This is a genomic window from Paenibacillus sp. B46(2026), assembly GCF_056786355.1.
In genome coordinates, this window is sequence record NZ_CM165907.1 from 3,748,648 (window position 1) to 3,806,318 (window position 57,671).

At 44.1% G+C, this 57,671-nt stretch carries 50 protein-coding genes (2 of these 50 only partly in view); 14 read left to right on the top strand and 36 right to left on the bottom strand.

The genetic code is table 11. The features are described from left to right. A protein-coding gene (locus AC1S8V_RS16675; RefSeq protein WP_482069974.1) for a cupredoxin domain-containing protein crosses the window boundary here: on the top strand, window positions 1-223 show its 3' end. It extends 641 nt beyond the left edge of the window; 223 of the gene's 864 nt are visible here — the last part of the coding sequence; its start codon lies off the left edge, out of view; it ends in the stop codon at window positions 221-223. 631 nt (window positions 224-854) lie between these two features. On the opposite strand, the gene AC1S8V_RS16680 is transcribed toward AC1S8V_RS16675, so the two are convergent. Further along, window positions 855-3,131 (bottom strand): AAA family ATPase, encoded by a 2,277-nt coding sequence (locus AC1S8V_RS16680; RefSeq protein WP_482069975.1) that lies wholly within the window; start codon window positions 3,129-3,131, stop codon window positions 855-857. Window positions 3,132-3,251: 120 nt separating this feature from the next. Further along, window positions 3,252-3,611 carry a helix-turn-helix domain-containing protein gene (locus AC1S8V_RS16685; protein ID WP_175395201.1) on the bottom strand — a complete coding sequence of 120 codons (360 nt, stop codon included), beginning with the start codon at window positions 3,609-3,611 and terminating at the stop codon, window positions 3,252-3,254. A gap of 143 nt (window positions 3,612-3,754) precedes the next feature. Here AC1S8V_RS16685 and AC1S8V_RS16690 point away from each other — a divergent pair, with 143 nt between their 5' ends. After that, on the top strand, window positions 3,755-4,759 hold the full coding sequence (locus AC1S8V_RS16690; RefSeq protein WP_482069976.1) for a DGQHR domain-containing protein: 1,005 nt from the start codon (window positions 3,755-3,757) through the stop codon (window positions 4,757-4,759). A 47-nt stretch (window positions 4,760-4,806) separates the two neighbouring features. On the opposite strand, the gene AC1S8V_RS16695 is transcribed toward AC1S8V_RS16690, so the two are convergent. The 10 genes from AC1S8V_RS16695 to AC1S8V_RS16740 all read right to left on the bottom strand — a co-directional run bounded on the left by AC1S8V_RS16695 (window position 4,807) and on the right by AC1S8V_RS16740 (window position 16,682). Then, complete coding sequence (locus AC1S8V_RS16695; protein WP_482069977.1) at window positions 4,807-6,279, bottom strand: hypothetical protein; 1,473 nt, start codon at window positions 6,277-6,279, stop codon at window positions 4,807-4,809. Continuing rightward, complete coding sequence (locus AC1S8V_RS16700; protein ID WP_482069978.1) at window positions 6,279-7,307, bottom strand: ATP-binding protein; 1,029 nt, start codon at window positions 7,305-7,307, stop codon at window positions 6,279-6,281. Before AC1S8V_RS16700 ends, AC1S8V_RS16695 begins: the two co-directional genes overlap by 1 nt. Next, on the bottom strand, window positions 7,267-9,261 hold the full coding sequence (locus AC1S8V_RS16705; RefSeq protein ID WP_482069979.1) for a hypothetical protein: 1,995 nt from the start codon (window positions 9,259-9,261) through the stop codon (window positions 7,267-7,269). Before AC1S8V_RS16705 ends, AC1S8V_RS16700 begins: the two co-directional genes overlap by 41 nt. Continuing rightward, complete coding sequence (locus tag AC1S8V_RS16710; protein WP_482069980.1) at window positions 9,254-9,907, bottom strand: PDDEXK family nuclease; 654 nt, start codon at window positions 9,905-9,907, stop codon at window positions 9,254-9,256. Before AC1S8V_RS16710 ends, AC1S8V_RS16705 begins: the two co-directional genes overlap by 8 nt. A 242-nt stretch (window positions 9,908-10,149) precedes the next feature. Then, window positions 10,150-10,548, bottom strand: coding sequence for an RDD family protein (locus AC1S8V_RS16715; protein WP_482069981.1), 399 nt, complete (start codon window positions 10,546-10,548; stop codon window positions 10,150-10,152). A gap of 307 nt (window positions 10,549-10,855) precedes the next feature. Next, complete coding sequence (locus AC1S8V_RS16720) at window positions 10,856-11,293, bottom strand: hypothetical protein (RefSeq protein ID WP_482069982.1); 438 nt, start codon at window positions 11,291-11,293, stop codon at window positions 10,856-10,858. Window positions 11,294-11,456: 163 nt separating this feature from the next. Then, window positions 11,457-12,419: an ABC transporter substrate-binding protein gene (locus tag AC1S8V_RS16725; RefSeq protein WP_482069983.1), complete on the bottom strand. Its 963-nt coding sequence runs from the start codon at window positions 12,417-12,419 to the stop codon at window positions 11,457-11,459. 91 nt (window positions 12,420-12,510) lie between these two features. Beyond that, a complete protein-coding gene (locus AC1S8V_RS16730; protein WP_482069984.1) occupies window positions 12,511-14,259 on the bottom strand; it encodes an ABC transporter ATP-binding protein in 1,749 nt (582 codons plus the stop codon). Next, on the bottom strand, window positions 14,256-16,055 hold the full coding sequence (locus AC1S8V_RS16735) for an ABC transporter ATP-binding protein (protein ID WP_482069985.1): 1,800 nt from the start codon (window positions 16,053-16,055) through the stop codon (window positions 14,256-14,258). The genes AC1S8V_RS16730 and AC1S8V_RS16735 overlap by 4 nt, the downstream gene beginning before the upstream one ends. Before the next feature lie 390 nt (window positions 16,056-16,445). Further along, a complete protein-coding gene (locus AC1S8V_RS16740) occupies window positions 16,446-16,682 on the bottom strand; it encodes a hypothetical protein (RefSeq protein ID WP_482069986.1) in 237 nt (78 codons plus the stop codon). Between the two features lie 99 nt (window positions 16,683-16,781). On the opposite strand from AC1S8V_RS16740, the gene AC1S8V_RS16745 reads away from it, so the two are divergent. From AC1S8V_RS16745 to AC1S8V_RS16755, 3 genes are all read left to right on the top strand, one after another. Next, entirely contained in the window at window positions 16,782-16,934 is a 153-nt protein-coding gene (locus AC1S8V_RS16745) for a DUF961 family protein (protein WP_482074508.1), read from the top strand. 63 nt (window positions 16,935-16,997) lie between these two features. After that, a complete protein-coding gene (locus tag AC1S8V_RS16750) occupies window positions 16,998-17,555 on the top strand; it encodes a helix-turn-helix domain-containing protein (RefSeq protein WP_482069987.1) in 558 nt (185 codons plus the stop codon). Between the two features lie 119 nt (window positions 17,556-17,674). Then, entirely contained in the window at window positions 17,675-18,148 is a 474-nt protein-coding gene (locus AC1S8V_RS16755; RefSeq protein ID WP_482069988.1) for a YbaK/EbsC family protein, read from the top strand. Between the two features lie 312 nt (window positions 18,149-18,460). Here the strand turns inward: AC1S8V_RS16755 and AC1S8V_RS16760 are convergent, their stop codons facing one another. Both AC1S8V_RS16760 and AC1S8V_RS16765 read right to left on the bottom strand, forming a co-directional pair. Further along, window positions 18,461-20,968, bottom strand: coding sequence for a WG repeat-containing protein (locus AC1S8V_RS16760; protein ID WP_482069989.1), 2,508 nt, complete (start codon window positions 20,966-20,968; stop codon window positions 18,461-18,463). A gap of 137 nt (window positions 20,969-21,105) precedes the next feature. Continuing rightward, window positions 21,106-21,267, bottom strand: a complete 162-nt coding sequence (locus tag AC1S8V_RS16765; RefSeq protein WP_482069990.1) for a hypothetical protein — start codon at window positions 21,265-21,267, stop codon at window positions 21,106-21,108. Window positions 21,268-21,724: 457 nt separating this feature from the next. Between AC1S8V_RS16765 and AC1S8V_RS16770 the strand changes: the two genes are divergently transcribed. Further along, window positions 21,725-22,069 (top strand): four-helix bundle copper-binding protein, encoded by a 345-nt coding sequence (locus tag AC1S8V_RS16770; RefSeq protein WP_482069991.1) that lies wholly within the window; start codon window positions 21,725-21,727, stop codon window positions 22,067-22,069. 91 nt (window positions 22,070-22,160) lie between these two features. On the opposite strand, the gene AC1S8V_RS16775 is transcribed toward AC1S8V_RS16770, so the two are convergent. The 8 genes from AC1S8V_RS16775 to AC1S8V_RS16810 all read right to left on the bottom strand — a co-directional run bounded on the left by AC1S8V_RS16775 (window position 22,161) and on the right by AC1S8V_RS16810 (window position 35,804). Beyond that, window positions 22,161-22,439, bottom strand: coding sequence for a hypothetical protein (locus tag AC1S8V_RS16775; RefSeq protein WP_482069992.1), 279 nt, complete (start codon window positions 22,437-22,439; stop codon window positions 22,161-22,163). Then, complete coding sequence (locus AC1S8V_RS16780) at window positions 22,426-24,258, bottom strand: hypothetical protein (protein WP_482069993.1); 1,833 nt, start codon at window positions 24,256-24,258, stop codon at window positions 22,426-22,428. Before AC1S8V_RS16780 ends, AC1S8V_RS16775 begins: the two co-directional genes overlap by 14 nt. Window positions 24,259-24,262: 4 nt before the next feature. Further along, a complete protein-coding gene (locus AC1S8V_RS16785) occupies window positions 24,263-27,820 on the bottom strand; it encodes a DUF4132 domain-containing protein (RefSeq protein ID WP_482069994.1) in 3,558 nt (1,185 codons plus the stop codon). A gap of 411 nt (window positions 27,821-28,231) precedes the next feature. After that, a complete protein-coding gene (locus AC1S8V_RS16790; RefSeq protein ID WP_482069891.1) occupies window positions 28,232-29,530 on the bottom strand; it encodes an IS110 family RNA-guided transposase in 1,299 nt (432 codons plus the stop codon). 122 nt (window positions 29,531-29,652) lie between these two features. Beyond that, window positions 29,653-30,876 carry a VWA domain-containing protein gene (locus AC1S8V_RS16795; protein ID WP_482069995.1) on the bottom strand — a complete coding sequence of 408 codons (1,224 nt, stop codon included), beginning with the start codon at window positions 30,874-30,876 and terminating at the stop codon, window positions 29,653-29,655. After that, a complete protein-coding gene (locus AC1S8V_RS16800) occupies window positions 30,861-33,320 on the bottom strand; it encodes a DUF5682 family protein (RefSeq protein WP_482069996.1) in 2,460 nt (819 codons plus the stop codon). The genes AC1S8V_RS16795 and AC1S8V_RS16800 overlap by 16 nt, the downstream gene beginning before the upstream one ends. Then, complete coding sequence (locus AC1S8V_RS16805) at window positions 33,308-34,408, bottom strand: ATP-binding protein (RefSeq protein ID WP_482069997.1); 1,101 nt, start codon at window positions 34,406-34,408, stop codon at window positions 33,308-33,310. The genes AC1S8V_RS16800 and AC1S8V_RS16805 overlap by 13 nt, the downstream gene beginning before the upstream one ends. 418 nt (window positions 34,409-34,826) lie before the next feature. Further along, window positions 34,827-35,804 carry an aldo/keto reductase gene (locus tag AC1S8V_RS16810; protein ID WP_482069998.1) on the bottom strand — a complete coding sequence of 326 codons (978 nt, stop codon included), beginning with the start codon at window positions 35,802-35,804 and terminating at the stop codon, window positions 34,827-34,829. 189 nt (window positions 35,805-35,993) lie between these two features. On the opposite strand from AC1S8V_RS16810, the gene AC1S8V_RS16815 reads away from it, so the two are divergent. Both AC1S8V_RS16815 and AC1S8V_RS16820 read left to right on the top strand, forming a co-directional pair. Continuing rightward, window positions 35,994-37,193, top strand: coding sequence for a cytochrome P450 family protein (locus AC1S8V_RS16815; protein WP_482069999.1), 1,200 nt, complete (start codon window positions 35,994-35,996; stop codon window positions 37,191-37,193). Between the two features lie 36 nt (window positions 37,194-37,229). After that, window positions 37,230-37,571 (top strand): ribosomal protein L7/L12, encoded by a 342-nt coding sequence (locus tag AC1S8V_RS16820; RefSeq protein ID WP_482070000.1) that lies wholly within the window; start codon window positions 37,230-37,232, stop codon window positions 37,569-37,571. A gap of 90 nt (window positions 37,572-37,661) precedes the next feature. On the opposite strand, the gene AC1S8V_RS16825 is transcribed toward AC1S8V_RS16820, so the two are convergent. The 9 genes from AC1S8V_RS16825 to AC1S8V_RS16865 all read right to left on the bottom strand — a co-directional run bounded on the left by AC1S8V_RS16825 (window position 37,662) and on the right by AC1S8V_RS16865 (window position 48,444). Then, a complete protein-coding gene (locus AC1S8V_RS16825; protein WP_482070001.1) occupies window positions 37,662-38,417 on the bottom strand; it encodes an SDR family NAD(P)-dependent oxidoreductase in 756 nt (251 codons plus the stop codon). Between the two features lie 297 nt (window positions 38,418-38,714). Continuing rightward, a complete protein-coding gene (gene poxB, locus AC1S8V_RS16830; RefSeq protein WP_482070002.1) occupies window positions 38,715-40,442 on the bottom strand; it encodes a ubiquinone-dependent pyruvate dehydrogenase in 1,728 nt (575 codons plus the stop codon). 257 nt (window positions 40,443-40,699) lie between these two features. Beyond that, window positions 40,700-41,461, bottom strand: coding sequence for an SDR family NAD(P)-dependent oxidoreductase (locus tag AC1S8V_RS16835; RefSeq protein ID WP_482070003.1), 762 nt, complete (start codon window positions 41,459-41,461; stop codon window positions 40,700-40,702). 148 nt (window positions 41,462-41,609) lie between these two features. After that, window positions 41,610-41,918, bottom strand: coding sequence for a Dabb family protein (locus tag AC1S8V_RS16840; RefSeq protein ID WP_482070004.1), 309 nt, complete (start codon window positions 41,916-41,918; stop codon window positions 41,610-41,612). Window positions 41,919-42,134: 216 nt separating this feature from the next. Next, on the bottom strand, window positions 42,135-42,386 hold the full coding sequence (locus tag AC1S8V_RS16845; protein WP_062834756.1) for a type B 50S ribosomal protein L31: 252 nt from the start codon (window positions 42,384-42,386) through the stop codon (window positions 42,135-42,137). A gap of 144 nt (window positions 42,387-42,530) precedes the next feature. Beyond that, entirely contained in the window at window positions 42,531-42,779 is a 249-nt protein-coding gene (locus AC1S8V_RS16850; RefSeq protein WP_145324079.1) for an HPr family phosphocarrier protein, read from the bottom strand. A gap of 184 nt (window positions 42,780-42,963) precedes the next feature. After that, the gene (locus AC1S8V_RS16855) at window positions 42,964-44,037 is read right to left on the bottom strand and encodes an NAD(P)-dependent alcohol dehydrogenase (protein WP_482070005.1); all 1,074 of its coding nucleotides are present in this window, start codon (window positions 44,035-44,037) and stop codon (window positions 42,964-42,966) included. Between the two features lie 76 nt (window positions 44,038-44,113). Continuing rightward, the gene (locus AC1S8V_RS16860; RefSeq protein WP_482070006.1) at window positions 44,114-46,255 is read right to left on the bottom strand and encodes an alpha-glucuronidase family glycosyl hydrolase; all 2,142 of its coding nucleotides are present in this window, start codon (window positions 46,253-46,255) and stop codon (window positions 44,114-44,116) included. Continuing rightward, a complete protein-coding gene (locus AC1S8V_RS16865; RefSeq protein WP_482070007.1) occupies window positions 46,252-48,444 on the bottom strand; it encodes a glycoside hydrolase family 52 protein in 2,193 nt (730 codons plus the stop codon). The genes AC1S8V_RS16860 and AC1S8V_RS16865 overlap by 4 nt, the downstream gene beginning before the upstream one ends. A gap of 218 nt (window positions 48,445-48,662) precedes the next feature. Here AC1S8V_RS16865 and AC1S8V_RS16870 point away from each other — a divergent pair, with 218 nt between their 5' ends. After that, entirely contained in the window at window positions 48,663-49,574 is a 912-nt protein-coding gene (locus AC1S8V_RS16870; RefSeq protein ID WP_482070008.1) for a helix-turn-helix domain-containing protein, read from the top strand. A gap of 50 nt (window positions 49,575-49,624) precedes the next feature. Here the strand turns inward: AC1S8V_RS16870 and AC1S8V_RS16875 are convergent, their stop codons facing one another. After that, on the bottom strand, window positions 49,625-51,028 hold the full coding sequence (locus tag AC1S8V_RS16875; protein ID WP_482070009.1) for an aldehyde dehydrogenase: 1,404 nt from the start codon (window positions 51,026-51,028) through the stop codon (window positions 49,625-49,627). A 91-nt stretch (window positions 51,029-51,119) separates the two neighbouring features. Beyond that, the gene (locus tag AC1S8V_RS16880; protein ID WP_458127267.1) at window positions 51,120-51,422 is read right to left on the bottom strand and encodes an ArsR/SmtB family transcription factor; all 303 of its coding nucleotides are present in this window, start codon (window positions 51,420-51,422) and stop codon (window positions 51,120-51,122) included. A gap of 268 nt (window positions 51,423-51,690) precedes the next feature. Between AC1S8V_RS16880 and AC1S8V_RS16885 the strand changes: the two genes are divergently transcribed. The 5 genes from AC1S8V_RS16885 (at window position 51,691) to AC1S8V_RS16905 (ending at window position 55,628) form a co-directional block, all read left to right on the top strand. After that, the gene (locus tag AC1S8V_RS16885) at window positions 51,691-52,356 is read left to right on the top strand and encodes a GntR family transcriptional regulator (RefSeq protein WP_482074509.1); all 666 of its coding nucleotides are present in this window, start codon (window positions 51,691-51,693) and stop codon (window positions 52,354-52,356) included. 40 nt (window positions 52,357-52,396) lie between these two features. Continuing rightward, complete coding sequence (gene uxuA, locus AC1S8V_RS16890) at window positions 52,397-53,464, top strand: mannonate dehydratase (protein WP_482070010.1); 1,068 nt, start codon at window positions 52,397-52,399, stop codon at window positions 53,462-53,464. Further along, a complete protein-coding gene (locus AC1S8V_RS16895; RefSeq protein ID WP_482070011.1) occupies window positions 53,461-54,324 on the top strand; it encodes an SDR family oxidoreductase in 864 nt (287 codons plus the stop codon). The genes uxuA and AC1S8V_RS16895 overlap by 4 nt, the downstream gene beginning before the upstream one ends. Window positions 54,325-54,500: 176 nt before the next feature. Beyond that, window positions 54,501-55,229: a DUF421 domain-containing protein gene (locus AC1S8V_RS16900; protein WP_482070012.1), complete on the top strand. Its 729-nt coding sequence runs from the start codon at window positions 54,501-54,503 to the stop codon at window positions 55,227-55,229. A gap of 27 nt (window positions 55,230-55,256) precedes the next feature. Continuing rightward, window positions 55,257-55,628 carry a DUF4363 family protein gene (locus AC1S8V_RS16905; protein WP_482070013.1) on the top strand — a complete coding sequence of 124 codons (372 nt, stop codon included), beginning with the start codon at window positions 55,257-55,259 and terminating at the stop codon, window positions 55,626-55,628. A 55-nt stretch (window positions 55,629-55,683) separates the two neighbouring features. Here AC1S8V_RS16905 and AC1S8V_RS16910 read toward each other — a convergent pair whose 3' ends face one another. The 3 genes from AC1S8V_RS16910 to AC1S8V_RS16920 form a co-directional block, all read right to left on the bottom strand. Further along, entirely contained in the window at window positions 55,684-56,376 is a 693-nt protein-coding gene (locus AC1S8V_RS16910) for a M50 family metallopeptidase (RefSeq protein WP_482070014.1), read from the bottom strand. Between the two features lie 225 nt (window positions 56,377-56,601). Then, window positions 56,602-57,084 carry a hypothetical protein gene (locus AC1S8V_RS16915; protein ID WP_482070015.1) on the bottom strand — a complete coding sequence of 161 codons (483 nt, stop codon included), beginning with the start codon at window positions 57,082-57,084 and terminating at the stop codon, window positions 56,602-56,604. Window positions 57,085-57,246: 162 nt separating this feature from the next. Next, window positions 57,247-57,671: the 3' end of a metal ABC transporter substrate-binding protein gene (locus AC1S8V_RS16920; RefSeq protein ID WP_482070016.1), read on the bottom strand. 697 nt of this gene lie beyond the right edge of the window; the window shows 425 of its 1,122 coding nt (coding positions 698-1,122); its start codon lies beyond the right edge, outside the window; its stop codon occupies window positions 57,247-57,249.

Consider the following 57,671-nt stretch of genomic DNA (forward strand, 5'->3'; position numbering starts at 1 on the left):
CAGTCAAGAAAATATAAAGATAAAAGCAGGTGTTCCAACAAAAATAAATTTCATAAAACACTCAGGTTATACTTGTATAAGGAGCATTGAATCTACCGATTTAGGATTAGATGTGTATCTCGAAAAGGGAGATAACTTCGTGACTTTAAATGATTTGATGCCTGGAACGTACCAATTCAATTGTGGCATGTACATGTATTATGGAACGATCACCGTTACGTAATATCTTCAGCTTATTTCTGGTTTCATCATGAAATGAAATACCTTCAAAAAAAACTCTCCCAAAAGAGAGTTTTTTTCATCCAAACCCATACAATGTGATGTTTTCAATGTCATATTAACAACTTCTTTCCAAGAAAGTACACTGAGCATATGCTATGTGCTAGGAACAAATTGCACCTCTTTTTTGGTGAAATTATACCCTTGTTCAATTTGAATTATCCTGCCCGTTAGCTTAATGATTTAACGGGTGGAAACAGATCAGTTATAAACCTAATCAGCAATCGGATCATGAACTTTTACCGATTACATAAAAACGCCGCTAAAATAGCGACCTTGAATGGAACAATAATTCCTGAGACAGCAAACGAACCGCCTCTTTCTTCGATTCTTCGCTATATCGATTAAAGGTTTGGACTTTCTTCACTGGAGTTTGAGCTCATTGTAACATGTCCTCTTTTTTCACTGTCTACTAACAGGGGATAATACCATTATGAAGGCATTTTTTATTCACTAATTAAGTTCACGCTTTTACTTATAATGTGAGTTAAGGACAATTAGCTACCTAATAGCAATACCCATACGGATTAACCACTATATGCGTTTTTTTCGTTGATAAATACGGAAAGCATTTCTTACTCGGAAATTACACTTGCAACTTCCTGTACTCCAGATAAGATCTCCTGCATACTTTGTTTGGAATCCTCGATTTCGTCTTCAGGAGAGACTGGTTCAACATTTTCCTTCATCATCATGGAATAATGAGCAGAATGACCATTCTTTATGAAAATCTCTTTAAACACAACAAGGTATTTTTGAATTAAATCTGTATTATTTTCTACATACAAATCTTCGCTAATGAAATGAGAACCATCGTTAACCCAAGATATTAGGGATCGGCAGATCATTCTTTCCTCGTGATCAAACTTATCTTCAAGTACATCAAGACTGATACCACCGTAAAATTTAAAATAGTTTTCGAGTATTCTCCTCATACTATTTTGGATAGAGACAAAACTGATATTATCTGAATATTTAAGTTCTTTCCATAGGAGTTCATAAGAAGTACTTATAGGGTTTTCCTCAAAATATTTTACTGATGAAATATTGTTATCTTTCCTTATTATCCAATAAGTCCCTTCTCCAAACCTTTTGGAGCCTTTGTTAAAAGTTATTTCTTTATGAAAGTATATATTATGAGTTAATATAAATAATTGTTTAATATCTGACTTACCCATATTAACCTCAAACATGATTTCACGCACTAAACTGCTCACCATAAAGAGAACACTACTATCTAAGCTAGATATTGGGTCATCTATTACAACAACTTTATTTGTAGTGATTTTACTGATGTCGTTACTACCTTTTAATAATTGATAAAAATAGAGAAAAGTAATAAATGTTTTCTCTCCTTCACTTAGTGTATCTTTTACATCTTCACCATTCTCACGGATGATTTTATAATTTCCTTCCTCGGTAGCTGCTGCTAACTTAAAGTTTTTAAAGCCAAAAGAATTTAAGTATTTATTTATTTCATTTACCGAGTGTTCGACGCTTGTTATCTGTTGTTGATTTATAGCCAGTTCTTTTTCATGAGAGATTTTATACTCGATTTTTTTTGATATGGAATTTTCAATGCCTCTGATCATCTTATCTTTATCTGCTATAATATTATCAAAAATTTTTAAGCCTTCGCTTATTTGATCTGCTATGTATAACCAGATTTCCGCTGATAATTTTTCTCGCTCAAGCTTTATATTCTCCATACGTTTGTTATGGTGTTCGATTTTTATTACTGATTCTGTTATTGAAATATTTAGTAATTGAACTAATTCTGAAATTTTAACCAATTCGATGCTTCTGCTTGGCTCTTTGATTTTCTGTTTTAAAAGTAATTTATTTTCTTCATGTTTTGATTCAATTAAACGTAATGTTGAATTTATTTCCTCAAGATCTACAAAAGTATTAGTGGAGTGAACATTACAAAACGATTTGATTTTAGAGATAATTTCTTCTGTGTGCAACAAATAATTTTCAGATGAATTTCCGAGTTTTTCAATATTTTGTTCATATGTATCATCGAAATATAAATTTATTTGTTCTGTAAAGTAATCTGGAAGTAATTGCTGACAAAATGGACAAATCCCATCTGTATCATGGATTTTTAGTATTCCTTGTTTAACCCAATCGCTTATTCCTAATTTTGTTATAAGCCTTGCGATGTCTACATCTTCTTTTCCAATAATTTTATTTTTAAAAATTGGATCGCTTTCAAGAGTATTATCATAATTGATTAGTGTAGGCATTGCTACTAGCTCGACCTTTCCATTATATAAACCTTCCTTAAGAATCTTAATTTCCTCCAAAGTTCTTATGCTGGTTGTGGAAGTTATTAGTTTTGATTCCTCTATACATTTTTGCATGAATTTCTCTTTAGAATTTCTATACCCCTCAATTAACTCTTTAAAATCCGGATCAATGCTTTTCTTTAGCCTCCAGCACTTTTCCTTAAACTCATCGACAATAACCGATCTGTCGTGACTTTTTTCTCGTAGTAGTATTCTTTTCTTTCTGATCTCTTCATCATGCTTAATAATATTTTCCTTTAACTCGTCAATCTTTGTTTGTAAATCTACAGATTCCTTGCCAAGTGTGAAAATACCCTTAATGGAATTACTTAAGAAGTTCTCATTTACGAAATTACGATTATAAACGCATGTGGTCATTGGGTTGCCTTTCCACTCCATAGAACAACTTGGGAAATTTACGGGATTTCGAATAAACTCTGATAATGTTGTCTTGCCAGATCCATTATTTCCAAAGATGAAGTTGACATTTTTAAGATTTTCTAGTTTAACACCAAAATTATTATAAGATGCGATTTCTTTTAATCTAATCTTCTCTATCATTTGATTATTTACACCTCTTGGATAATAATTTTTTAGAAATATAGGAAATAGAAAACAAGTTTTCCCTTTAGAACTAAATATTAATTAAACTGCTTTAATGAACATAACTAAAGAACAGATTTAACTAGAAATTTTCAATTTATCAATTGTTTTAAGAAGATCATAAATAAAGTTCTCAACTATTCTAATTTCTTCAATATTTCTTTGTGAAAGAACCTCGTTAATCCTGTCTAAGATTTCAAACATCTCTTTGTTTGGTAGTTCATTTTCAAAATGACGGAATAATTCTGCTGGTGTAACATCTAAAGCTTCAATTAGTTTCTGCAGGGTCTCCAAAGAAATGTTTCTCTCCCCTTTTTCAATCCCACCAATATAAGGCTGTGGGAGATCTACTTGTTCACCTAAGTTCGCTTGGGTCAATCCTTTTGATTTCCTTAACGATTTTATTCGCTCACCTACGAAAGCACTGATTTTTATCATAAGTACAATCACCTCTCTTTTAAGAGTAGGTGTACTTATGTATGAAATAAATATACTCAAACTATATATTACCATTAGTAATTATATATTTTAAGATATATATTTTAATTAGATACAATAAAATTCCTATAGGAGTGTACTTCATGAGACAATTACCTCATCAAATAGTTATAGAAAATGTAGTTCAAACTAAAATGAGGGGAAAAATCGCTTATCAAAGCGCGTTTCCATCCTCAATTGCTGTGGATTTAACCTATGTTAAACCATATAACGACCCATCTGGAAAAGGATATCAACGGCCAGTTGATCAAAAACGTGTTGATGAATTTGCGTTATACCTTTCCAAAGGGGATAATGCATTATTCACACCAATTCTATTGAATGCATCCGGTATGTGGGAATTCACAGCGTATGATTCTAGTAGACCAATGTTTGGAAGATTATTCTGCAAGAGTAAAGCATCTTTAATGGATGGACAGCACCGGCTAGGTGGTATAAAACGTTATACGAAGGAAACACAATCAGAAATAAATGTTCCCTTCATGGTGTTTCATTATTTAGATGACGATGAAGAAATTCAATTCTTTGATATAATTAATACAAAAGCCAAAGGGCTAGGTACTTCTCTAAGTAAGTTTTTGAAAAGAGAAAACGACGAGCTAAGCTGGATGTCTACTGAGCTGTTGATATTAAACGATAGTCCTTTCTATCATATTGGTAGTATCACAGGTAAACGTAGTAAAGGAAGACATATTACTCTTCAGAATCTTTATCGTATGTTAAAGTATTTTTTCAAAGACACTGGAGTTACTAACTTATCAAAACACGAAAAGGTAGATATTGTTCTTGTATTCTTTAATATAATGCGTCAAGAATATCCTCATGAATGGTTAAACTATAAAGAATACAAACTTACTCATATCGTATGTTTGGATGCATTAGCAATGGCAGCATCCAAAATGCTATTCCACTGTAAGAAAGAAAACTCAACACAAATAGACCATCAAGAATTTATTAAGTCAGTGAAACGCTTAAAAAAGATTGATTGGTCTATATATGGTCCTTTTAAATATTTAAAAGGTATTTCAAGTTCTAAGACTTTAGCTATAGAATTATTCGATATTATGAATTTAGAAAAAGAGAATTAAAAGGTCTGGGTATAGGTTATGAAACAGTTTCCTATACCTTTATGAACTCACTTGTTCTTTGAAAATGGGCACGCAAGCTCATCATATTTTCTTTTATCGTCCCACCAATGAAATTCAAGTTCTTCATTACTCTCATTTGAGAAAACAGCAATAAATAGAGGATACTTATCTTTAAATTGAGGAACTGCTGGCATAATCCCTTCTGAAATGAATTCTTTAGAATGTTGAAGCCAGTTATCAAACCACTTTAGCAAAAATTGAACCAAGATTCGATTTAACAACCATTTCGTGGCCGCTCGACTACTCAAGGTAATATCATCTATCTGGTTATTCCATTGATCATATAGGTCATAAAGAAAGTAAGCACTTGAGGGATACTCAAAGATAGGTTTATTAAGACGTTTAGGACGCCCCATATTATCGACTAATGAGAAATGATCGAAATTTTGAATGGTTCTACGCCAAGCTATATATGCATAAGCATAACTACAAATTGGTCCACGCCCTTGGAAATTTTTCATTTCATACAAACAAGATTTATGTTCAATTAAGATTGTTTGCCTTATGTGCTTGGAGACACCGGCTATAATCTGTTTATAATTTTGATAATATTCTTTTTGCAATTTATCAAATCTAGCCTTTTTGATATAAAAATCGTTAAGATTTGGAAAATCACCTTTTTTTGAATATTTCAAAGCAATCTCTCTTTCTTCAAAACTTCTTAATTTTTTTATATTTTTACTACTCTCAACAAAGTTATATCCCGGGATATTAATCTCTTTTTTTGCAGCAGTTAAAAACTGAATTAATGCATTCGGGTGTTTCTCTAAATCGATATGAGGAATAAAGTACATTTTTTTTAGCCTCGACTTCTGAGAACTTGTTAATGTTAGCCATTGATGAAGCTCAGATGGAAGTGTATTGTAATGTTCTTGGGGTAGATTCCATGTATCATAAAAAAGTTGATTTTGGTTTATTTGACAATATTCATATCCACAAATACATATAAATGGAGAATCAAACATTTTATTGGATAATGAGTAGTCATATTCAGAGCCGCACTCTGGACAACATTGTATGAGTTTTTTATTGTGGAACGGACAATGATGCAATAGTTTAAACTGATGAAATATTGAGTGATAACCTTGCTCTAAACATTGCACACAAAAGTACAATTTTTCTCTTAGATAAACACTTTCCCATGGACTAACTATACCTAATAAATGGTCTTGAGGTAGAACCCTTATTAATTCATCTAAAGCTTTACGATTTCTTTGAACAAGGTCAGTACCAAATACGTCTTTAATTAACCGTTCATTTAAAGAGAACATTTTAACTAAATCATAATGACTAGGTCTAATAACACGAAGATTTTTCACCTCATCTATTCCAAACTTCCTAATAATATCTAAATCCAGAACTTCATTAGCGCTTTTAAATTTTTCAAATATACTCCAAGGCGATTCATAGGGCTTTATCCAATTTGTCCTCCATGTATAAACATCTTTAGACGGACTCATCAATCTGGACCTCTATAGATTTCTGCTTCTATATAGCCTGAGCTTTTGATTGCTCTTTTCCATAGGGCTTGATTCAGATCCTCTACATCAGTTCCATCACACCCATATTTTTTTAAAGCATATTCTATTGTTCTAGTTACATACTGCATCGGAATTTCGAATGACTTGCTGATCCCAGCTTCTTGTCTCAATGAAACAAAAACATCAAAAAGTTGTTTTGCATAATTACTCAGCCTGAATCCTTCTTTCTCAAAACTTTCAGGAAAATAATATCTCGTGAACGACCACGCAGAATCGTATGGGTAAAAGGCCCCCTCATCGTAACAAAGCAAGCACTCATTCAAATCATCCTCTGATCTAATTCCATGAAATTTATATGGTTCTACCATAAATCTTCCAATAATTTGATACTTTTCTTCTTCGAAAAAGACAGATCTTTGATTAAGCAGCTCGTTCTGACCGACCAAAAATACGGTTAGATTTATCCCATAACGATCTAATTCATTAGAAATATCCATTAACCAGCCATATTGAATTTCATGAAGCCTTTGTGCATCATCTAAAAAAAATACAGTTCGATTTTGTCCAGCAGCATCCGCTTGTTCAATAAGAAATTTCAATAACCTCTCCCGCTTAACAACAGCATTCCTTGAAGAGTAAAACCCATGTCTTATATCCTTTAATATTTCCGTAAAAAAAACATCTTCATTTGGTTTTGTATGCTCCCGACATAACAAATTGTACATTGGCAATTTTTCAAAATCCATAGGTAATGCTTTCATTAGATAAGCAATGGCACGGGTTTTTCCTAAGCGTGGTCTACCATGGACAACAGTTCCGGGTAATCGGTCTTCAATACTTTCCTTCACCCTTGCATAAAGATTGTTAATTTCATTGGTAGGGATATCGTATTTACCAGTTTCAACAGGATGAGCCCCTTTGGGCAGTAGTGGGCGTTTTAAACTTAAAGGAGAATTTTGTTCTTTTTCAGTAGATAATAGCTCTTCTAAATTTCCTTGAATCTCCATGTATATCCTCCCCTGTCGGTTTTACTATTTTTTTAGGATTCGTGGAAATTGTAGTATTAGAATTAACTTCAGTTTGACAAACCTCACCTGGCAAACTTGGCAGATCTATATGATCATCTTGCTCAAGTAAGACATCTTTATTTCTTTCTTGATTTCTGGACAGTTCGTATGCTTTTCCAGCCTTTCTACTGCTTGTTTTTGCTCCTTCTCCTAGAAATTTTTGATAAACTTCTATTGGGTTTTCTGAAGAAGAATAACGTATTAGTTTTTTTCGCTTAAGCCTAAATATCTCTCTACGAACCTGTAAGGTATGCGGTGTAATACCCCACTTTCCTGCTGCTTTTAGTTTTCCTAATTCGGAACCATCAGGTAGAAATGCTCTTATTACACGTAGGTCATCCACATTAACAAAAATATCGACTTTTTTCCCAATTAAACCAGGCGAACGAGAAAGCAATGAGCTTGTGTACCTAACATTTTCATATTGAATATATGGACGTCGACCATGCTTAACATCACCTTTGATTTCACGTGTTGTTTGTAAAGATAAAAAAGCTACTTCGTTCCTCTGCTCCTCTGGTAGTTGGTTTACAGAATAATTTTGAAGCCGACTTTTCATTGTTTCAAGTGGCGTCATAAAGTTCACTCCTTCATGCTCCGTACCGTTGTAGTCTGCAACCATAACATCAACCAATTCCTCAACATGCTGTACAGTTATACGATGCTTCTTAGCTAATTTAGAAGGATTCGCCCTTCTCGGATCCTTTGGACTGCTACCTGTTGTACTAGGTAATCTGTGAAATCCATTTTCTTCAAAAATACCGAACCATCTTTCGATATGAGCTCTTTTAATAGGAAAACCAACTTTCCCAGGATTCACTCTACACTTTACAACTTGTTTTAATCTGTCTTTGACTATAGTGGCCAAGTTAGCCTTTGCCTGATCATAAAGAATTTCATCCCATATTGCCCACTGAGTTTCTTCAATGATCTTAGAGGGATAGCCTCCATCAGTGGGATATTGCAATCCTGGGATTGTCAAAGTTCTAGGTACCCAAGGTACAACACTATTACGAATACAATGTAAAACATCGGTTGAAGAATATTCACGGTTAAAACTCAAATAGTGTCCCAAAATGGTCCGAGTACCTACATCAAAGATAACAAGTAACCAAATTCTATCTATAACGGTATAAATATCATCACCTTCAGGAGTCTTTAGAACTAAAACAGCATGTAGATCAATTTTATGGCCATCAAACTGTACTTGCTCATAGGGTCTTATGATCTGTCTGTACACTTCATCAGAACCAGTGCTCTTGATTAACTTGGATATATCCTGACCGTATCGACCTGAGGCTTTGTTGATATCGTGGTCTTCTAAAGTTTTAAGATAAGAGTATAGACTTCGCCTCGCCACTTCCTTTGTATTAAACGGATAATCATTGGGTGCTTTCAAACCAACTTTCCGACATTCCTTTACCATGGCTCTGTGAATGTCTTTACCTCTTGTAACAGGATCTGAGACAGAGCGTGATTTTTTTCTGTAATACAACCGATGAATTTCATCACGGATATTAGGATATGTTTCAAGTAAGAGTTCAAAAGATCCGTTCATACCAGATGATTCAAATTCAGCATTTGGAAGATTTTCACGCTTATAAACGGTTACTCTTTTGTTAGGTATCAGGGCCCTGTATCCCCATGGAACCTTTTGAGCATCGAGTGCAAGACATCTTTTAACCAATCGGGCCACTTCGTTACGATGCAGTCCTGTCTTATCTTCTATTTCAAAATGAGAATGATCAGCAAAATACATTTCTACGGCTTTCTTTCTCTTCTCATAAACAATTTGATTCTGTTTGGATAATTTATCAATGTTAACTGTAGACCACTGTGATAAGTCGATAGCATGACCTAATTCAGTGTTCTCTATTAATTTTCTTTTACTCATCGATCCACACCTCCAATTTTGGACCTATTGGAGCTCTATCTAAACTACTTTTAATAAATCCTTTATAAATCATCCAGCAAACGCCCTCAGTTACTCGTGAAAAAGGAACCTTACTATCTAAACTAGCTTTTAATTCCTGTATAGTTATTTTTTTAAGACTAAGTAATTGAGAGATTAGATGTATGTCTGTATCAATTGGATGCTGCCTATTAGACACCATTGAGATAAGAAGTTTCTTGTTGGAGAGAAGAAGAGGGTTAGAGCGAATTTCTTGATCATTTACAACACAATGTTTAATATTTTTTTCTTTACACCATTGTTCTTCTATTAACAACTGTTTTTTAAATTTTTCATTTTTTGACGTCTCTACTTTTGAAAATCTAACTTTGATGATTGCTTCGGTGTTATCTTGATATTTCACCCAATGACTAGGTACGGAGGTGATAATTTTACTTGTGAAGGAGGATTCAATTAAAATTGGTCTTTCACAATACGACAGAATTCTAGGATCTGTTTCAATAAAGAGCCAGTAATCGTATTCTAGATCACCCAGGAGGGTGACATCTCGCTTAAGTTTAGGACTGTAGCCTTCCCAGTAGCCGACTCCTGTTTTTTCTGATTTAGTTAATGGGATTGGACTATACATAAATCACCCCTTGAAATTAATTCCATTATTCATTGAAAATAGATTAACCTATTGCTGGAAGTTATGCAAGAAGTTTATGTTCATTTTTAAGCTATGCACTAATCTTAACTTCATTTATTTTGTGAAGTAAAGATTAGTGCATAAGAAAAAAAGCCTTGAGTATCAAGACTTTTAATGCAAGCATTTTAAGTTCACCGTACATCTGTGCAGCCTTTTTAAACTTCTACCAAACTTAATCTCGACTAATCCCAGACTACTTCTGTTCCTGCAATAAAGTCGTGTATTGCACGTCGATCCTCACGCATACCGACCATAAAAGCACTCACAATAATTCCGATACCCAAAGTTATTACATACACAAGTCCAGCCACAACAACTCGCATTAGCATCGTACCAATTTTTGGCGGTTCGTGTGTATCGTATTTACGGATTCGAATTCCACATATACGTTTTCCGATGGTTCGACCATACCAGTAAACTGGTAATAAAATTGAGTATAACGCACTAAGTAGTTTGGCAATCGGCTCATCCGCATCAAAGTTGCCCGTAAGCACACCTGCAATAATTACTAACGGAATTGAAATAATAAGACTATCCAACACACTTGCTCCTAATCTAATCCAAAAACCTGCTTTATACAAAATGCTTTCCTCCAAACTACAATTTTAAACTAAACAGCTAAATTACTTCATGAACTCCCTTCATAAAATATCTAACTTTATGTACACAACTCAGATAGTATAACAGAAAATTTTACCTATTTACGATATAACTCCTATTTCTTTTCATTTGCACCCTTTGTGAATATTATAACAAACTTTCGAATTATCTTAACCGTTGTTCATGTCACATACATACTCTTACATAATCCTTTTTGATTAATGTGGCTTTTGCCTCAAACATCAACACAATAATAGTTATGTAAACAAGAAAGCTACTCAACTTTTGTTAAGTAACCTTCTGTTCATTCTGCATCTGCCCTCTTCGCCAAACCTTATTATCCACGATAGCATAGACTATACCGGCGATGGCAAAGATCCATATCGATGACATTCGGTTCAGATGGTATCCATTCACGAAATATGGATTGTACATGAGATCAAAAACCCACAACCCGCCCCATCCAAAACCACCCATATATATGATAGTTCTCACTGTAAGAAAACATACATATTTCCGCAGCAGCCATGAGATCGGGCTAAAAATAACAACATAAAAAGCGAGTAAATAGTGACCGAATCCCAGGATGAGCGACAAAATATATATCAGGCCCCCTGCATTACGTAAACCGTAATACTCTGTCGATGTAATATGGTATCCTTCAATCCTTTCAAGAACGAGGAATGCCGTTAAGCTTATCCCGATAAATATAAGTCCTAATACCATGTACCGTTGAACCGCGTTCACCAACATCAGATCACCCCAATGTCTAAACGCAGCCAGAAGCACTTAAGTTACATGATTTCGAACAAATTACACAATTCACATAGGCCGCCAATAGGGTCGGTTAAACTTAATCCATAGTACCGTATATGCTCTAATCCAACGACTACTTTTGCCCTTCCAAAATCATCGTACCCAAGCGGTCCATAAGCTCCATTCTCCCGATGGCTGTGTAGGAATAATTGTAGTTATCCACATTGGAAATTTTATAGATCTTGCCGTTCTTTACGGCGTTCATGTTATTCCACACCTTGCTGTCTACCATCTTGTTCTCACTATTCTCCATCAACAGCAAACGATCCGGATTAACGGTAACTAAAGCCTCCAGGGCGATCTCTTTGCCTCCCCAGCCCTCTGGATCAGGGATACCTTCTGTGCGCTTCAGGCCCCATTCACTGTATAACATCTCGGCTGCACCTTTATTCGAATAGATGACCAGATTGTTTGGATAGGTTTCGATCACGGCAAATGATTCACCGTTTACAGCCGTCGCCAGTTTTTGTTTCCACTCTGCAGATTTTGCATCATATTTGGCCAAATAGTCATCTTTCTTGCTTTCTTCTTCAAACGTATCTGCCAGGAATGTCAGTCTCTCTCTCCAATCATAGTAGGAGTACGGCAATGCAATCGTAGGCGCAATTTTGGATAAGGTTTCATACTGATCCGTGTTAAAATCCTTACCCAGAATAATCAGGTCCGGATTAGCACCCGCTATAGCTTCAATGCTGAACGGGAAACCATACCACCCCAGATTAACCGTATCTGCACTCAGCTGATCCTTAATGGTTGGCGTGAGTTCCTCCGGGTTGCCATAGTCAGCGCTCATCGTCGCTACAGGCGTTTTGCCAAGGATCAATAGCTCTTCTGTCGAGCCGGATAGATCGACAATGCGCTCCGGACTCAGGGGAATTGTAATCTCTTCTCCATTTGGGTTGGTAATCACTTTGGTCGTTGCTTTTACCGTTCCCTCGGAGGGGCTGTTCACTTCGCTGGTCGTCTGGGTTGTTCCACAGGCCGCCAAGGTGAGCATACAGCATAGTGCAATCCATACAGGAATTCGTTTAAACATCGTTGTCATTCTCCTTTTATGTCAGTTCATTAGCCACATTAGGCTCATTTACTTCAGTTACTTCAGTTCTTTATCTATCTCATCGGCCACATTATCCGTTCACTTTCACCTGCCAGCCTTCCGCATCCTGTTGTAATTGCCACAGACGAGCATAGATGCCTGAGTAATTTAGCAATTGCGCATGAGTTCCCTGCTCTACAAGCTGACCTTGGTCCAATACAAGGATCTGATCGGCATTTTGAATGGTCTTTAATCGGTGTGCAATCAAAATAACCGTCTTGTCCGCGACCAACTCATTAATCGCTTGCTGCACTGCGGCTTCGTTCTCCGGATCAAGTGAAGCCGTGGCTTCGTCGAGCAATACGATCGATGCATTTTTCAACAAGGCACGTGCAATGGAAATACGCTGTTTCTCCCCACCAGATAACGTCGATCCACCCTCGCCAACAAGCGTATCGTATCCCTGAGGCAGACTGGAGATAAACTCATGACAACACGCTCTGCGTGCTGCCTCTTCAATCTCGAATTGCGTAGCGTCTTTCTTCCCTACACGAATGTTGTTGCCGATCGTATCCTGGAACAGATACACGTCCTGGAAGACCACGGAGATATCCTGCAACAGCTTCTCGGGGTCCATCTGATCAACGGGTCTGTCACCAATGCGAATGGTTCCTTGCTGAACATCCCAGAAGCGAGCAATGAGACGTGTGACTGTACTTTTACCACTACCAGATGGGCCAACCAGGGCAGTAATGGTATGCGGCTCAATCGTAAACGACAAGTCTTTCAACACCGGTTGCTGATCATCATATCCAAAGGTTACCTGGTCAAATGAAATCTCCTGATTGGGCCGCACATCTCCCTTTCCTGCCATCGGGGCCTCCTGCTGCACATCCATAATGCGTCTTGCACTATACGCGGAGTACCGCATCTCCCCATAACTCATCAGTACAACCGTCAACGGTTCAAATACCTTTGTGCCTACCAGCAAAAATAACAGAAATACCGGTAAGGAGAACTCACCGCCTGCAAGCAAATAACTGCCCACCAGAATCATCCACGTCATCCCTGATCGTGCGAGCAACATCGCTCCCATGATCATCGGTCCCATGATACCTTCCAACCGAATGGAAGCTGATTTTAATTCGTCAAAAGAACGAAGCAGCCGTTCAAATCGTTTGCCCCCCATATTGTGGGCCTTAATCTCACGAATACCGCTCAGGTATTCCTGCAGCCGACTGGCGGCTTCGTTTTTGGCTCGAACATGGTTCTCACTCAGTCGTGCCTGAATGGAATCCGTAAGCCATAACAGCGCTACACCTAAGGGAACCGCAACAAACATGGCTACGGCCATTCTCCAATCCACCAACAGAAGTCCGCCAAAAGCAAGTACCGGAAGAACAATCGCACTGATCAGCTGCGACAGATTGTGAGAGATCGTGTGCTCCACCTGACCATAATCACTCAGGATCAGGTTCGTCAGATCCCCAGGATCACGTTTCCCGAAAAAACCTAACGACAGATGGCGAATATGTTCTGCCAGCTTCAACCTTCCTGAGGCCGCGAGGCTGTATGCTGCACGATAAGTCTTGTCATAGAGTGAAGCGTAAGCCGCATATTCCACCAGAAGCCAGGCAAACAGGATGCAGCAGACCATCCACATGCGGTTGATATCCAGTCCGTTGTCCGGATCAGCGAAAGACGTATAGATCGTATTGAATATATCCACAAGCAGCGCCGCAGGAACAATCTTCGCGATCCCGTCGAGAATCGCTGCAATGACCGAAGGAAGCAGACTACGAGGATTACCACCAGATATATTGTATAAATAATTCTTCATCGCCCTGCACCTCCAAGCTTCCAGGAAGCTGCACTGATATGGGCCTGCCACATGTGCTCGTATACCCCGCCTAATGCACGTAGTTGATCATGTGTCCCACGCTCGGCAATCGTTCCCTTTCGGATCACGAGAATTTGCTCTGCTGCACGAATCGTTGTTAGACGATGAGCAATAATCAGCACCGTTTTGCCTTGAACCAATTGGGCCAGACCTTGCTGAATCTTGTGTTCATTCTCTGCATCCGCATAGGCTGTCGCCTCATCCAGGACCAGAATGGGAGCATTTTTGAGCAACGCCCGTGCTATCGCAATTCGCTGTGCTTCACCGCCGGACAGGTACGTACCGCCTTCACCAATTTTGGTATCATATCCGGCATCCAGTTTCTCGATAAATTCATGACAGCAGGCGGTTCGAGCCGCAGCTATAACGTCCTGTCGTGAAGCCGATGTATTACCCATCCGAATATTTTCTTCAATTGTATCGTAGAACAGATGTACATCCTGAAATACAAAGGACACGGTATCCATCAGTTTCTCCGTTCCCATCTCCTGGATCGGAATTCCACCAATCGTAATCTCACCTTCCTGCACATCCCAGAATCGAAGCAATAGATTGGCAATGGTTGACTTCCCTCCACCAGAAGGCCCGACAAGTGCGGTCATCTCTCCTGCTTTGGCTACAAAATCAATCTGATCAAGTACGGGTTTATATGCTTCGCTCTCCTTGCGTTCATAAGCAAAAGATACCTGCCGAAAAGCAACCTCATATGTATCCGGCACTTTAGGCAACTCAGGTTCTTGTACAACCGGCTCGGCAAACACCGATTCAATCCGTTTCTGTCCTTCCACAATCTCTCGCATCCCACTACCCAGATACATTAACTTCAATAACGGAGCAGATAGACTCGGGGTAATGATCAGAAAGAGGATAAACGTAATCGCAAACGACTGATTCCCCGCATTACCACTCGATAAAAGAATGCCAACGGGTACAATGAAGGTGAACAACGAGATCATGATCACAAAAAACAGCCCGTAAGATGTTTTACACAAATCTGTTATTTTCAACGAAATATCCCGATATCGCGTTACCGCCTGTTTGAACGTCAGAAATGAATCGGCTGTAATCCCAAATACTTTCACTGCAGGCATACCTCTCACGTATTCAACACCCGTCGCATTCATCTCTTCGATGGCAAGTTGAAAATCACGATAAGCCTGACGGCCGCGTTCGCTGCGGAAGAGGCGACTTTGGAGCCAGAACCCGATTCCAATCGGAACCAAAAGCGTCAGCGCCATGCGATAATCGAGCCAAAACAAGTAACCCAGCAGCATCAGTGGGATGACAATCGCACTTACCAGATCCGGCAACTGATGGGCGATAAACTTCTCGATTTTCTCCACACTGACTTCGATGATCTTTTTCAGCTCCCCGGTTGCCGTCCGGGTGTGATACCCCATGGGTACTTTGGCAACATGCTCCGCAAGCCTTACTCTGAGCTGGTACAAAATGTTGAACGCAGCGATGTGTGAACACATCCCCCCGATATAGAGCGCAATTAACCCTGCAATCAGGGCTACGAATGCGACGATCCCCCAATAGATCAACAGATCTCTGTCCATGGCAGAAGGTTTCCCCGCATGAGTTAGCAATTCCTCGACGATCTTGTACACCCCGATAAAAGGAACGATCTGCAAAAGACTTGACAGGGTCGAGAAGATACTTGCTGTAATCAGCAGACCTTTATGCTCCTTCGTCACTTGCATTAACCTGGACACTTCAGATGTGTTGTTCATCTCATCCCTCCTGATACTAATAATCATTCTCAATATAGTGCAGTGCTATATACGCACATTAATATCTCATAGAGCCCTGAATGATCACTACCTCTTCACGGAGCAATAATACCTCTTCACGGATTATTGTTGTCTCCCAGCTTCTTATAAGCCATATTGGACATATGGCCTCATTACTTAACTTGAGAATGACTGGTGAAGTATTTACATTCTCGCCAAGCAAAAGAAGTGTTGTTGGAGAAAGTTTTCGTTTTTTACTTGTATAGATAAATATGACTTCTTTGATCTGTAACTCCCGTAATATTTTTCATTTAGTATGGATAAATATGTGAAGGGATTACTTACATCATTAAGCAGAAAAAGCCGCCATCGATGATGGCGACCAAGGTTTCAATCGATCGGTGTAATGGATAATGCGCCGAGAATCCAACCCGCAATGATCAGGTTCAGGTTCGTATCGCCCGCCAAAATCACCACCTGGCCAAACGCGGCCAGAATAAAACCAATAACCATTACCGCGTTCTTCCTCATTTTCTTTACAAAAAACGGAAGTAAAACCATGGAAAACAGCTGGATCGAGGTAATGCCGTTAACAAGCAGTACTAACTCCTTTCTGCTTTGCCGCAACTACCCGCTCGTTCGAGTTTGCTGTCAAATTCGGAAGAATGGAAGTGATCGGTGTGCTAATGCCGGTATAAAATCCCAGCTATAATATTACCTAATGGCATTGTATTAAATAAAGACGCTACGGTATCAGACGAAATCAAAGAAGGACGCATGATTCAAGTGAGTATTCCTACCAGTGTTCCTTTAAAAAAGTTTGACTATAACACAAGAGTGGAAATCATCAATCCGATTGCCGACACTGTCGCCTATTGAATTCAACTGTTAGTATGTTATATTATATTTTAACATGCTATAACATACAAAAGGAGTGATGCAATGCAATCGCCAGCATTAACTATTGGAGAACGGTTAAAAGAAATACGAGCAACTAGAAATCTTACACTTGAAGATGTTTCTAAACTTACTGATGTAAGTAAGCCTATGCTTGGACAAATTGAAAGAGGGCAGTCTTCACCAACTATTACAACTCTTTGGAAAATCGCAGTGGGCTTAAAAGTTCCTTTATCTTTATTATTGGAAGAGCTAGAAGATGAGTGCAGTGTGGTTGATACACGGTCCAAAGACGCTATCATTGAAGATGATGGAAAAATGAGAGCATTTCCTGTTTTTCCTTTTGACCCTACCCGTAACGTTGAAATATTCTATATCGAATTTGATCCTGGATGTCACCATCCATCTAAAAGGCACCTTGATGGTGTGGAAGAATATGTTTTTGTGGTACAAGGTATGTTAGAAATGGTAGTCAACACACAAAAAAATGTACTAAAAGAAAAGCAAGCACTCCGCTTTCGCGCTAATGTTTTTCATTCCTATAATAATCCCTATCAAGAACCATGTGTCATTTACAACATGATTTTTTACCCAAGAACCTAGGCAAGTTTCATCTATATATAGTAAATTCGAAATTTATAGAACAAATGATTGTATATTTGATGAATAGTGAAAAAGATAAAAATCTTCTAGAAAATATTTAAAAATGAGGTGTGATGATTATGGCAATTGAAAAAGTAAAAGATTTTTTTAAACAATATGGTATGGATTCTCAAATTAACGAATTTGAAGTATCTAGTGCAACCGTAGATTTGGCTGCATCTGCATTAGGTTGTGAGCCAGAGAGAATCGCGAAAACACTTTCTTTTATGGTGAATGGACAAGCTGTTTTAGTAGTTGCCGCCGGTGATGCAAAAGTGGATAACAAAAAATTCAAAGAGTATTTCAAAACAAAAGCAAAAATGCTTTCTCCTGATGAAGCCATTGATATGGTTGGTCATGCAATTGGAGGTGTTTGTCCATTTGCTATTAAAAATGATGTTTCTGTTTATCTAGACATATCTTTAAAACGTTTTGAGACAATCTATCCAGCTTGCGGGAGTAGCAATAGTGCTATTGAACTTACAATAAAACAATTAGAAAAATACTCTAGTTATTCAGAGTGGATTGATGTATGTAAAGGATGGAATGATTGATTTATAGTAGTTCTATATGGGGTAGCGCCAACATTTTGACTGTTTTATACGCTAAGTATTAGCGGACGTGTTTTCTCCCCCGTTGCTGCCTACATTAGCGGACATGTGATGCCCGATTTTGACGGCTGGTTGACCGCTAATGGTGTTTAGCGGACATTTGCTTAAAGTAGGAAAAATTCGCTGTCTTTGCGCCTTAACGTCCTTAGCGTATATTTTCGTTAAAATGTTGGCTGGACCCCCAAATTTGTGTACGTACCGGAAGGGAAGCCATATTGGATATATGGCCTCATCGCTTAACCTGTGAATGGGCACTCACATATGGAAAGCTTTCCAGAACGAACCTTCTGTATTAATGATATCCTTGATCTGGACAAAAGGAATCGTAAACGTTGGAAACCCTGCCGCATAAGGCGCGATATCATATGGATTGAAGTAGAGATGCAGCGCATCCGCTGTGACAAAAAACGGCTGTTCCGCGCTAATCCCTGTATAAGTGTCCGGAAACACATACGAGTATTGAGGATCGTTTTTGATCTGATCCCCCACAATCTGGCTTAACACTTTTACATAGTCACTATTCGGCTTAAATAGATCCTTCAACGCATACAACTGACCATTCGACAGATTAATGATCGCATAGATCATCGTAGGCATACCATGCGCTGCACCAGCCGGATAGTTATAACCTGTGAGTTGCAGTTGCAGCAATTGCTGCTGATAGAACGTAATATCAAAATCCCCTGTATACGTGTAATCCAGCTGCTGATCGGCAGGAATCGGCTTCACCTGCGAGAGTTGCTTCAATTTGGCGTTTAGCGCAAGCTGCTCCGCTTGGTTCGTTAATCCCTCCACCTGCGGATAATATACGAGGTAATCCCTGTTCGGTTTGTACTTCTCTTCGCGTACACGGTACGGCGGATGAAGTGGAACGATTGTATTTTGCCGCCAGATGATCTGTCCAGCCCGATTTACATACGATAAACGCTGGTCTACATACGCCTTAATCAGATCTGGTGCCACAACCTCCAGCGTACCCGAACCTTCTACATGGGGATACCCGGAAGCAGGCCTTCCGCTCAGATCCAGCAGATAAGTCTGTCTTCCATCTGTTGCGGACGCGAGACCATTCTTGTAATTGCCCACTTCACGATATACGAACTCTGTAAGTCTTCGACCACTAGTTTCAGCAATCGCGTACACAGAGCCAATGTAAGGCTGCTCCGGATTAACCGCTTGCCCCAGCGCATAACGTTGCTCCCCTAGTTCGCGAATGTCATTGTAGGCGGGTTGAATGATAAATGAACCCTGCGTATTAATGACGCCGTAGATGGACTTGTAATCCTCCGCTGTATTGACAATCGCTTGCCCGTCGCTAAAAGGAAATGCCGATGAAAACTTGGGCTGAATGCGAATATTCCCCCGTTCATCGATATACCCATATTTGCCCGAGGTCTCTTTTTGAAAAGCGAGCAGTCCATCACCTAATGGCCCCACATAGGCATATGGATATGTCGCAATCCGCTGCCCGTTCCGATTAATAAGCGCGTATTCATTATCCTTGATCTGCACAACTGCTTTGCCATCTTGAAAATCGTTCGCTGACGCAAACTGTGCCGGAATCACCTCATTGCCCAACACATCCAGATAACCATACAGACTCACCGATCCACCTGTCTGGCTATGGTCTGAATCGTAAAATAACGCTCGGCCGTCGTTCATATTCGAGATATACGGGTATGCCCGTTTGGTCAGGACCATACCTTGTTCATTAATCATCTTAAATCCTTGAGAATCAATCGTCATCGCTCGTTCTTCGGAAAAGGAATTGATGGAATCGTATACAGGTTGAACGACATACTGTCCCTGAAGATTAATCACGCCGGCATGACCGTCCTTCACAACCACAGCCAATCCATTGGGCTGAAACGCTTGCGCGTCATCCAGAACCGGCTCAAGCCGAATGTGGCCTTGGGCATCCATATACCCCCAACGAGTTCCACTCGTTGTTCGAACGGAGATCGGATATAACCATATTGCTACCCGAGCATGGCTTATCGGCACCATCGCCTGCTTAATTTTCTTTTCCAGCTCCAGAAGCGCCTCTCTGGAAGGATACGCTTCTGGGAAGCTAAGTGCTTTTTGAATGGAAGCGAGTGCTGCCGGATACTGACCCGCATGATACTGAGCATCCGTAAGGTAATACCAGTAAAAGATATAATCAGGATAATGCTGGGTTAGTTGCTCGTAATATTGCACCACTTTCGGATAATAGGCTGTATATACGTCCGGTGCAGGAACCCATTTCCCATTCTGCCATCGGATAATCTCCACGCGATAGGCTTCCCCTGTATCATGTATCCAGAGTGCAATCTCCACCTTGCCATCTCGACCATGCGGACCAGGCATATCTATAATCTCTGCATAGCTATAATATAGATCGTCAGGCGCCAGATCTTTGAGCCCTGATTCAGTCCACTCATATACGGCAAGCTTAGACCAAATAGAACCAATCCGCCAACCGATGATGAGATTGTTCCTTGCCGTTGAAGTTACTGGGGCTGCAGTCATTAAAGTCACCCCGTACCCCAATCCCTTAATTAGGGACATTTTGATCCATTGCCCTTGGTAAAATTTCAGAATAAGCAAGTACAGCTCACCATTCAGCTGATAGACTGCAGCAATCTCCGGCATGCCGTCACCGGTAAGGTCTGCCGCGTAGATCGCTGGATGTTTGACGGGTTTATCAATAGTGACGACCGTTGCACCAGCCGGAATATGTTGATTCACAATTTGTATTAATAGCGGTTCGCTCATGGACATCTCAGTTTCCTCCCTTATGACCGCATTCGCCTAATGGTATGCGTCATAACTCGGGATATGACATGAAAATGCTTTTCCATTCCTTGCTCCGTCATTTGCGCAGGAGGCTCACTGGTTTATTGGCTTCGATCTTCATTTCATTTATTTTGCAGACTTGCTTTCTGTCCATTGAGTAGCAGGTAGCTCACATTATTCACAGGAATGGTTTTAGGGGATATCCACTTGATGAGATCCTGATCTAGCTGGAGGAAGCCTGATGCAGCAGTTAATTTAGTACCATCCTTCAGATGTACTTCCATACTCAGGTCTTCCATCCGAATCTTACTCAGTGCCTCACCTGTAATCGTAACGCCAACCGCGGAAACGGTAACGTTGGCTTGTAACCCTCCATCTATATCAAAATGTTTCCTACTTTACTCAAAGCATTTTGACTCAAATTAAAGCTGGCTTCCCAATTCCCCTGAACAACTTCACTGCTACTCGTAAATCTGCCCTGGAGTCTTAGCTTATCTAGTTGGTCAATATGGGATAGATCATACACATACTCGACATAATTTCCTCCATGTTCTACTCCGTTTTTCATTATGTCCCATAGTAAAATACTTAGGAATATCTAGCTTGTGACCTTGCTCATCCAAGAAGTAGAAATATCCATGATTATATTCGCCCAATTGATCATCAATTCATACGTATTGAGCAGTATAAATGCCCCCTCTTCTTGAAACAATAAAAAAGTCAAGAAGGAGGTGAGATACAGTGGCAGTATTATCAACAGCACCAAAAACATTTGAGGCTTGCCTTCAATCTTGCGTTAAATGTGCACAAGCTTGCGAAGAGTGTTTTTCAGCTTGCTTGCAAGAGCCAGATATTCAAGCACGAGCTAACTGCATAAAAGTTTTAAACGATTGTGCAGAAATTTGTTTAGAAGCTGTACAATACATGGCTCGAAATAGTCAATTTGCAAAAGCGCTTTGTCAAGTTTGTGCTACTATTTGTGATACTTGCGCTAAAGAATGTGAGATGTTCAAAGACACTCATTGCCAAGAATGTGCTCGCATTTGCCGTGAATGTGCTGAAGAGTGCCGTAAAATGGCATCTTAGAATGATGAAACCCAGTAACCTCTTTAGTTAGAGGATACTGGGTTTTTGTTTTAAAGTTCCGAATGTATTTTTGTATTTGGAACTTTAAATATTACACCTCTTCTTTCACGCTGAGCCGTACATATTGGGTAAGACGGCAATAATGGAATAACAACAGTTCTTCATCACCTTGACCAAGAGCGACGCTACGCCCTTCCTCGATGACGTGATTCAACAATTCATGAAGGAAACTCATCTGCAAACGTAAGGATTCCGCTGTGAGCTGCTCAAGTACCTCAATATCTCGGATCGTAAATTGGGATAACCCGCGCAGCAGCAACTCTTCTGACCCGCCGCTAATTTTCTGCATGAACTGATTATATTCTTCCAAGTCTTCCCATCCTTCCATTGCCGATATCCAGTTTCAGACTGAGCACCGTTTGACCCTTCAGGAAACTGATCGGGCTAATCCGTTTTCGTTCCACACGAACAAAGGCATAGAAGTGTTCAAGCGATTGGGAACCATATCCTGACTCCAGTCTTTGGATCATCGTCTGCCAGTCAGATGAATACGGGAGAGTGAGTGCCAATCTTTCCCCTTCGGAACTCTCGACCGTCAGGACAAGATCCTGCGTTTGTTTGACAAAACGATGATCCACGATGCGAGCAATTTTGATCATGGCCAGTCGTTCTTTAGGAGCAGCAAACAAGTCAATCGATCGTGATTCCTCTCGAAGTATAGACGAGACATCTTGCATGTACTTGCCCATATTCAACGTTTCCACACCCGTTCGTGGCAAAATCGCAAGCTTGGCACCTTCCCCGGAAGATATCCGGCGTTCTTCATTCACTTTAACTGAATGGAATTGAACTTCTTCACCCACCAACTGGCGAAAGGTCAGATTAGGCAGCCATGGTGTGAATGCACCATAATGCTCTGTGTATGAGAACTGCTGATCATCGTAATATACAGCACGTACATCGCTATAGGTGTAGATTTCCCCATCATCGAAGCAATAGAAATAATAGGTGATTCCACGGAAACCGGATCGTGTCTCCCACGCATCAGCTCCCAGTCCATACAGGTGAAGTGAAGGAACCGTAAAGTATTTACTTCGAAAACTGCCAATGAGCTGACTCTGCTGAATGACAGACACCTTTTCTTCTTCAAGAACCCAGAGTGCAAGATACAGCTTGCTCACCCGATCCAGCATGGATTGCATGGAGAAACGTATATGTCTGTTGAAAAACAACTGTAATTCCCCTTGAATCCCTCGCAAACTGCGTTCTATGTCAGGCAGATTGCCACTATGAGCTGCGATTGCCAAAGTCTCCAGTTGTGCCATATAGGACTGAGGAAGACGGGCCAGTCCCGTTTTCAACAATCCTGCCAGCATAATGCGACATTCCTGCACCGTTTGTAGAGAGAACTTGGCTTCGTATACCCTTCCACTTAATGTATCCGTATCATCCAGCCCTTTTAGTACACGATATCGTAGCAAAGCTTCAAGCTTGGCCATTTTCCCAGCTGTCTGCTGCACCTTACATCGTGCTTTCGCAAGGTTCGGTTCCTCAGTAAAAGATACCTCGATATTCTGATTGGTCAGATGCACCGTAAGAAGTGAATCTTCAATGATCTTAATTTCTTCAGGGTACCTTAATCGGAATACAACTTCCTCGATCATGGAAGAGCTATACGATTTAATGAACACTGTAAGATCAGACTCCGTCATCCAGCGAAAACGAGACTCGATCTCACGAGACACTGAATGCGGATCTTCGCTTGGATCGTCCACGTTTGATACTAAGTTTGACACTGAGTCTGTTACGGATACGTCTTTTGGTACGTCCAACGGACCAGTATCCGATATCCCTGAGTCCTTATCCAGCGCATGCTTCTCGTCCGCACTCATCGAATCCTCTGACGAATGTTCCCGTTGATCGTATAGTATGGCAATCAGTACATGCTTGCAGATATGCTCTGACGGACAGGAACACTCCCAATGATCCAGCGTATTTTCGAGGGTACAGTGTGTCCCGTCACTGAGCTGGCAACTCACGGATGATTCGTTCCATGTGTACGTTACACTCACACCGTTGTCCAACTCTTTCAAAGACCTTTTGTACAACCCCTTGTTGGCATAACGAATTAGATAATCCTCTGTACACAGCTTCGAAAAACTCCGGAATTTCTCCCTAAATCCACTCACTTCATCAACGCCCCGTTGCTCTCAGAATATCGTAGATCGTTTCACTAAATACGCGACCTGGAACGTTGCCCAGAGCAATAGGTTTGTTGTCACCATAGTAATAATATTGCTTGTTATTCGGTTTGAAGAAATGTAGGGATTCCAGGGTAATGTCATCCAATCCCTCGTAATACGTGATGCTCGTACCACTGAATTGCAATTCCGCAATAAGATCTCCGTACTCTTTATAAAATTCATGATACCAGCCGCCATCCTGAGCCGGGCCTTTGATCCAACCGTATTTTTCCAGTGTTTTAGGGAATGCCGTTGGCGAGAAATCAGACTCGGGAAGACGATCATATTCGTTCTTTGTTTTATCTTCATCCTCAGGCTGATGAATCTCGCGATTCATTTGCTCGAATGGCTGCTTGATCTCGTAATCCTCCAACTGCGTTGTCCAACCTTCGAGTGTGGACTGATCCAGTTCCAGCGGGTGTACGAGTCCAACCTGCGTACCTGAAGGAAGATCAACCTCATCTTCATCCACGGTATTGAATGTACCATCCTCCATATAACGGAACGTGCTGATCAGAACGCCATTCTCATACGTTCCCCAGATCAGACCTACAGCGAATTTTTGCATAATTACATTTTGTACAAACAGGGCTTTCCACTCATCGGCAGACCATAGACGTTGCTTGGACAATGACTCTTCCAGACGCTGCGCCTGAATGCTAACCATGGATTTGAGATCTTTTTTCAGTTGCGTGAAACGCGCCTTGGACTGGGCTGCCAATTCAGCATCGTCTTTCTGTCCAGGAGCAGGCAGACTCTTCACGGATTTGCCCGTTTCTTCATTCAAGACAATGACTTGCAAGTCTCCATTCACTTTAATCAGGAATGAACGCTCGCCATAGCTAAGCTGCATGGTTCCCTTTTCATCAAAACCAAGTGTGGTGACCAGCCGATCTTCCAGTTGTTCCGAGGTAAGTCCCATATGATCCGCGGCAAGCTGCAACGCTTCTTCTGCTGCACCTTTCACCTGGCGGTTCTTCACACCACGTTTGATCTTGTCAATCGCCATGAGAGCAGATGGATCTTTCAGGTAAGCGAGTACTTTCACAGCATCTGCTGCGATAGCCCCACGACTGTTTTCTGTCCATCCCTTAATTTGCGGGGCCAGAATATTTACAATCTGAACATCGCCAAAGAGTGCTGATACATACATCACCCACTTTTCTTTCGCAGGAGCACCTTCTTGAATCCATACCTGGAGCAGTTCACTTGCAAAACGAGCGAGCGATGCCTCACTTACATAATCCCTTAATTCATTCAATCGTTCATTAGGACCGGAGGTATGATCCAGCGATTGCACCAAAGCATATAGCTTAATTCGGTCATCTAACGGCTGACTGTCCTCTGTTCGCGTCAGGGAAGGGAGATCATTCAGAGACAACCAGCTAAGTCTGGACAGCTTTTTGCCATCTGCCTGATCAGCGAGCGCTGCATGAGCATACTCAGGGCTTAGATCAGCAGTATCCAGCAGAATTTGGATCAGATTTTTCCAATCCTCTGACTTCTCTTTTTTCAAAAGCTCACTGTACAGTTCCTTGCTGTTTTCCAGACTGCGGATTGCGGTCAGAGCCATCTCTTTAATTCCCACTTTTTTCTCCGAGAGGTATACGAGCGTATACAAGTCCTGATCAGGAATCCTGTTGAATTCGGCTAAGGCCATACCGTTGGCCTTCTTGGACGAATCCTGCAATCCGGCACGAATCGCTTCGGCCAATATTTTCTTCGATAGCTCATCACGCTGTTCAAAGGTAATCTCCAGAATTAAAATGCGCGTATCCGTTGGCAGTTTCTTGTACTGTGTCAGCGCATAGTCCAGATTCTGCTGAATGATTCGGTGGTATTCGTCATGCGGCATGGATTTGTATCTGTAGTCGGTCATGCCATTGAGTGAGATCAGGCTGGTTAGCAATTTCTCTCGTTGCACCTCAGGATCTTGACCATAACGCTCAAGCAGTTTCTCTCCACTGAACGCGTATGAATTGTACATGTCTGAGACAATATCCAGCGTCCAATCGGGATGGGTGGTCAGGATTGCGAACCTGCGCATCGCCTCCGACTCCAAGGGCAGAAAACTAATACTAATGAGGTTGTGAACACGCTTCTTATCCCGATTCAGTTGATTAAACAACCCGCGACTATTCGGGTCCTCCCAATATTCCTCAAGGGTGTTTTCCCCACTTAAGTATCTTGCAATCGCAAGTCCTTGACGTCCCCCGTCCAAAGGATGCCGAAGAGCGTTGAATACCGCTTGCTCCAGGGATCCCTCCGCATTGGGCAGCTCCAACCCCCGATCCTCCATGAATTTCTGAATGCAGAGTTTGAGGAATGGCGGTTTGATGATCTCGTATGCTCGAATCGCCTGTTCAGGATGATTCGCGATTGCGGATTGTAGCATGTTCCAGGATACCGTGTACATATTAAGTTCGTCCCGCAACATTTCAATCAACTGGTACGGCTCATCCAGAGGCACAAGTCCAGCAAGCAGATCATTGGGACTCTTTGCTCTTGGGTCCATACTCAGCAAGTAACGGCGAACTTCGAGTGGATAAATCTCATGTAATTGATGTATTGTATGAAGCAAAACATGCCCAATCTCACTCTTCGCATCGAGGAACCGTTGTTTACCTCCACTAATGTTGATCAGGTACAACAGGGCACTGCTTACAAGTACCATGGTCTGATGGAATACAGCGTGTGAACATTGCTCTTTTGGAGAGAGGGTCGTATTCGGATATTTCTCAGCTATAAGCTGGTTACGCTTATGCTTGAGAAATTCATCCTTCAATTCTTGGGAAGACCCGTTATGCTTCCCTTGAATATTACTGACCACCACAGGTTCAATCAGCTTATGTAACTCGTCTCGCAGCTTATCCGGATCATTCGCCATCACATGTTGAAACAGCGCAGGGAGCGATTGAACAGATAACTGAACCTGTGCAAGATGAGAAGGGGTGTCACTGAGCTTCGAATATAATTGCAGGAGCATCAACGCATTGAGCACATCTCGATAATTCCCTTGGCTGTCTGCTTTTTTGGAATCAAAAAGCCACTGGGCACGCTTTAATTTACTCTTTAATTCAGAAAGAATCTCCTCTTCACCAGCATACTGTTTGATCTTCTCCAACCGGGACAACAACCCACCCATGCGATCAGCGCTTTTGCTCTTCCCGCTCAATCCGTAGGCTTCTGAGTCATTTCCCATACAGACAGTAAAGGCATCCGTTCTCCATGAGTTTCTTTTGGAATAATTGGATTCCAGATATATCACAATAGCCCCGGCACGGTAAAAGATATCTCCATCGTCTTTTTTGGCGAGCTTCATGAGCAGATCAATCGTTTGATACACATAATGACTCGAATTTCCCATCATATCCGGGAACTTGTCTGTCGTTCCCAAGACATAATCAATAATTTCGGAGCTTCGATCTGTTTTTAATGAATACTCGTTTGAACAAGTTACTGCGAATTTCTCCACCAAAGTTTCTACTGCGCGGTCTGCGGTAAGCATTACACATTCCTCCCACTATAAAGTAATGTTTTCGCCTGTTTTCTCGTCCATTCGTAGATTTACAACTTCGACATCTTGGCTTGATGGAGGAATATTGGTTCAGAACCAGATTTTGCTGTAATGACCGGTGACGGGAACAGAGCTTGGACTCCATTTTTTATCCAAACTGTGGTCATGCTTATGATCGCACAGTGGATCTCCACATCTCCCTCGGGGTTCACCCTCCCATGTCACGCGGGGTCATTGCCCTTACATTCCTTCGTTCTACCTGCCAAGGGGTGGAGGCCGATTCTTGCTCCTAAACGGGGTCGTTGCCCTTATGGAATGGTATTCTTCGGCTTCTCCGGTGCTTCAATTGTCTCGTTATACATCTGTGAACGAGTCGAGATTTCAGGCTATTGATTCTTTGAACTAAGCTGCAATCTGTTGTAACTGCGCTTGTCGTACAGGACCAAGAACTTCGTTTGCGTTGTACTCTATTTCCTTCGTCCCCAGCGTGTGCAGGACGCGTATCAGTTTGCCGCAGAGCGCGATTAGCGACTGTTTTTTCTTCAGCGGATTTTGACTTCGTGTTGTGAAATACTTGTGAAGGGCCTTGAACTCCTCATTCTTAGCTACCATTGGCATGACGCAACGGAACAATAGGGCTCTTAGTCGAGATCGTCCACGCTTGGTAATGCCAGTTTTACCCTTACGCTTACCAGAACTATTTTCTTTTAGATTCAAGCCCGCCAACCGGATGATTTGTTGCCCGTGGTCGTAATGACTCAGATCGCCAACCTCAGCCAGAAATCCTGCAACGGTAACCGCGCCAACGCCTGGGATACTTAACATCTGCGTCGTTCCCGGTATCTCACTCAAGATGTCCATGACCTGTTTCATGGTCGTTTCCACCTGTTTAGAGAAAAGCTCATACTGGTCGAGCAAGCTCAGAAGCTCCAGTCTCGCAGCTCGTAACCCTTCGGTAAGCCCGATGGATATCCCGGCTGTCGCAAAGAGCTTTTCCGCTCTCTTAATACCGACTCCACGCTTCACTTCCGTTTTCCAGTGTGCGAGAACGCCTCTGGCGCCTGTAGAGACGATCTCTTCCGGTGTCGGAAACTGGCGTATTGTCATCAAGGAAGTTTTGCCTTCCCAATCTTTAAACACGCTCAAATACTCTGGAAAATAGCGGTCGAACCAGTTATGCACACGCGCCTTGACTTGGTTTAAACTCACCATAACCTTCTCACGGAAATTCATGAGGATGCGTAGTTCGGCATATTCCATCGCCGGCAATTTGGGCTCCGAGTACTTCCCGTTTCGAATGAGATCTGCAATGACTTTGGCATCCTTATAGTCACTCTTCGTCGGCGAGTTATCCTCAAGTTCCTTGCTCTTGTTTACGTGATGCGGGTTCACAATGACGATCTTGATATCTCGAGCTTCCAGAAAAGCGGCTAGCGGAAACCAGTAGTGCCCGGTAGGCTCGATTCCGAAAACAATGTCCGTTTTCAGATGAACCTCCTGAAGTTCTTTCATCCATGTTACTAGCCTAGTTAACCCTTCCTGATCGTTGTAGAACACGCAGTCTTTTCCTAATTCAATGCCACGGAAATCTACCGCTCTAGCTACGTGAATCTTTTTGGCAATGTCTGCTCCAATGACTAGCGTATCTTCTGTAATTCGCGTAATACGTTGATTCTGTTTCTGTTTCATCTTATACTTCATTTGTGCGCCTCTTTTCGTATGTGGGTATTGTTCTTTGGTCGGAACAACGATTCCCAGTATACTAAAGGCGCATTTTTCATTCAAAGCTCAAATTACTTCATTACAGGAATGGCTCCTCAAATTTAAGTGATGATCTCGCCAATCCAATCTGCTAATTCATTTGGGGTAATTGCTGCTACATGTGCGCCCATATTGGTCAACGTCTGTGCTGCATGTTTGTTATAGACGGAATCCCCGTTAAAATCGAGTGCGGTGAGAACCAGCAGCTTGCATCCTGTATCGATGATATCTTTACAGGCTTTGTACATCTGTGCAATCGGGTACCCTTCCTCCAGATCACTGACCAGAATAAAGATGGTTTTGCCCGGATTATCGATTAGCGTCTCCCCATAACGCAAGGCTTTGGTAATATGCGTGCCCCCGCCGAGCTGCACATTCATGAGCACGTCTACGGGGTCTTCCAGTCTGTCGCTCAGATCAACAACTTGCGTATCAAATATGAATAATTTGGTGCGCAACGCATTCAAACGGTAGAAGATACTGGCCATCACCGAACTGTAGATGACTGAATCCAGCATACTGCCACTCTCGTCCACACCAATGATGATGTTCCACTTGTTATGGGGCTGTATATTCCCATCGAAATATAGACGGTCAATCACAAATCTGCGCTTGTTTTTATCGTAATTCTTCAGATTCTTGGTGATGGTTCGTTTGAAATTCAGATTACGTAAGGAACGAACTGAACTGGAGGTATAGCGACTGCGCTTGCCCATAATGCTGGCTCGGGTCTGAGATTCAAGTTTGCTGCGGAGCTCTTCAACCACGGCTCGCACAATCTCCTTGGCGCTCTTTAACACCTCACCCTTCATCCGTCCTTTGAACTGCATAATGTTCTTGAGCAGATTCATGTTGGGTTCAAGGGATTCGAGCAGCTTTTTGTCCGTTAACAATTCTGTCAGCCCATAGCGGTCAAGTGCCTGTTTCTCCAATATTTCTACCGTTGGTTTGGGGAATAGCTCCCTCACTTTGTGCAACCATTTCGGCACGGTCAGGTTAGACGAACCACGTCCTCCCTCTTTTCGGTAACCTTGTTCTTCACCGTATTCACGGTTATACAGATAACCCAGAATCTCATCGATTTCCGTATATTGAAATTCACCCGACGTATATTGGTCTGTATTGCATAACCCTTCTTCGGCAGATTCACCGAGAATCAGACGCCACCGATTCAGCGTTTCCGCAGAAAGGCGACCTCCCTGGTCGCTACCATGCGAATTGAAACTTTCATCCAGTTCTCTGGTATCGTCCTTGCTCCTATTCGCTTCATTCACATTAGCTTCCATGCGGCAAACTCCTTTCGAAGTACTTCATCCCATGCTTTAGACTGGATCAGCATCTGCTCATCAACCGCAGGCCATAACATCTCCTCCGGTTCAACCTGATGCAGACTCGCCACACGCTCAGCAATCAATCCCGTCTCCATTGGTGTAAAGTAGGTGAATGCCAGCCGTAATTCCGGTACCATACTGATGAAATCCTCGTATGACAGCTGTTCAATCAAATAATTCAACTCCGACAACAGCTGATCTTCATATAAAAAAGCGTCACGTGCTACAGTGAATACTCCCTGTAAAAAAAGTGCCGTTTGACGGGTCTGATCCGGTGTTCCACGGATATACCCGCGTGCGCGTTCAACAATCTCTTCCCTGGGCCTGTCGCCGAGCCCTGAGGAAATAGCAACACACACACCCTCCAGTTGAGCCGGAAGCTGGTGATCAGACAGAAGTTCGCTCAGATGAATTCGGAATGTCTCATCCTGAAAATGCTCCTCGGATGACTCCGCAAGCATGGCTAGCAGCTTCAGTCCCTGAATAATGGCTTCATGTTCATCCGGATTGGCTCTGGAGAGCTGTAGCAGTTTGTCGACAGCGTTCCTGTAAGCTTCGGATACCAGATCAGGGAGATGTTGCTCGTCAGACAAACCCAGAAGTCTCTGGTGTTGATGAATTCGGTTCAAGACATGCAGACTGTTACATAAGGACAGGAAATTCCCGTCGGTTCTCAGCGCCGAGCGCACCTGTTCGTAGAGCTTCATAGCTGTGTCCTGTAGACCCATGAGCAGCGCTTGAAGCATTAATCGCGCAAGTTCACCACTGTGATGGTCCGGTACTTCCTGCATTTGCTCTTCCATTTTACGTGTGGCCGCTCCTGCAAGCGTTCCGCCATAGAGGGAGTTCTCTATCAATCTGGCTTCAATACGGGAGGAGTACATATACATCCAGGTTTCGCGAACAAGATTCATGTCACGCTCTGCGATCCAGTCCGGCCCGGATTGCCGTTTGGCGAATTCTGGAACCAGATATGTGATGCATTGAAACAATTGGCTTATCTGGCGGTGTTCCGGTTTCGCATACAGATCCAGCACTTTCTTGTGTTGTCCTGTTGTGCGAATCTGCAGTTTGTACCCTGTACAACGCGCCTTGAAATCCTCCACGATGGGAATACTGAATGAATTGGGAGCCACGCTTCCAATGACGTCTCCTGTCAATAACTGCTGTAACTCCTGCAGAGGTTTATCGGTCGCCAAGGTAAGCTCCCCCTTCACAAAGGAAGAGAGTGCTGCATCCATCAACTCATAGACGCCGCCTTCCCTTTTACCCCGAAGACCCGCAAGGCCCTGCATCATGCTGTACGCCTCAATCGCATCACTGGTTGATACATGTTCGTGACCATCCCGTAATTGGCGCATCAGCCGGGATAACAAGTCCAGAGCCGTTAGATTATACGGAGTAGTCTTCTTGCGAGTGAGCTGGTTCCAGATCTGATCGTAATAATTCACATAAGGCATCCCGCTTGCATATCCATTGAGCCGATCCGCTTCAGCGAAAGTATAGACCATGGGGTACATCTGTTGATGAACCATAGTTGGATCTATCGCCTCTTTTGGACACGTATCTTGTCCAACCCAACGTTGATCCGCTCCTTGTTTATCCATCTTCGACCGTTCCAAGTCCGATTCATTTTTTTCAGACATCAACAGCCCATACGTATGAAACCCACCGGTAATGACCAGCACACGGTCATGCTCCTCTACCGCTTGTTTAATACGTTGTCTCATATGTGCTTCCCTTGCCAGATCACCTGTAGATTGTAATCGTTCCGTGGAATAGCACATTCGGGATAACGTACAATACGTGAATACATCTTGTACGAACTCCTGAGTGGATTTCTCCAGACCACCAATCTCAAACACTTTTTCCCACAATTCATCAAAACTGCGGCAGTTTGTTTTTTGGCACAATCGGCTAATGAACTCAGACCCTGCAAGCAAGGTTTCATCCTGAATGGAGATCTCCTTTTGTTCTGTCTGACCGGACTTGGAAGCACGACTGGAGAAATGATGATAATCCAGGTCGATAAACTTTGCTGGAATGTCCAGGCGCGCTGCTTCTTTCAAAGCGACATATTCAGGAGAATAACGAAGCATCGGATAATAGCAGGCTTCTCTCTCCATTTCATTCTCATAGGTGTAGTACAGACTGACAGGAGGTATCGTTGCCTCATCACTCAGAACCGAAATTAACGGATTGCCACTCTCCGGTCCTTCAATCAAAATGATATCCGGCTTGTACTCCCCAATTAATCGTAACAAGTGATACGAACATGCAGGGCTGTGATGTCGTATTGGATAATAGACCGTATGATTACTCAGGTTATATACCTGAGATTCGAACAAGGATTGTAACTGATCAACATCAGGGTCCAGTACTGCTGTTAACCGATCCATTTTCTCTCCTCATAATAGTCCTTCCACATTCCCTCTTCTCTGGAACGATCTTTTACGACCTTGGAGAAGTAGGTTTTGAGAATGGACAGATCCTTGTCGTTTTCCTTTGCAATGGTCCCCAGCATGTTCTGCACCAACCGATCCAGCGCAATAGCCTTATCTTCGTAATAATAGGAAGTCATCGCACTCTGGACATAAACAGACACCGCCTCTGCCGTACTCATGGATGCTTGAGGGGTATCCAGCTTGTAACCTTCCCGTGTCATGCCGGTGCGCAGTTCCATGAATGTTGTAGCCAGCAATTCAACCACATCCAAGTTAATGTCAATCTCAATTCCACTATGTAATAACAGGCTTCGTGCCTGGGATTCAATGATTTTGGCTTCCATCTTCACGTTATGAATGGGCTTGATCGTTTCAAAATTGAACCGACGTTTCAAGGCGCCACTCATTTCGTTTACACCTTTATCCCGAATATTGGCTGTAGCAATCACGTTAAATCCCGGTTGGGCAAACAGTACACCGCCGTCCAGTTCAGGAATGCTCATGACCTTGTCACTGAGAATACTAATCAGACTATCCTGCGCTTCGGCGGGACAACGCGTAATCTCTTCGAATCGGGTAAGAATGCCTTTCTTCATTCCGTTATATAACGGCGATGGTACAAGTGCGGCTTCCGAAGGCCCTTTATCAAGCAGCATGGCGTAATTCCATGAATACTTGATCATATCTTCTGTTGTGCCTGCTGTACCTTGAATCGTGTTCAGGCTGGTGCCGGAAATCGCTGCGGTCAGCAATTCGCTAAGCATGGTCTTGGCTGTCCCGGGTTCTCCCACAAGTATTAACCCCCGATTGCCTGCCAGAGTGACCACTGCACGTTCAATCAGCACGTCATTGCCATAGAATTTGCGGGTAATCGGGATCTCTTCTCCATTCAATATCGCGGGCTTATCCCTGCCAATAATAAAATCGCGCACATAGGCGGGAGATAATAGCCAGTTTGGGGGACGTTTCCCCTGATCTTCCTCTCTCAGTGCACGTAATTCTGTCTCATATAATATCTCGGCGGGTGGTTTAAGCATCTCCATCGTCAAGGTGTCTCCTCTCACATAAACAGATCGTATGTTCTTATTCTTATCATTTTATCACAGCACTCCAACAACTACCCGGTAAAACGATAAAAATGGTTGAAACGTCCTTCTTATCAGCACTATTCCTAAGTCCATGGACATAGCCTCTAGCACAAATATGAAGGTGAAATATCCATACAGTCGTGCCAACACTCTGGTTTCGGCCCCGATCAGTATACTTATTGCAAATGTATTCGTATTGTAGGCCATATGATCTTATGAATCATTACACTTCCCGTATTGTGTTTCAACCAAATGAAGCCATATATCACACAGAAGACACAGGCCAGCAGCCTGTGTCTTCTTATATGCTTAACTTACGGCCAACTTTCTAAGAATTGTGATCGAAGATAACCCATCTCTCAGATGTCCCTGTTTACATTCTGCGCCCACATGAAGCCGAATACAGCTCGTACCACTCATATCGGGTTAGCTCAACCTTCGTTGCATCACGACAGGCCAGGATACGTTCTGGCCGAATCGAACCAATCACGGGTTGAATACCTGCCGGATGCTTCATTAACCAAGCCAATACAATGGATTCAGATGTAACACCACGTTCTTTGGCCATTCGATCAACCAATTGAGCCGTATGCTCAATCTCCGGCCGTTGACCCTCGACGACCCTGCCAGTAAATCGCCCCTGAGCAAGGGGACCCCAAGCTTGCAGTTGAATATGCTCTGCCTGACAATATTCCATCGTGCCATAAGGGAATACGTTGTCTCTGGCTTGAGGTCGATTCACCGTCACTCCTGCTTCTACGAATCCGATTTTGTCCAGACTCATCTCCAACTGATTCACAATCAGAGGTACTTTACTATGAAACTGAAGAAGACGAATCTGTTCAGAACCCATGTTGGACACACCAAAATGGCGCACTTTACCGGAATGATGCAGCTCAACCAGTGCTTCTCCAATCTCTTGCGGATGGGCAAGTGGATCAGGACGATGTAACAGCAAAATATCCAGATAATCGATCCCGAGCCGTTCCAGGATACCGTCCACACTCGCCAGGATATGGGCACCTGAGGTGTCATAACGCTGCGGTCCTTCATCATCACCCACAAGACGTATACCACACTTCGACTGTATAATGATCTGTTCACGCAAGCCAGGAGTTTCGGATAAAACTCGCCCCAATACATGCTCTGCCTTACCACGTGTGTATATATCCGCCAGATCAAAGTGATTAATGCCTATTTCGATCGCTGCTTCTACCGCTCGATGACCTTCTACGACAAGATCTGAAGTAATGGGGAGCCCATCCCATTCACCCCCAAACCGCATACAGCCAAGAACCATTCGACTTGCCGGAATCTGGTGGTGATGCAAAGGAAGTTGTGCATAAGACATGTCAGCGTTCACCTCATTTTCATTTTTACCAAGCATAATAACCGATTCTCTCTACCATGTCTTCTTCCATCTTCCTCTATTTTCCTGCTCTAACATCCACATGGACCAAAAACAAGGTTTCAAACCCTTGCGTATTGAATATATAGAGGGTGCAGGTATTATGCAGGAATATGAGAGGAGATATTACATTTGAACCCGAATGAACCCAACGAGTCCTCAAAGCCAGCGTTTTTCACGAAAGAATTCACGCATAACCCTTACCCCGTGTATGAAAAGTTAAGAAAAGAGGAGCCTGTTTTCAGAGTCATGTTTCCTCACGGGGAGTTTGGCTGGATTATTACCCGATACGAGGATGCAGTCCAGATCCTGAAAGATCCTCGCTTCACTAAGGATATCGCCAAACGTTATGGACCTGAAAATCAAAGTATCTTTGTCAATAACATGCTGTTCTCCGATCCGCCGGATCATCGTCGTCTGCGCGGGCTAGTGCAGAAAGCGTTCACGCCCAAGTTGATAGCAGACATGAGAAGCCATATCCAAGAGATTGCGGATGATCTGCTGGACAACCTCCAGTCACAGGAAAAAATGAATCTGATTGATGACTTTGCCTTTCCCCTGCCTATCATTGTCATTAGTGAAATTCTGGGAGTCCCTCATGAGGATCGTGACAAATTCCGCATGTGGTCCAATACGGTAATCGATGCCTCCACAGCCGAGAGCGCAGAGCTGTTTGAGCAGCACGCCAGGGAGTTTACAGATTACCTGACGGCCTGGTTCGAAAAAGTACGCAAAGATCCCGGCACTGATCTGATCAGCCAGCTCGTCATTGCAGAAGAATCCGGGCAGCAGTTGACTGAACAAGAACTCCTTGGCGTTGTCTCCTTATTAATTATTGCTGGTCATGAAACGACGGTTAATCTCATTGGCAATGGAATTCTTGCTCTGCTGGAGCACCCTGAGCAACGTGAGCTGCTCATCAACCAGCCCGAGCTTATTCACAACGCCATTGAGGAGATGCTGCGATACAATGGACCGGTCGAGTTCAGTACATCTCGATGGGCTCTGGAAGATATCGAATTCCGTGGACAACATATTGCTCAAGGTGAACTTGTCATCGTTGCGCTTGATTCCGCTAACCGGGACGAGGAGCAGTTCAAAGATGCTGATATCTTTGACATTACCCGCGAGAAGAGTTCGCATCTGGCATTTGGCAAAGGCATTCATCTCTGCCTCGGAGCACCGCTTGCACGTCTGGAAGGTGAGATTGCCGTCAGCACGCTTCTGAACCGTTTTCCGAATATGCAGCTACAGGCTGACGTGAATGAACTCGAATGGAGACCCGGCATGATTGTTCGTGGTGTCAAAGAGATCCCCATCCAACTTAAATAATGGCTATATATAATTGAAAGTGAGGCACCTTACATCATGGAAATGAACACCTTGGTATGGATCGTTTTTCTGCTTCTCATTCTTTTGTTACTGGTCAGAGTCACCAGCCTGCAACGTCAATTGAATGAATTGAAAAGAGATGTGGAGCGTCTGGAGAACGGTTCCACCGCAGGCGCACGCTCCGATTTCAATTACACCTTGTCGCCGAAGGAAGCATCCCCTTCCTACGCAAGTCCAACAGAGCCTTCTGATCTGGATCAGGAGTTGCTTGCACTTATACAACAAGGGAAAAAAATTATGGCGATCAAACGACTGCGTGAAGCCCGAGGTCTATCGTTAAAAGAAGCCAAGGACTATGTTGATTCCCTGGATTCATGAAACATAAAACAAACCAAAAAGAGAGGCACTGTACGCATACAGTAGCCTCTCTTTTTCTAATTTTAACAGCTATCTATGTCTTTTGAACTCTTATTGGGCCGTAACTGCACCATCAATCGGATATACTGCACCATTAATATATGGCGCTTCATCTCCCAGAAGGAAGGAAACGAGGTTCGCGATCTCTTCCGGTCTACCCAGACGTCCAGAAGGAATGCTGTCAACAGTTGCTTTGAACACTTCAGGGTTATCTTTACCGAACTGAACGACCATCGGTGTCTCAATTGTACCTGGGGCAATCGCATTTACACGAATGTTGTCCTTGCCATATTCAATGGCAGCTGTACGGGTCAAGCCCACCACGCCATGTTTGGTTGCTGCGTAAGGTGCAACCGTTGGTACACCAACAATACCGGCTGTGGAGGCTGTGTTCAGAATGGAACCTCCACCGGTTTTGAGCATTTCCGTAATCACGTACTTCAATCCGTAAAATACACTTCTCAGGTTAATATCAATAATCTGGTCAAACTGCTCAATCGTATGTTCGATCAACTTGATCCCAGGACCCGCAATCCCTGCATTATTAAAGAACATGTCGATTCGTCCGAACTCTTCGACTGTTTTTTTCACATAATTCTCAACTTCAGGTGCTTTACTTACATCTGCTTGTACAAAAATCGCTTTACTTCCCAGCTTCTCAATCTGCTTAACCGTTTCAAGACCGGTCTCTTCGACAAGATCCACGACAACAATGGATGCGCCCTTCTCAGCCAGCTTTAGCGCTGCTGCTTGGCCCAATCCACTTCCTGCTCCAGTGATAATAGCTACTTTTCCTGCGTGACTCATGTTGATCTCCTCCATGTGTGTGTGTCATCTTGTGATTGGATCGATGAATACGATATGAAATGTTCGTACATGTAATAATGCAATATGTAGGTCAAAAATGTCATAAAACCTTCCTGACGTTACCTATTCTAATAGACTTTCGACATAAAAACAAATCATATAATATAGATTCATACTATATCAATGATCACACATTCAGCATTATATTGAAGGAGCATGCACCATAACCTCTTGTTGCATGCTCCTCTTTTAAACATATAACGCTATAGCGTCTCTCTTCGGGAAGCATAAAATCGCCTATCGTAGCAAGTTGGTTTTAGCTAATTCAATCAGTTCATCTCCGCGTCCGTTCAGCACGGCTTTCATCATCCATAGGGTGAATCCTTCCGCCTGTTTGATATTAATCTTCGGAGGTAAGGACAATTCCTGACGGTTCACCACCACGTCGATCAGCACAGGACCCTCATGCTGAAGCGCGCGTTGCACAGCCCCTTCCAATTCAGCCGGATCTTCAACCCGAATGCCCTCCATGCCCATGGCTTGAGCAACCATCGCAAAGTTGGGGTTTACAAGCTCTGTTCCAGATTCCAGGAATCCGGCCGCCTTCATCTCCAGCTCAACAAAACCAAGTGCTCCATTATTAAACACCACAACTTTAATCGGAAGATTATGCTGTTTCAGTGTCAACAGATCACCCATCAGCATCGTAATACCGCCATCACCCGACAAAGAGATGACTTGTCTGCCCGGATCAGCGACCTGGGCGCCAATCGCCTGTGGCAAAGCATTCGCCATCGTACCATGACTGAATGAACCCAGCAGCCTGCGATTGCGACTCATCTCGATATAACGGGCCGCCCATACTGTCGGAGTACCAACATCACAGGTGAAGATGGCATTTTCGGCTGCGGCATCACTAATGATCTTGGTTAAGTACTGTGGATGAATGGGTTTTTTACCTGGTTTCCCAACCGCAAGCTCGTCCAGATCTTTGCGTACTTTCACATAACGATCCACACTCTTATGCAGATGTTTATCATTGTGTTCATCTGTTAGATAAGGAAGCAAGGCTTCTATGGTCGCTTTCACATCTCCACACACACCATAATCAAGCTTCGTGCGCCGCCCCAGATGGGAAGACTGAATGTCGACCTGAAGCACAGTCGCATCTTCGGGATAGAACTGACGATATGGGAAATCCGTTCCTAGCATCAGTAGTACATCACAGTCCATCATCGCATGATAACCGGACGAATACCCGATTAGACCCGTAAGGCCCACGGAATACGGATTGTCATACTCCAAATATTCCTTGCCTCGTAGAGCAATAACCATTGGGGATTTCAACCGATCACAGAGCTGCATGAGGGGTTCCCGAGCACCCGAGCACCCTGCACCGCACAACAACGTGATTTTTTTGCCTTGATTCAGATATTCGGCTAGTTTGATCAGTTCCGGCTCAGAAGGATGGACCACTGGATGGGTCGCGTGATACACATGCTCAGGCACAGGCAGATTCGCCGCTTCCAGTCCAGCTACATCTCCCGGCAATACAACAACAGACACGCCAGAACGTGCAACTGCTGTCTGAATGGCCATGGTCAGGGAACGCGGCATCTGTTTCGCTGTCGTAATGACTTCACAATAATCACTACATTCCTGGAACAGATACTCTGGATGGGTCGCTTGAAAATATTCACTGCCAATCTCGTCACTTGGGATATGTGCGGCGATGGCGAGTACAGGAACACGATTGCGTTGACAGTCATACAGACCGTTAATCAGATGCATATTACCCGGTCCACTGCTTCCCGCGCAGACAGCGATACTTCCACTGACCTCGGCATCTGCTCCAGCAGCAAATGCAGCCACTTCTTCATGTCGTACATGAATCCATTCGATCTTACCCGAACGACGGATCGAGTCGAGTACCGCATTCAAAGAATCTCCAACAATGCCATATATGCGTTTGATGCCAGCGTTCAACAAGGCTTCAACCAGAACGTCTGCGACTGTTTTTTTCATGAGGGATGGGTCTCCTTTAATTGCTCATTTTGATTATGTTTCCACTCTGTTAATATACCTATTCTTATACCCCAATCTGCTGAAATCCGAACCAAATCATATGTATCTCTGGATATATGAAACGAAAAAACTGCCTCTTAAACCGTTATTTCAATGTTAGCAAAATACCAAAAAATCCGCTTGTCGAATGACAAACGGATTATGGTTAAGCTAGATTTATTCGTATTTCATGTGGACTCCCGAATCCAAATAGTGCACTAGATGGCAGGCATCACATTGCCGCCACTTACCGGGATATAAGCACCCGTGATAAATGAGGACAGATCCGAGGCGAGAAAAGCCACCGCATTGGCGATTTCCTGATCTTCACCCCTGCGCTTCAGTGGCACGGTACGCGTATATGCCTCATCATGTCCAGGCTCACTGGAGCGATCACGTTCACTAATCGTCCATCCAGGGGCAACCTGATTTACGGTAATCTGATACTCACCAACCTCTTTGGCAAGGACGCGATATACGCCATCCATTCCACGCTTACCAGCGGTGTAGGCCGATTGGTGAGCAAAATTTTGCATCGCACATTCTGTATTGATGCCAATGAAGCGACCTGCATTGACCGTTTGCATATGCGGAATGAAAGCTTTGGCAAGATACACACTCTGCATGACACAAGATTCGAACTGGCTCAAGTAATCTTCAGGAGATTGCTCCAACACCGTAGTCCATTCATACTGAATGACTGCATTGGCAACAACAATATCCACTCCGCCGAGGACAGCCTGGATCTCATCACGCATCCGGAATGCCGTGTCTTGCTTCGTAATATCTCCCTGTACAATGACAGCCTGACGACCGAGTGCTTCAATCTCACCCTGAAGCTCCCGTGCTTTCGTATCGTTATTTATGTAATGTAGGGCCAGATTGGCGCCACAGCCTGCCAACGTGCGGGCGATGACTCTTCCCAGTTGTCCGGTTGCGCCTGTAACCAGAGCCGTTTTTCCTGTGAGATCCAATTGCATAACACCTAAAACCTCCTTGAATTCATTTTATCGAAAACGATTTCGTGAAGTCATATAATTTTCATCAAATCAACTTCATTCAGAGAGATATACAGCATTGTACAATGCTGTATATGGCAGTTCAGCTTTATTTCAATATGTGTGGGGATTAGTGATGATTATGTTGAATTAGATCAATTTCCTGGAAGCGGCTAACTTCCTTTTCCCAACGCTCTTCTACATATTGACGGTGAACCGGGTGATTGTTGTATCCATCATACGCAGCCTGATCCACAAAGACCATGGAGAAGCTGTAGTCAAACTCATTCTTCTCACTTACCTGTCTGAGAACCTGAAACTGCTCTACCCCAGGAATGACTGCAAGTGCATCTGAACTTTCCTTTAAAAAGGCTTCCGCCTCCGGTGTATCTTTACCTGCGTATAGTGTAAACGTTACCATATGTGTGATGCTGCTCATCTCTATTTCCTCCTCCAATATGTTCTAACTCTGTTTTCTAGTGTACATCCGATTGTGTTGTAAGCGCAATAATTGGTTGAATTAATTTTTAATGAAAATGGATATTCCTGGTTACAAATATGGATTTGAAGTATAACTCACAAGGTTTTACCCTGAATATGTACACAAAAAAACCTCAGGACAAATCCCGAGGTTTTCTTGTAATGTATGGACAAACTATTTGTTGATGTTGTATTTACGGTTAAATTTATCAACACGGCCACCGATATCCACGTTTCTTTGTTTACCAGTGAAGAACGGGTGGGATGCGGAGCTAGTGTCCACACGGATTACTGGGTAAGAGTTACCGTCTTCCCATTCCATAGTTTCGTTAGAGAACTTCGTGGAAGAACTCAGGAATTTGAAATCAGCACTTGCATCGTAAAAAATTACGAGTTGTGTCTTTGGATGGATGTCAACTTTTGGCATAATCTATTTACACTCCTTTAATATGGGTACTTCTTTAGAATCAAACTAAATTTTATTATACTCTTTTTTTGTACAAAGTACCAGCAGGATTTGAGGAATAGCTAAAAAAATTATGATTTCTATGATTTTGCACCTAATCAGGTGTTACGCCGTCCCTTTCTCCAGTACATTCAGCATGTACTCCAAAGCCTCCAGTTCATCCCTGCCTCTTGTCTGCAATCTGACAACACTACCATATCGAATGGGGAGTAACGCCATCCCTAGCAGGCTTTTGACATCAACTCGATGCTCATGCTCAGACTCCATATACGACAAGATAATATCCGAGGTAAAACGTGACGCTTGAGAAGATACCGACATCAGATCATCCCGATGAAAATCAGCGTGAATCATAAATTCATGTACTCTCACAACCTTCAGTTCCTTTCGCTAAGTACGTATTCACCTATATGGTGTGTATCATTTTATATATTAAAATCATCATGAATTATACCATGTTTTGGGAGCATGTCTATTCCTTTATTTGCGAAAAAAACAAAGAAAGAGTCCTGAAGTTCAGGACTCTTTCAGTGCAAGCTTATATCCCGTTCGGATATACCATGACCTTCAGGCTGCCGCTCTTATTGTGTAATGCACGTTCCATCGCCTGTTGTGTCTCTTCCAGTGAATAACGATCCGTAATCAGAGACATCACGTCATGTTGACCAGAGCTCAGGAATTCAATCCCTGCCGGATACGTGTTGGCATAACGGAATATACCGTAGATATCAACTTCATTGTCTGCGATAAACGGAACATTGAGGGCAATCTCGTCCTGTGCAGGCAGGCCCACAATAGCAAGTTTGCCTCCACGTCGAAGTGAATACAGAGCCGTTTGCAACGCCTTCGGATTCCCGGCAGTTTCCCATGCGGTATCCACACCGACACCACGGGTTAACTCACGAATCACGGCCAGCGCATCTTCATTTCGCACGTTAATGGTATGGGTGGCACCCATACGACGAGCCGCTTCCAACCGTACTTCCTCCAAGTCTGTAACAATGATTTGATCTACGCCAAATGATTTTGCAGCCGCAACAGCCATCAGTCCAACAGGCCCCATCCCCATAATCGCAAGCGTCGTACCCGGAGCCAGCTTGCTCCGGCGAGCCGCGTGAATCCCAACGGAGAATGGCTCGTTCATGGCCGTTTCCTCATAGGACAGATGGTCGGGAATCGGGAACACCATATCTTCACGCATCGTCATGTATTGTACAAATGCCCCGTCCACCGGAGGGGTCGCCAGAAACTGTACATCCGGACACAGGTTATATCGTCCTCCCTTGCATGCTGTGCAACGTCCACAGGTGACCCCAGGCTCAATGGCAACTCGATCTCCTATTTTCAGACGGGATACATTCTCGCCAACTGCAGCAATCATCCCCGCACACTCATGTCCCAATATGATCGGTTTCTCCACCACGAACCTTCCGATGCGCCCATGTTCAAAATAATGCACATCCGATCCGCACACGCCTACGGCCATCACCTGAATAAGCACCTCATCCGCAGCCGGTTGGGGAACAGCTTGTTCCTCAATAATGATGTGTCCTGGCTCTGTCATGACAGCCGCCTTCATGGTCTTGGGCAGTTGATGTTGTCCCATACGCATTCTCCTCCTCAGGTATGTCCATGCTGTCTATTTTACATCAAAGAAAACAAGGTATGTTCTTTCTTCACATCACCAATCAATAGATTGTTCGTCCCTGTTCATCCGCAATGCCGCTCTTGCGGTAGAAGTACGTATTGATCATATCCCGCCATTCCTTCGCATGTTCGGCCTGATTGTCCTGTAATGAAGCAACTTTGCTGAAGATAACGGGGTCCACTTTTCCCTCCAGCTGTCTCCATGTCTCGGCTAACGCCTCTGCCTGCGCAGCACCTTCAAAGTGTGTATCATAAATATGCTGAATGACTGTCTTACCCGAGTGCAGAACATGGGTGTACGGCACGTGATGGAAAAACAAGATCAACTCATCCGGACAGGTGTCCAAGGACTCATAACGATCCGCATTCTCAGGGTGATACTGTGAGGTATACCCTGTGCCGCTCTTCACGGTTCGATCTACACCAATACCATGACAATCGGCAAAGTGATACGTTCCCCATTTGGAATACTCATACCCATCTACATTCGGCCCATAATGATGCTCCGGATTAACCATCCACCCCACACCAAGAGGCGCCGTATAATTTTCATAGATACCTAGGGAAGTCAAAAGCATGCCCGTAACCTGCCGCACGACTTCGTCCTCATGTCCAAATGTCAATCTGACCCACTCATCGGCAATCTCTTCCGCCGACAGCTCCGGATTCCATGCAAGTCTGCCGTATCCGTACAGATTCGCCTGTGCGAGTGGATGTCCTGTCCAACAGGCATCTGCGCCAATATTGGATACTGCTGCAAAGCCACTATAAGGTCGGTTGTACAGAGAACCATTCGCGATTCGTTTGATCTCTGAGCCTTTTCCTTTGGCGTACGTGTCAAAGTCCAGCACTTCTTTCCACTGGGGAACCAGATAACACAGATGGCGCTGCTGCCCGGTATACTCCTGGGTAATCTGGAACTCAATCACCTGATTCGTATTCTCCATGGCGCCGAACAGCGGGGATACCGCTTCTCTTACCTGAAAATCCATCGGTCCGTTCTTGATCTGTAAAATGACATTGTCGGCAAAACGTCCATCCAGTGGCGTAAAGTGGTCATAGGCTGCCCGTGCACGGTCTGTGGAGCGATCCCGCCAGTCCTGCTTGCAGTTATAGACAAAGCAACGCCAAATCACCAAGCCGCCAAAGGGCCGAAGGGCTTCAGCCAGCATGTTCGCACCATCGGCATGATCACGGTTATACGTGAAGGGTCCCGGACGATTCTCGGAGTCTGCCTTGATCAGGTAACCGTCAAAATCCGGAATAGCTGCGTACACCTTGGCCGTTTGAATGTTCCACCATTCCCGTACCTGCGCGTCCAGCGGATCTGCCGTATGCAATCCACCAATCTCGATTGGACTTGCGTAGTTGGCGCTCAGGAACAGTCGAATGCCATAGGCTCTGAATTCAGCGGCAACCTTCGCCACATCACCCAAGTAACGCTCTGTCAGGAACAGGCTCTCACGCCGATGGACGTTAACGTTGTTGATCGATATGGCATTGATGCCCGTGGAAGCGAGTAAACGTGCGTAATCCCGGATGCGTTCCAAGTCCAACGTGAATTCGCCGTTATCATAGAAAATGGAGTCTCCTGCGTAACCACGCTCAATACTACCGTCCACGTTATCCCACTGATTAATCATCCGTAGCGCATTGGTTGGCTGCTCGGTAATTAAGCTCCACTTGCCCACAGCTTCATCCGCTTCGATTGCACTTTCCTGATCCAGTGTCATCTCGCGAAGCAGATGAAATGCACCATATAGCACACCCTGGGGGGTCTCTGATCCAATGACAAGTACCCCTTCTGCCTCGTCCTTGCGAATGATATACCCTTCCCCTTGCACTGCAGAACGCTCGGTCTCGCTAAATGCCTCCGCCACAGAATCACTCCCAGCCCAAGTGCCGATCCGTATTGCAGGAGCATGTTCGTTCCGCTCACTAGCCTGAGAAGCAGTCAGCTGACTAACCATCGGTTTCACGCCATATAACTTCTCCAATCCCTGTGAAAGTTCGGTCAGAGCTGTCGTAATGATCTGATGATTCTCTTCGGCCAAAATCAACCTGCTCCAGAGCGGAGCCGTCTTCTTGGCAAACCCATTCGCTCCTGACAAGGTGGAGTGGTATCCCAGCCATGCATCGTATTGTGGACCTGACAGACCAGATCGAACGACGGATTGGCTCATTGTACCGCCTCCTTACTTGCATAGATCTGCGCAAGACGATTGCCTTTGCCTTCGAGCAACCACAGGATGGACGTTACACCACGTGGATAGTACTTGCTGCCAACCGCTACACCAGACAGGATCTGGTCACTCCAGCACCAGTAGGATTCCTCCGGATGCAGCAGCCAGTTGACGTGAGCGGCGTCTGCTGCCTTCCCTGTCTCATCCCATTCCACACCCAGCAGTTCTCTGGTGATAAATTGGGACAGATAGATTTTGCTCAGCCACGAGTTATTGCTTGTTGAGGACAGTTTCCAACCTCCATCTTCGAACAGACAAGTTCCGGGTACAAGAACCGTCTTCAGATGGGTTTGCAGTGCTTTCAGATAAGGTCCAAAGCGACCATTGACATCCAGTGCTGCTTCACAGCCTGTAAAGTACGGGAACACCAAACCTTCAATCGCCGGAATGATTCTAGAATCATTATTTTCCGCGATTACAGCCGGAATGTAGCCACCATCTGTCATCTGTGCAGCGATACTGGCAGCACAGCGATCTGCTTGACGCCCTGCTTGATGTGACAGATCAGCCAGCTTCTCAGCAGCGAACAGCTTCTCCAATGCAACGTAGACCGCCCAGCATTTCCCGGCCAGATAGATGTTGTTACGAGACTGACCCAGTGATACATCCAGGCTATCGTAGGTTGTAATCTCTGCTCCACCCTGAGTGCGGCTGCTATCCAGACCCATCAGACCGTTACGTTGCTCTGCGTCGGGATGGTCCCGATTAAGCATACTTTCGAAGCAATCCTGAATAACAGGTAACATGTCTTTTACAAAAGCCTGATCTTGTGTCTGTTCAATGTATACTGTCGCGCAGCAGAGCCAGTTCACCAGTTCCTCGTGGCTCATCTGTGAGAAGCAGTCGTCAATGCCAACCAGCTCATATGCCGAGTGTCCAGGGCGTGAGAACACATTGGCAACACCAATATCATGGGTAAAGGTAATTCCGCCCGGATATAACTTTTCTTCCCCCGGGAAACGAACCTGATCCGTATAACTGTATCGTTTCACAAACCACTCCAGCTCATTACGCACCGTCCATGGATTCAAGGCAAGCTCGAAGTACAACTGATCAGCCGTCAGATCAAGTGTGTTCATCATCCGATACTCCCCTTCGTTCACCACCCAGAGTGGCTCACCATCGGCATCCAGCAGTTGAGTGCTGGCATAATAGCTGTGAATGGAATGAGCAAGCATGAATGATTGATCTTCGGTCAAAGCAGCCGTTCCAAGGCGCTGTTCAACCTCTCCACAGGAAGCGGTCAGCTCACTGAAACGTTGTAGTGCATACTCTCCCGCTGCCTGGATATCGGAGAAATAGCGCGTATACCAATACGTTGTGTCCATTCCGGTTGTCACAATGCCTCCGCGATAGAAACATACTGCGAATTGATACGTACGTTTCTCTCCAGCCGGCACCTCCATCAGTAGTGCAGCGGTTGAGCCAAGTCCAAATGCCAGATTCTCCCGATGTTTCTCCTGCAAGAGTTTCTCCAGCGTAAATCCGCGTGCGGGCCACAGTCCGTCATCTGCCGACATAATCGCTGTGAGTCGACCTTGTCCCACACCTGTGATGGAGCCGCCTTCCGGTCCCCCGATCAGACGCATCGCAGAGTACGGATCATTGCCCTGATAGCCAAAGTAGGCTTTGCGGGGTTGTTGACCTTGCGTGTTGTCAATCGTCATTTCTACCAATACGGCAGGTACGAGTGCGTCCATTAAGGCTTCACGATCTCCACTCGTTGGATCTGGTACGGGTCGTACAGGCGAATAGATACGGAACATCAGATCTCCCGCGGTCCACGTATCCGTTCCCGAGGTGAATTCGCGAGTAATCTCCTCATCACGAAAAGCAGAAATAAGAGGTTGTGGAGCTTTTGCCTGTGTCGTCGACGGAGCCGTGTCACCATTCTCCAACTTCTCTACATCATAGCGGCTGCTCTCATCCTCGGAAGCTTCATAAAAAGGAAGCGCCTGATAATTGTCGCCATCGCGAGATTGTAATCCAATATATACGTTCTGGTCTGCCGGCTTGCCGAGTTCCAGACCCAGTCCGCCCTTGGCGCCTTTATATCCAAGTGTAAAACTGGCAAAAGCACCAATCGGTGCGTGATGTGCATTATAAAAAATGGATTTGGATGTACTCATGAATCATAACCCCTCTCAGAATGGTATGCATACGTTCTCATTAGCCCCATCCTACCACGTGGTTTCACCCCAGGCCATGATCAAATCAATCGGATATTTACCCAAAACAAGCTGATAGACTATAATGAATTAAAGCGGTTACAAAAAACCATTCCATTTGATATAAGTGCTGTTCAAAATCACATTTTTTGAACAACCTCTATAAAGGGGGATCTTCCATGTCTTCAACGTACTTGCCTCCTACTTTGGGAGAAAGTGTCCATGAAGTTTTTTATCCAGATGTGCAAACAACGGTCAATCTGTTCGCCATTCATTTACGAAGTGTCGGTACGGACTGGGATTATCCGCCGCATGAGCACCCTCAATATGAATTGAATTATGTCACGGAAGGCGAGCAACGCATGATGGTGAACGGTACCCTGTATATTCAAAAGGCTGGCGAACTGCTCCTGATTCCTCCGGGAAGCATTCATTCGAGCCAGAGCCATAACGGCAAGGGATTCACGTATTTTTGCATGCATTTTGACATTGATGATCAGTTGTTCCTATCGTTGCTGGCGCGCATCAAACAAGTGCGATTCAGTGCGGATAGTCCGGTTACACAGCAGATTGAGCCGGTTTTACGCAAATTGATGTCATCTGCGGATGATGAAACAGCAAATACGATGGTACAGCGTATGCAGCTGCAATCTGCGGTATTTGAACTATTTGGCCATCTGTGGGAGGCGGTCTCGCAAGAGGCAGCGCAATGGTTTACCGACGGACACGAGAAGATCGAACTGGCCCATCAGATTCGCAATCGATTGCAAGGCCTGATGAGTCAACAATTCAAACAGGGACATGAATCCGACAGCCATTATGGCATTGATGATATTGCAGCAGAATTGGGCATCAGTTCTTCTCACTGTAATCGCGTCTTCAAACAGGTATTTGGTCAGTCTCCTCGCGCGGTGTTATCCCAGTTGGTTCTGCATGAAGCAAAGATTCTTCTAGGTAACCCGAAGCTGTCCGTTCAGAATATTGCGGTCATGCTTGGGTACAAGGATATTGCCCACTTCAGTCGTCAATTCAAGCGCTGGTCCGGCATGTCGCCATCCCGTTACCGACAGGAACAGCCTGCTCCGGAATGAAATCCAGTAGCAGGCTGTTCCCCTTTCTTATTTTTTCAGTAAAGCAAATTTTACTTCAATAAACGTTTAATTAACTTCAGCTTGTTATCATACGGTGGATACAGAATCGGCAGATTCACTTTGGTGCTTTTCTTCAGTACACTTTTGAGATGCGAGAAAGTTTCGAAGCTGTACTGCCCATGATACGAGCCAACACCGGAATGACCAACACCGCCAAACGGCAGACGCGGATTCGCTACATGGGTGATGGTATCGTTAATGCAGCCGCCGCCAAATGAAACTTCACGCAGTACTTTATCCTGAATCTGGGTGTCGGAAGTAAACAGGTACAAGGCGAGCGGTTTCGGCCGCTTTATGATTTCTACAATAGCTTCATCGAGGTTACGGTAGCTAATGATCGGCAGAATCGGTCCAAAAATCTCATCTTCCATCGTCGCTGCATCCCAGGACTTCGCATCAATCAACGTAGGTTCAATAAAGCGATCTTCCTCATCCGAAGCTCCCCCATATATCACTTTCGCCTGATCCCGTTCAATCAAAGTCGTCAGACGTTTAAAATGTCCCTTGTTCACGATTCGCCCATAGTCCTTGTTGTACTGGATATCCGAACCAAAGAAGGACACGATCGCTGCCTTCATCTCCGTAATTAACTGTTCCTTCACGCGCTCATGCACGAGCAAATAATCGGGTGCAATACAGGTCTGTCCTGTATTGAGCAGTTTGCCCCATATGATGCGCTCCGCAGCTACTTTGATATCCGCCTGTTCATCGACGATGACCGGACTCTTGCCTCCCAGTTCCAACGTAACGGGAACGAGATTTTTGGCGGCTGCCTCCATCACAATCTTGCCAACCGGTACACTGCCAGTAAAAAAGATATAGTCAAACGGCGCGTTAATCAGCGCTGTCGTTGTGTCTTTGGCACCGTCAAGTACCTGAACGTATGCCGGTTCGAATACTGTCGCAATCATTTCACGTACTACAGCAGACACCGCAGGTGTATTCTCTGATGCTTTGAGCACGGCTGTGTTACCTGCCGCAATAGCACCTACCAATGGTTCGATTAAGAGTTGAAATGGATAATTGAACGGTCCGATGATCAGTACTGACCCATAGGGCTCAGGTATAATATAACTTTTGGAACCCAGAAGTGCCATTTGCGTTTTGACTTTAACGGGTTTCACCCATTTCTTCACTTTACGAATGGTGTGTGTGATGCTGTCCATCATGAATCCGATCTCGGTCGTGTAGGATTCGAACTCACTTTTCCCCAAATCCTGATAGAGGGCTTCCGTCAGCCTGGTCTCGTACTTTTGAATCGCTTGCTTCAGCTGGGTCAGACGGGCAATTCGGGCTTCTGCCGATCGTGTGGCCCCCGTACGAAAGAATTGTCGTTGCTGCTCCAAAATCTGTTCAACTTCCTGACTGGTTACTTCCTGGATAGTCGTTATCATACTATACATACTCCTCCACTTATTATTGATCAAGCGTTTAAACTTACGAACCTATAAGGCACATGCAAAAGCATGTTTTATCACCATTAATCTACAGACACTCTTCTTCCAAAGCAGCTACCAGTTCCTTCAGCAGTTCCACCGATGCATTTAATGAAGCCGAATAATAGCGCTGTGTGCCTTTCTGTTCCACAGATATGAGCCCCTTCTCTAACAACAGCTTGAGATGATGAGATATGGCTGGCCGGGATAGGCTGGATTGTTCGGTAATTTCATTTACCGTCATTCTGCCCTTTTCGCTGAGTGTCAGCAAAATGGCTTGACGATGGTTGTCACTTAATACTTGAAATAACGGGATACAGGTTTGGAAAACGCTGATCGCTTTTTGTCCCATGATGTTCACCTCTATACTATTCTTCATATATTGTTCTCTGTCTGATGTCTGTTAGTTTAAACATTCGAACCTAATGATTGAATTGTACTCTCTACTCCCTAGAACTGCAAGTGAATCATTAAACAAATTCAATATAATGTTGATAAAGCGCTTCCACACTACCATACAAGTATGGTAGTATATCAATGAAGGAGTTGAAGTTGTGGAATATACCCCCAAGTTATCATCCAAAGCCGGTTTGTCGCCTGCTGCGAACAGTCTGTCTTCCATGAACAAGCAGTCTTACTCAGCCCGGGATGCGGTGTACGTCACGCTTAAAAAGCTGATTTTGAGTCTGAAGCTGCCTCCGGGAACAGCTATTTCAGAGAAAGAAATTTCGCTGGAGTTCCAGGTCAGCCGGACACCCGTTCGAGAAAGTTTCGTGCGACTTGCCCAGGAAGGTCTGCTCGAAGTGTATCCACAGCGTGGCACATACGTCTCTCTGATCCAGGTCGATCTCGTTGAGGAAGCACGATTCATGCGTGAACAGCTCGAACGTGCCGTAATCAGGCTCGCCTGCAAGCATTTTCCGGATCAACAGATGATTGCACTTGAACAGAACCTAGCTCGACAACAGGAATGTAAGATCAAACCGGATGATGAACGAATGTTCCAATTGGATGAGGAATTCCATAGCACTCTTTTTGCAGGCTGCAATAAAAGCAACACCTGGACTGTAATTCAGCAGATGAATGTGCATTTGAATCGAAGCCGTATGCTTCGGCTGTCCTCGGATCATCAGTGGGATCATCTGATTGAACAGCACAGGTCCATGGTTCAGGCCATTCAGCAGCATGATGCCGACACAGCAGAGCGACTGATGCAGGAACACTTGCATTTAACTGTCACCGATTTGGCTGTCCTGCAGGATACATATCCTTCCTATTTTCAATGACTGAATTTTTCTTCCTACTATTCATGATGAGGTGAACGTGATGAGAATGGTTTTTCGCTGGTTCGGCGAAGGCAATGATACGGTAACGCTGGATCACATCCGGCAGATTCCGGGTGTTGAAGGTATTGTGTGGGCACTGCACGATGTTCCTGCTGGCGAGGAATGGCCCATGGACAAAATACTCGCTGTCAAAACAGCAGCGGACAAGGCCGGGTTACATCTGGATGTCGTTGAGAGTGTGAACATCCATGAGGATATCAAGTTGGGCCTGCCATCAAGGGATAAATACATTGCGAACTATATTAAAACAATGGAGAAACTGGCTCAAGTTGGTGTGAAGGTCATCTGTTACAACTTTATGCCGATCTTCGACTGGCTTCGCACGGATATGCACAAGGAAATGGAGGATGGCTCGACCGCCCTCTTCTATGAGCACAGTAAAATCGCAGATATAGAACCCCTGGAACTGGTTCGACGCATTACCGAAAACTCCGCACTCACCATGCCAGGTTGGGAACCGGAACGATTGCAATATTTAACAGGTCTGTTCGAAGCCTACAAGGATGTGACCGAGGATCATATGTGGGAGCACGCCCGTTATTTCCTGCAAGAAATTATTCCTGCAGCGGAGCGACTGGGGATTCGAATGGCCATCCATCCGGATGACCCGCCGTGGCCAATCTTCGGATTACCAAAGATTATTACGAGCCAGGAGAATGTTCGCAAATACCTGAATCTCTATGATAGTCCTTATAATAGCGTGACGCTGTGCAGTGGCTCTCTGGGAGCGAATGCTGACAATGATATTATCGGGATGATTCACGAGTTCAAGGACCGGATTCCATTTGCCCATATTCGTAATGTCAAAATCTACGATAACGGTGACTTTATTGAAACGTCACACCGCAGTCAAGATGGAAGCGTCGATATTGCGGGGGTTGTTGAGGCTTATCACGATATCGGTTATGAAGGTTATGCAAGACCCGACCACGGACGTCATCTCTGGGGGGAACAGTGCCGGCCTGGTTACGGACTCTATGACCGGGCTTTGGGGATCATGTATCTCTGGGGCGTCTGGGATTCCCTGCAAAGGAGGGCAAAAGCATGAGTGAACGTCAACATGAACGCTCATCTCGTCTCGAAGGCAGAACGGCTGTAATCACCGGAGGTGCTGGAGTATTATGCCGCTCCATGGCGGAAGAGCTCGCTCGGCACGGTGCCAGTGTAGCCATCCTGAACCGCACCGTGTCCAAGGGTCAGGAAGTTGTCGCTGCGATTGAAGCTGCCGGTGGCAGAGCGATTGCTATCGCCTGTGATGTAACCCAAGCCGATAGCGTGCAAGCGGCAGCAGATGCAGTGCTGGATCAGCTCGGACCCTGCGATATCCTGATTAACGGCGCCGGTGGCAATAACGCCAGTGCCAATACTACGAATGAAATATTCAGATTGGAAGATCTGGAAAAGAGCGATGTCACTACATTTTTCGATGTAAGCGTAGAGGGATTTCGTCAGGTGATGGATCTGAATTTTGTCGGTTCCCTTATTCCTACTCAGATCTTTGCAAGACATATGATTGAACGTGATGTTCCGGCAACTGTCATCAACATTTCTTCCATGAGCGCCCCGTCCCCCATGACCAAAGTTCCTGCGTACAGCGCTGCCAAGGCAGCGATTAACAACTTCACGCAGTGGCTCGCTGTGCATCTGGCTGAATCCGGTATTCGTGTCAACGCTATTGCACCCGGGTTCTTCCTGACCGAGCAAAACCGTAATCTATTGCTGCAACCAGACGGCTCTCCCACGGAACGTTCGAGTAAAATCATTGCGCATACACCCATGCGCCGCTTTGGCAAACCGGAGGATCTGCTGGGCACATTAATGTGGCTTGCGGATGAAAGACAATCCGGCTTCGTCACAGGTACAGTTATTCCGGTAGATGGCGGATTTATGGCGTATTCCGGTGTTTAAGGCTTCTTGGTCACACAAGTGAGCGAATACTGTATATATTGAGTTCTCCAGATCCGAAGTCCGTGATATGAAATGGACTTCGGATTTTTTGCGTTCAGAATAAGATCGAATATTGTAGGCAAAGATGGTAATGCTTGAACTACGACAGGCTACGAAGTTAAGGAAGTGATACATATATGATGGAAGAAACATGGGTTGTCACCGTTCGTTCGATTATCACTTTTATAACCTTGATCATCTATACAAGGGTGCTAGGCAAACAACAGATGGGTAACCTGACGTATTTTGATTACATTAACGGGATCACCATCGGTTCCATCGCAGGAACATTTGCGACAGAGTTATCCTCGAAGGCATGGATTCATTTTGTTGCCTTAACCATTTTCACAATAATCACGATCATCTTTCAGTTCGTTACAATGAAAAGTCGAACCCTCTCCAAATTGATGGATTCCGATCCTACCCTGGTGATTCAGGACGGCAAAATTCTGGAACAGAACCTGCATAAAATGCGTGTGAAATTTGACGAACTGACCGTCATGCTGCGCCAAAAGGATGTATTTGATATTACTACAATCAACTATGCTATCATGGAGCCCGATGGCAGTCTCTCCGTTGTGTTAAAACCTGAGAATCAGCCTGTTACAGCTAAAGATATGCATATGCATCCCCCAAAAAGCAAGCTGATGACCGAGTTGATCATTGATGGGGTTCTGATCAAACAGAATCTGGAGGAAAGAAACAAAGACATCCACTGGTTAACCGAACAGTTAAAAAAGCAAAAAGTAACGATTCAGGATATTGCATTTGCCGCCATTCTGCCCAATGACAAGTTGTATATCGATCGCTTCCAGGATCACTTTTCGGAAAAAACGGACATGGGCGATTATGAAGGGCCCTTTTAAATTTTCATATGGCAGGAGGTAGTTCTAATGAAAACACGTTTCTGGTTGCTGTATGTGACACCGATCCTTTTGCTTCTGCTCTTCATAGCCATAATGGTCAGCGGAACATTTCTCAAAAAGCCGTTTGGTACCCAAGATCGCTTGCTGGAATCGATACAAACGCTGGAAAAGCAGGTCGAGGCCAAACAGTGGAAGGCAGCCAAGTCCCAGGTTGATTATGCAATGAAAGCCTGGGATCAAATCGTCAACCGTGTTCAATTCAGTGTGGAACGTGAGATGATCTATGATATTCTGGGCATCCTCGCACGGATCAAGGGCAGCGTCGCAGCAGAGGATGACCAGGCGATCATGGAAGAAATTTATTACTTTTACGTCTTATGGGAAGACTTGGGGAAATAGAGTAAAAAGCACCTCCTTTGTCGAAAAAGGAAGTGCCTTTTGGTGTTTCTCTACGTTACGCTCTCCGTAATCCGCGCGACCGTGACGTGCTTTCTTTGCGGAAAAAGAGAGTTAGCGCTCCCTTCGCACACCACAAGGCAAACAGGGCGAACAGCGTACCCCAGAACAGAGCCGGAAGGAAGGTCTGTTGAGCGAGATTGGCCGCATCTCCTGCGCGTGAAGGCTGCGTCCAGGACATTAATCCAACGTATACAGCACTAACCACAGACTCTTCCAGCGTAAGAAAGGCGAGTAACAGATAATAGAACTTCAGGATTTTCGCGCCAAAAATCATAATGACAACGTTCAGAACGATGAACCCGGTCAGCCATAACATGCCGAACTCCCCTCTTACATATAACAGGAGTGACACCAGAGCTACAGCCGTCATGATCCCCAGTCCCCACATATGCAAGCCTTTGCGGTATAAGTAGAACAACAGCCAGGCAAACAGTGATGCACTGATATATCCCGCCAGAGAAACCAGGATCGATCTGCCTGGCGTCAGCATGGACGAATACGTTACACCGCTATGATCAGCGTACAATTCAATCCGCAGCACTTTACCGGACAATAACAGCGTCATCAATGCATGACCGAATTCGTGAATCATCGTATCCAGGTTACGGAACAAGGACGAGAATGGGATGAATCGTGTAAGAAAGACGGAGCCTAGCAGAAAAAGTATCGTTTTGACCCACTTATTCAATCGTGTCATACCTCCTTTACCTTCAAGTAAACAAGCCTATCCTTTATAGAGGTTGTTCAAAAAGTCCGCTTTTGATTACGAAGGATGCCTAATGGCATCATCAGCGTCGAATATGGCATTCAGCCGAAATGTCCGTTGCTCACGTAGTTTCCTACGCTCCGCTACTCCATTTCTAGCTTCATCCCATCTTCTCGGTACTGAAAACCGATCTTTTTGAACACGCACTTATACTACGCTTTTTTCACTCGATTCGTTTCGGCTTCCGAATTGCAAGGCGCAGTGCTCCATCCACCAGCAGAAGCTCCGATTGTGTCCAATGAAAAAAGAAGATAGATCATAGCGGCCCTTCTCAGCCTCTAGCGTAACGAGCAGTCGATTCCGCATCTGACTACGCGCGTAGTGCACGAATTGATCCGCAACTTCACTTTGCACAAGGGTAACATAAGCATAGAGGGAATGATCGACAGGTTCATCCAGCGGACTCACCCCTGCACATGAAAATTCCGTCTTTACTCCCGCATTCTGAAGTACAGACAATGCGTTCACGAGCTCGGCATCCACTTCAACGCCATTCCATATCTCCGTTTTCTTTGCGGATACTGTATGTTTGTCACGCTCCGTCCAATTCATCAGCTCCAGCTTGCGCCGTCTCCACAGATGGGCGGGCTGTTCACTTAGCAGCACTTCATGTTCCTCATTTAAACTCATCTACTGCTTCCTCCTGTTCTCCTCTATCCGGTCACCTTAAACGAAGCAGAGAGCACATCACTGTGCTCTCTGCTTCGCAAAAGGCAAAGGAATGGCACTCCATTCCTCAGCATGTTGTATTATTGTACCTTTTTCGGTGACAGGCATCAAATCGATCTTTTATTATTCGTTCAGTGCCAGTTTCAGTGCCTCCAGATTCTGTCTCATCACGCTAATGTAGTCCATTCCCGCCGCAATTTCTTCCTCGGTGAGTCCCTCAAGCGGGTTTAATACAGCCGTTTTGGCCCCCACTTCACTTGCAATCGTCTCAGATACTTTGGATGAAACCAGTGTTTCGAAGAATATCGTCTTCACCTGATGCTCTTTCGCAAAATCAATAACGGATGCCATCTGCGCTGCCGAAGGTTCCTGCTCAGGGGAGAGCCCGGCAATAGGTACCTGCTGCAGATCATATTCTTTAGCCAGATAACCAAATGCAGCGTGTTGTGTGATGAAATCTTTGCGTTTGCTATCCGTCACAGCCGCCTTGAAGTCCTGATCCAGTGACTCCAATTGAGCAATGTAAACATCTGCATTTTGCTTGAACT

Excerpts from the sequence above, each read along its gene's own strand:
- AC1S8V_RS16680 (WP_482069975.1), bottom strand. The coding sequence starts at position 3,131 with ATGATAGAGAAGATTAGATTAAAAGAAATCGCATCTTATAATAATTTT.
- AC1S8V_RS16685 (WP_175395201.1), bottom strand. The coding sequence starts at position 3,611 with ATGATAAAAATCAGTGCTTTCGTAGGTGAGCGAATAAAATCGTTAAGG.
- AC1S8V_RS16690 (WP_482069976.1), top strand. The coding sequence starts at position 3,755 with ATGAGACAATTACCTCATCAAATAGTTATAGAAAATGTAGTTCAAACT.
- AC1S8V_RS16695 (WP_482069977.1), bottom strand. The coding sequence starts at position 6,279 with ATGAGTCCGTCTAAAGATGTTTATACATGGAGGACAAATTGGATAAAG.
- AC1S8V_RS16700 (WP_482069978.1), bottom strand. The coding sequence starts at position 7,307 with ATGGAGATTCAAGGAAATTTAGAAGAGCTATTATCTACTGAAAAAGAA.
- AC1S8V_RS16705 (WP_482069979.1), bottom strand. The coding sequence starts at position 9,261 with ATGAGTAAAAGAAAATTAATAGAGAACACTGAATTAGGTCATGCTATC.
- AC1S8V_RS16710 (WP_482069980.1), bottom strand. The coding sequence starts at position 9,907 with ATGTATAGTCCAATCCCATTAACTAAATCAGAAAAAACAGGAGTCGGC.
- AC1S8V_RS16720 (WP_482069982.1), bottom strand. The coding sequence starts at position 11,293 with ATGGTATTAGGACTTATATTTATCGGGATAAGCTTAACGGCATTCCTC.
- AC1S8V_RS16725 (WP_482069983.1), bottom strand. The coding sequence starts at position 12,419 with ATGTTTAAACGAATTCCTGTATGGATTGCACTATGCTGTATGCTCACC.
- AC1S8V_RS16730 (WP_482069984.1), bottom strand. The coding sequence starts at position 14,259 with ATGAAGAATTATTTATACAATATATCTGGTGGTAATCCTCGTAGTCTG.
- AC1S8V_RS16735 (WP_482069985.1), bottom strand. The coding sequence starts at position 16,055 with ATGAACAACACATCTGAAGTGTCCAGGTTAATGCAAGTGACGAAGGAG.
- AC1S8V_RS16750 (WP_482069987.1), top strand. The coding sequence starts at position 16,998 with ATGCAATCGCCAGCATTAACTATTGGAGAACGGTTAAAAGAAATACGA.
- AC1S8V_RS16755 (WP_482069988.1), top strand. The coding sequence starts at position 17,675 with ATGGCAATTGAAAAAGTAAAAGATTTTTTTAAACAATATGGTATGGAT.
- AC1S8V_RS16760 (WP_482069989.1), bottom strand. The coding sequence starts at position 20,968 with ATGTCCATGAGCGAACCGCTATTAATACAAATTGTGAATCAACATATT.
- AC1S8V_RS16765 (WP_482069990.1), bottom strand. The coding sequence starts at position 21,267 with ATGGAAGTACATCTGAAGGATGGTACTAAATTAACTGCTGCATCAGGC.
- AC1S8V_RS16785 (WP_482069994.1), bottom strand. The coding sequence starts at position 27,820 with ATGCTTACCGCAGACCGCGCAGTAGAAACTTTGGTGGAGAAATTCGCA.
- AC1S8V_RS16790 (WP_482069891.1), bottom strand. The coding sequence starts at position 29,530 with ATGAAGTATAAGATGAAACAGAAACAGAATCAACGTATTACGCGAATT.
- AC1S8V_RS16795 (WP_482069995.1), bottom strand. The coding sequence starts at position 30,876 with ATGGAAGCTAATGTGAATGAAGCGAATAGGAGCAAGGACGATACCAGA.
- AC1S8V_RS16800 (WP_482069996.1), bottom strand. The coding sequence starts at position 33,320 with ATGGATCGGTTAACAGCAGTACTGGACCCTGATGTTGATCAGTTACAA.
- AC1S8V_RS16805 (WP_482069997.1), bottom strand. The coding sequence starts at position 34,408 with ATGGAGATGCTTAAACCACCCGCCGAGATATTATATGAGACAGAATTA.
- AC1S8V_RS16810 (WP_482069998.1), bottom strand. The coding sequence starts at position 35,804 with ATGTCTTATGCACAACTTCCTTTGCATCACCACCAGATTCCGGCAAGT.
- AC1S8V_RS16820 (WP_482070000.1), top strand. The coding sequence starts at position 37,230 with ATGGAAATGAACACCTTGGTATGGATCGTTTTTCTGCTTCTCATTCTT.
- AC1S8V_RS16825 (WP_482070001.1), bottom strand. The coding sequence starts at position 38,417 with ATGAGTCACGCAGGAAAAGTAGCTATTATCACTGGAGCAGGAAGTGGA.
- poxB (WP_482070002.1), bottom strand. The coding sequence starts at position 40,442 with ATGAAAAAAACAGTCGCAGACGTTCTGGTTGAAGCCTTGTTGAACGCT.
- AC1S8V_RS16835 (WP_482070003.1), bottom strand. The coding sequence starts at position 41,461 with ATGCAATTGGATCTCACAGGAAAAACGGCTCTGGTTACAGGCGCAACC.
- AC1S8V_RS16840 (WP_482070004.1), bottom strand. The coding sequence starts at position 41,918 with ATGAGCAGCATCACACATATGGTAACGTTTACACTATACGCAGGTAAA.
- AC1S8V_RS16845 (WP_062834756.1), bottom strand. The coding sequence starts at position 42,386 with ATGCCAAAAGTTGACATCCATCCAAAGACACAACTCGTAATTTTTTAC.
- AC1S8V_RS16850 (WP_145324079.1), bottom strand. The coding sequence starts at position 42,779 with ATGATTCACGCTGATTTTCATCGGGATGATCTGATGTCGGTATCTTCT.
- AC1S8V_RS16855 (WP_482070005.1), bottom strand. The coding sequence starts at position 44,037 with ATGCGTATGGGACAACATCAACTGCCCAAGACCATGAAGGCGGCTGTC.
- AC1S8V_RS16860 (WP_482070006.1), bottom strand. The coding sequence starts at position 46,255 with ATGAGCCAATCCGTCGTTCGATCTGGTCTGTCAGGTCCACAATACGAT.
- AC1S8V_RS16865 (WP_482070007.1), bottom strand. The coding sequence starts at position 48,444 with ATGAGTACATCCAAATCCATTTTTTATAATGCACATCACGCACCGATT.
- AC1S8V_RS16870 (WP_482070008.1), top strand. The coding sequence starts at position 48,663 with ATGTCTTCAACGTACTTGCCTCCTACTTTGGGAGAAAGTGTCCATGAA.
- AC1S8V_RS16875 (WP_482070009.1), bottom strand. The coding sequence starts at position 51,028 with ATGATAACGACTATCCAGGAAGTAACCAGTCAGGAAGTTGAACAGATT.
- AC1S8V_RS16880 (WP_458127267.1), bottom strand. The coding sequence starts at position 51,422 with ATGGGACAAAAAGCGATCAGCGTTTTCCAAACCTGTATCCCGTTATTT.
- AC1S8V_RS16885 (WP_482074509.1), top strand. The coding sequence starts at position 51,691 with ATGAACAAGCAGTCTTACTCAGCCCGGGATGCGGTGTACGTCACGCTT.
- uxuA (WP_482070010.1), top strand. The coding sequence starts at position 52,397 with ATGAGAATGGTTTTTCGCTGGTTCGGCGAAGGCAATGATACGGTAACG.
- AC1S8V_RS16895 (WP_482070011.1), top strand. The coding sequence starts at position 53,461 with ATGAGTGAACGTCAACATGAACGCTCATCTCGTCTCGAAGGCAGAACG.
- AC1S8V_RS16900 (WP_482070012.1), top strand. The coding sequence starts at position 54,501 with ATGATGGAAGAAACATGGGTTGTCACCGTTCGTTCGATTATCACTTTT.
- AC1S8V_RS16905 (WP_482070013.1), top strand. The coding sequence starts at position 55,257 with ATGAAAACACGTTTCTGGTTGCTGTATGTGACACCGATCCTTTTGCTT.
- AC1S8V_RS16915 (WP_482070015.1), bottom strand. The coding sequence starts at position 57,084 with ATGAGTTTAAATGAGGAACATGAAGTGCTGCTAAGTGAACAGCCCGCC.